49 protein-coding genes, 1 tRNA gene and 1 pseudogene (1 of these 51 only partly in view) are annotated in these 56,508 nt (G+C 70.4%); 28 read left to right on the top strand and 23 right to left on the bottom strand.

Features of this window, described 5'->3' with window-relative positions:
• Both ACXJKQ_RS13070 and ACXJKQ_RS13065 read right to left on the bottom strand, forming a co-directional pair.
• Nucleotides 1-857, bottom strand: the 5' portion of a protein-coding gene (locus tag ACXJKQ_RS13070) for a 3-deoxy-D-manno-octulosonic acid transferase (protein ID WP_457106167.1). Its footprint begins 475 nt before the window's first position; the window shows 857 of its 1,332 coding nt (coding positions 1-857); the start codon lies at nucleotides 855-857; its stop codon lies beyond the left edge, outside the window.
• Nucleotides 854-1,639: a lysophospholipid acyltransferase family protein gene (locus ACXJKQ_RS13065; RefSeq protein WP_457106166.1), complete on the bottom strand. Its 786-nt coding sequence runs from the start codon at nucleotides 1,637-1,639 to the stop codon at nucleotides 854-856. Before ACXJKQ_RS13065 ends, ACXJKQ_RS13070 begins: the two co-directional genes overlap by 4 nt.
• 296 nt (nucleotides 1,640-1,935) lie before the next feature.
• On the opposite strand from ACXJKQ_RS13065, the pseudogene ACXJKQ_RS13060 reads away from it, so the two are divergent.
• Nucleotides 1,936-2,427 (top strand): annotated as a pseudogene (locus ACXJKQ_RS13060) (VIT1/CCC1 transporter family protein); the annotation flags it as partial.
• Nucleotides 2,428-2,491: 64 nt separating this feature from the next.
• A complete protein-coding gene (locus tag ACXJKQ_RS13055; RefSeq protein WP_457106165.1) occupies nucleotides 2,492-3,415 on the top strand; it encodes a metallophosphoesterase family protein in 924 nt (307 codons plus the stop codon).
• A gap of 60 nt (nucleotides 3,416-3,475) precedes the next feature.
• Here the strand turns inward: ACXJKQ_RS13055 and ACXJKQ_RS13050 are convergent, their stop codons facing one another.
• Nucleotides 3,476-3,637 (bottom strand): hypothetical protein, encoded by a 162-nt coding sequence (locus ACXJKQ_RS13050; RefSeq protein WP_457106164.1) that lies wholly within the window; start codon nucleotides 3,635-3,637, stop codon nucleotides 3,476-3,478.
• A 318-nt stretch (nucleotides 3,638-3,955) separates the two neighbouring features.
• Between ACXJKQ_RS13050 and ACXJKQ_RS13045 the strand changes: the two genes are divergently transcribed.
• A complete protein-coding gene (locus ACXJKQ_RS13045) occupies nucleotides 3,956-5,350 on the top strand; it encodes an amidase family protein (protein ID WP_457106163.1) in 1,395 nt (464 codons plus the stop codon).
• 140 nt (nucleotides 5,351-5,490) lie between these two features.
• On the opposite strand, the gene ACXJKQ_RS13040 is transcribed toward ACXJKQ_RS13045, so the two are convergent.
• Genes ACXJKQ_RS13040 through ACXJKQ_RS13025 form a run of 4 tightly spaced genes read right to left on the bottom strand, consistent with a single transcriptional unit; the run spans nucleotide 5,491 to nucleotide 12,032 of the window.
• A complete protein-coding gene (locus ACXJKQ_RS13040; RefSeq protein ID WP_457106162.1) occupies nucleotides 5,491-6,633 on the bottom strand; it encodes a M20/M25/M40 family metallo-hydrolase in 1,143 nt (380 codons plus the stop codon).
• Nucleotides 6,630-8,102 (bottom strand): M81 family metallopeptidase, encoded by a 1,473-nt coding sequence (locus ACXJKQ_RS13035; protein ID WP_457106161.1) that lies wholly within the window; start codon nucleotides 8,100-8,102, stop codon nucleotides 6,630-6,632. Before ACXJKQ_RS13035 ends, ACXJKQ_RS13040 begins: the two co-directional genes overlap by 4 nt.
• Before the next feature lie 31 nt (nucleotides 8,103-8,133).
• Nucleotides 8,134-10,491: a penicillin acylase family protein gene (locus tag ACXJKQ_RS13030; RefSeq protein ID WP_457106160.1), complete on the bottom strand. Its 2,358-nt coding sequence runs from the start codon at nucleotides 10,489-10,491 to the stop codon at nucleotides 8,134-8,136.
• Nucleotides 10,488-12,032 (bottom strand): acetolactate synthase large subunit, encoded by a 1,545-nt coding sequence (locus ACXJKQ_RS13025; RefSeq protein WP_457106196.1) that lies wholly within the window; start codon nucleotides 12,030-12,032, stop codon nucleotides 10,488-10,490. Before ACXJKQ_RS13025 ends, ACXJKQ_RS13030 begins: the two co-directional genes overlap by 4 nt.
• A gap of 208 nt (nucleotides 12,033-12,240) precedes the next feature.
• Here ACXJKQ_RS13025 and ACXJKQ_RS13020 point away from each other — a divergent pair, with 208 nt between their 5' ends.
• A complete protein-coding gene (locus ACXJKQ_RS13020; RefSeq protein ID WP_457106159.1) occupies nucleotides 12,241-13,842 on the top strand; it encodes an ABC transporter substrate-binding protein in 1,602 nt (533 codons plus the stop codon).
• 4 nt (nucleotides 13,843-13,846) lie between these two features.
• Nucleotides 13,847-15,238: an amidase gene (locus ACXJKQ_RS13015; protein ID WP_457106158.1), complete on the top strand. Its 1,392-nt coding sequence runs from the start codon at nucleotides 13,847-13,849 to the stop codon at nucleotides 15,236-15,238.
• Nucleotides 15,239-15,481: 243 nt separating this feature from the next.
• Here ACXJKQ_RS13015 and ACXJKQ_RS13010 read toward each other — a convergent pair whose 3' ends face one another.
• A complete protein-coding gene (locus ACXJKQ_RS13010; RefSeq protein WP_457106157.1) occupies nucleotides 15,482-16,186 on the bottom strand; it encodes a sigma-70 family RNA polymerase sigma factor in 705 nt (234 codons plus the stop codon).
• 202 nt (nucleotides 16,187-16,388) lie between these two features.
• Between ACXJKQ_RS13010 and nthA the strand changes: the two genes are divergently transcribed.
• From nthA to ACXJKQ_RS12990, 4 genes are all read left to right on the top strand, one after another.
• Nucleotides 16,389-17,048: a nitrile hydratase subunit alpha gene (gene nthA / locus ACXJKQ_RS13005; protein ID WP_457106156.1), complete on the top strand. Its 660-nt coding sequence runs from the start codon at nucleotides 16,389-16,391 to the stop codon at nucleotides 17,046-17,048.
• Nucleotides 17,045-17,704, top strand: a complete 660-nt coding sequence (gene nthB, locus ACXJKQ_RS13000) for a nitrile hydratase subunit beta (protein ID WP_457106155.1) — start codon at nucleotides 17,045-17,047, stop codon at nucleotides 17,702-17,704. Before nthA ends, nthB begins: the two co-directional genes overlap by 4 nt.
• Nucleotides 17,701-18,024 carry a nitrile hydratase accessory protein gene (locus ACXJKQ_RS12995; protein WP_457106154.1) on the top strand — a complete coding sequence of 108 codons (324 nt, stop codon included), beginning with the start codon at nucleotides 17,701-17,703 and terminating at the stop codon, nucleotides 18,022-18,024. Before nthB ends, ACXJKQ_RS12995 begins: the two co-directional genes overlap by 4 nt.
• A gap of 431 nt (nucleotides 18,025-18,455) precedes the next feature.
• Entirely contained in the window at nucleotides 18,456-20,438 is a 1,983-nt protein-coding gene (locus tag ACXJKQ_RS12990; protein WP_457106153.1) for a methyl-accepting chemotaxis protein, read from the top strand.
• A 15-nt stretch (nucleotides 20,439-20,453) separates the two neighbouring features.
• Here the strand turns inward: ACXJKQ_RS12990 and ACXJKQ_RS12985 are convergent, their stop codons facing one another.
• Nucleotides 20,454-21,329 carry an MBL fold metallo-hydrolase gene (locus ACXJKQ_RS12985; protein ID WP_457106152.1) on the bottom strand — a complete coding sequence of 292 codons (876 nt, stop codon included), beginning with the start codon at nucleotides 21,327-21,329 and terminating at the stop codon, nucleotides 20,454-20,456.
• Between the two features lie 59 nt (nucleotides 21,330-21,388).
• Nucleotides 21,389-22,399 carry an SDR family oxidoreductase gene (locus ACXJKQ_RS12980; RefSeq protein WP_457106151.1) on the bottom strand — a complete coding sequence of 337 codons (1,011 nt, stop codon included), beginning with the start codon at nucleotides 22,397-22,399 and terminating at the stop codon, nucleotides 21,389-21,391.
• A gap of 181 nt (nucleotides 22,400-22,580) precedes the next feature.
• Here ACXJKQ_RS12980 and ACXJKQ_RS12975 point away from each other — a divergent pair, with 181 nt between their 5' ends.
• From ACXJKQ_RS12975 to pbpC, 4 genes are all read left to right on the top strand, one after another.
• The gene (locus ACXJKQ_RS12975; RefSeq protein ID WP_457106150.1) at nucleotides 22,581-22,841 is read left to right on the top strand and encodes a hypothetical protein; all 261 of its coding nucleotides are present in this window, start codon (nucleotides 22,581-22,583) and stop codon (nucleotides 22,839-22,841) included.
• A 132-nt stretch (nucleotides 22,842-22,973) separates the two neighbouring features.
• Nucleotides 22,974-26,387, top strand: coding sequence for an acyl-[ACP]--phospholipid O-acyltransferase (locus ACXJKQ_RS12970; protein WP_457106149.1), 3,414 nt, complete (start codon nucleotides 22,974-22,976; stop codon nucleotides 26,385-26,387).
• A gap of 155 nt (nucleotides 26,388-26,542) precedes the next feature.
• Nucleotides 26,543-26,770, top strand: coding sequence for a hypothetical protein (locus tag ACXJKQ_RS12965; RefSeq protein WP_457106148.1), 228 nt, complete (start codon nucleotides 26,543-26,545; stop codon nucleotides 26,768-26,770).
• Nucleotides 26,771-26,885: 115 nt separating this feature from the next.
• On the top strand, nucleotides 26,886-29,018 hold the full coding sequence (pbpC, locus tag ACXJKQ_RS12960) for a penicillin-binding protein 1C (protein WP_457106147.1): 2,133 nt from the start codon (nucleotides 26,886-26,888) through the stop codon (nucleotides 29,016-29,018).
• Nucleotides 29,019-29,099: 81 nt separating this feature from the next.
• Here the strand turns inward: pbpC and ACXJKQ_RS12955 are convergent, their stop codons facing one another.
• From ACXJKQ_RS12955 to ACXJKQ_RS12940, 4 genes are all read right to left on the bottom strand, one after another.
• Entirely contained in the window at nucleotides 29,100-29,543 is a 444-nt protein-coding gene (locus ACXJKQ_RS12955; protein WP_457106146.1) for a hypothetical protein, read from the bottom strand.
• On the bottom strand, nucleotides 29,540-30,373 hold the full coding sequence (locus ACXJKQ_RS12950; RefSeq protein WP_457106145.1) for a nucleotide-binding protein: 834 nt from the start codon (nucleotides 30,371-30,373) through the stop codon (nucleotides 29,540-29,542). The genes ACXJKQ_RS12955 and ACXJKQ_RS12950 overlap by 4 nt, the downstream gene beginning before the upstream one ends.
• An 895-nt stretch (nucleotides 30,374-31,268) precedes the next feature.
• Complete coding sequence (locus ACXJKQ_RS12945) at nucleotides 31,269-31,982, bottom strand: MarC family protein (RefSeq protein WP_457106144.1); 714 nt, start codon at nucleotides 31,980-31,982, stop codon at nucleotides 31,269-31,271.
• 67 nt (nucleotides 31,983-32,049) lie between these two features.
• Nucleotides 32,050-32,784: a methyltransferase domain-containing protein gene (locus ACXJKQ_RS12940; RefSeq protein ID WP_457106143.1), complete on the bottom strand. Its 735-nt coding sequence runs from the start codon at nucleotides 32,782-32,784 to the stop codon at nucleotides 32,050-32,052.
• Nucleotides 32,785-32,934: 150 nt separating this feature from the next.
• On the opposite strand from ACXJKQ_RS12940, the gene gloB reads away from it, so the two are divergent.
• The 9 genes from gloB (at nucleotide 32,935) to lpdA (ending at nucleotide 44,982) form a co-directional block, all read left to right on the top strand.
• Nucleotides 32,935-33,711, top strand: coding sequence for a hydroxyacylglutathione hydrolase (gloB, locus tag ACXJKQ_RS12935; protein WP_457106142.1), 777 nt, complete (start codon nucleotides 32,935-32,937; stop codon nucleotides 33,709-33,711).
• 309 nt (nucleotides 33,712-34,020) lie between these two features.
• On the top strand, nucleotides 34,021-34,635 hold the full coding sequence (locus ACXJKQ_RS12930) for a TetR family transcriptional regulator (protein WP_457106141.1): 615 nt from the start codon (nucleotides 34,021-34,023) through the stop codon (nucleotides 34,633-34,635).
• Between the two features lie 397 nt (nucleotides 34,636-35,032).
• The gene (gene mdh / locus ACXJKQ_RS12925; protein WP_457106140.1) at nucleotides 35,033-35,995 is read left to right on the top strand and encodes a malate dehydrogenase; all 963 of its coding nucleotides are present in this window, start codon (nucleotides 35,033-35,035) and stop codon (nucleotides 35,993-35,995) included.
• A 112-nt stretch (nucleotides 35,996-36,107) separates the two neighbouring features.
• Nucleotides 36,108-37,304, top strand: coding sequence for an ADP-forming succinate--CoA ligase subunit beta (gene sucC / locus ACXJKQ_RS12920; RefSeq protein ID WP_457106139.1), 1,197 nt, complete (start codon nucleotides 36,108-36,110; stop codon nucleotides 37,302-37,304).
• A gap of 2 nt (nucleotides 37,305-37,306) precedes the next feature.
• The gene (gene sucD, locus ACXJKQ_RS12915; RefSeq protein WP_457106138.1) at nucleotides 37,307-38,191 is read left to right on the top strand and encodes a succinate--CoA ligase subunit alpha; all 885 of its coding nucleotides are present in this window, start codon (nucleotides 37,307-37,309) and stop codon (nucleotides 38,189-38,191) included.
• Between the two features lie 174 nt (nucleotides 38,192-38,365).
• Nucleotides 38,366-41,344 (top strand): 2-oxoglutarate dehydrogenase E1 component, encoded by a 2,979-nt coding sequence (locus tag ACXJKQ_RS12910; RefSeq protein ID WP_457106137.1) that lies wholly within the window; start codon nucleotides 38,366-38,368, stop codon nucleotides 41,342-41,344.
• Nucleotides 41,345-41,438: 94 nt separating this feature from the next.
• Entirely contained in the window at nucleotides 41,439-42,752 is a 1,314-nt protein-coding gene (gene odhB, locus ACXJKQ_RS12905) for a 2-oxoglutarate dehydrogenase complex dihydrolipoyllysine-residue succinyltransferase (RefSeq protein WP_457106136.1), read from the top strand.
• 7 nt (nucleotides 42,753-42,759) lie between these two features.
• Nucleotides 42,760-43,515 (top strand): SDR family oxidoreductase, encoded by a 756-nt coding sequence (locus tag ACXJKQ_RS12900; RefSeq protein ID WP_457106135.1) that lies wholly within the window; start codon nucleotides 42,760-42,762, stop codon nucleotides 43,513-43,515.
• 66 nt (nucleotides 43,516-43,581) lie between these two features.
• On the top strand, nucleotides 43,582-44,982 hold the full coding sequence (lpdA, locus tag ACXJKQ_RS12895; RefSeq protein ID WP_457106134.1) for a dihydrolipoyl dehydrogenase: 1,401 nt from the start codon (nucleotides 43,582-43,584) through the stop codon (nucleotides 44,980-44,982).
• A gap of 158 nt (nucleotides 44,983-45,140) precedes the next feature.
• On the opposite strand, the gene ACXJKQ_RS12890 is transcribed toward lpdA, so the two are convergent.
• Both ACXJKQ_RS12890 and ACXJKQ_RS12885 read right to left on the bottom strand, forming a co-directional pair.
• A complete protein-coding gene (locus ACXJKQ_RS12890; RefSeq protein WP_457106133.1) occupies nucleotides 45,141-45,962 on the bottom strand; it encodes a response regulator in 822 nt (273 codons plus the stop codon).
• A 190-nt stretch (nucleotides 45,963-46,152) separates the two neighbouring features.
• Entirely contained in the window at nucleotides 46,153-47,121 is a 969-nt protein-coding gene (locus ACXJKQ_RS12885; protein ID WP_457106132.1) for a tyrosine recombinase XerC, read from the bottom strand.
• 85 nt (nucleotides 47,122-47,206) lie between these two features.
• Between ACXJKQ_RS12885 and ACXJKQ_RS12880 the strand changes: the two genes are divergently transcribed.
• Nucleotides 47,207-47,527, top strand: coding sequence for a YnfA family protein (locus ACXJKQ_RS12880; RefSeq protein ID WP_457106131.1), 321 nt, complete (start codon nucleotides 47,207-47,209; stop codon nucleotides 47,525-47,527).
• Between the two features lie 9 nt (nucleotides 47,528-47,536).
• On the opposite strand, the gene ACXJKQ_RS12875 is transcribed toward ACXJKQ_RS12880, so the two are convergent.
• Nucleotides 47,537-48,109 carry a peroxidase-related enzyme gene (locus tag ACXJKQ_RS12875; protein ID WP_457106130.1) on the bottom strand — a complete coding sequence of 191 codons (573 nt, stop codon included), beginning with the start codon at nucleotides 48,107-48,109 and terminating at the stop codon, nucleotides 47,537-47,539.
• A gap of 90 nt (nucleotides 48,110-48,199) precedes the next feature.
• Here ACXJKQ_RS12875 and ruvC point away from each other — a divergent pair, with 90 nt between their 5' ends.
• Nucleotides 48,200-48,823, top strand: a complete 624-nt coding sequence (gene ruvC, locus ACXJKQ_RS12870) for a crossover junction endodeoxyribonuclease RuvC (RefSeq protein WP_457106129.1) — start codon at nucleotides 48,200-48,202, stop codon at nucleotides 48,821-48,823.
• 17 nt (nucleotides 48,824-48,840) lie between these two features.
• Here the strand turns inward: ruvC and ACXJKQ_RS12865 are convergent.
• Nucleotides 48,841-48,924: transfer RNA gene (locus ACXJKQ_RS12865), tRNA-Tyr, on the bottom strand.
• Nucleotides 48,925-49,157: 233 nt separating this feature from the next.
• Here ACXJKQ_RS12865 and ACXJKQ_RS12860 point away from each other — a divergent pair.
• The 3 genes from ACXJKQ_RS12860 (at nucleotide 49,158) to ACXJKQ_RS12850 (ending at nucleotide 51,873) form a co-directional block, all read left to right on the top strand.
• Complete coding sequence (locus ACXJKQ_RS12860) at nucleotides 49,158-51,008, top strand: DEAD/DEAH box helicase (RefSeq protein WP_457106128.1); 1,851 nt, start codon at nucleotides 49,158-49,160, stop codon at nucleotides 51,006-51,008.
• 21 nt (nucleotides 51,009-51,029) lie between these two features.
• On the top strand, nucleotides 51,030-51,353 hold the full coding sequence (locus ACXJKQ_RS12855; protein WP_457106127.1) for a hypothetical protein: 324 nt from the start codon (nucleotides 51,030-51,032) through the stop codon (nucleotides 51,351-51,353).
• Nucleotides 51,354-51,450: 97 nt separating this feature from the next.
• A complete protein-coding gene (locus ACXJKQ_RS12850; protein WP_457106126.1) occupies nucleotides 51,451-51,873 on the top strand; it encodes a DUF3597 domain-containing protein in 423 nt (140 codons plus the stop codon).
• A gap of 105 nt (nucleotides 51,874-51,978) precedes the next feature.
• On the opposite strand, the gene ACXJKQ_RS12845 is transcribed toward ACXJKQ_RS12850, so the two are convergent.
• Together ACXJKQ_RS12845 and ACXJKQ_RS12840 are read right to left on the bottom strand one after the other, a co-directional pair.
• Nucleotides 51,979-53,106, bottom strand: coding sequence for a polyamine ABC transporter substrate-binding protein (locus tag ACXJKQ_RS12845; protein WP_457106125.1), 1,128 nt, complete (start codon nucleotides 53,104-53,106; stop codon nucleotides 51,979-51,981).
• The gene (locus ACXJKQ_RS12840) at nucleotides 53,103-53,459 is read right to left on the bottom strand and encodes a RidA family protein (RefSeq protein ID WP_457106124.1); all 357 of its coding nucleotides are present in this window, start codon (nucleotides 53,457-53,459) and stop codon (nucleotides 53,103-53,105) included. Before ACXJKQ_RS12840 ends, ACXJKQ_RS12845 begins: the two co-directional genes overlap by 4 nt.
• 181 nt (nucleotides 53,460-53,640) lie before the next feature.
• Here ACXJKQ_RS12840 and ACXJKQ_RS12835 point away from each other — a divergent pair, with 181 nt between their 5' ends.
• The gene (locus tag ACXJKQ_RS12835) at nucleotides 53,641-53,904 is read left to right on the top strand and encodes a GlsB/YeaQ/YmgE family stress response membrane protein (protein WP_457106123.1); all 264 of its coding nucleotides are present in this window, start codon (nucleotides 53,641-53,643) and stop codon (nucleotides 53,902-53,904) included.
• A 79-nt stretch (nucleotides 53,905-53,983) separates the two neighbouring features.
• On the opposite strand, the gene ACXJKQ_RS12830 is transcribed toward ACXJKQ_RS12835, so the two are convergent.
• The 3 genes from ACXJKQ_RS12830 to ACXJKQ_RS12820 all read right to left on the bottom strand — a co-directional run.
• Nucleotides 53,984-54,205 (bottom strand): YgaP family membrane protein, encoded by a 222-nt coding sequence (locus ACXJKQ_RS12830; RefSeq protein WP_457106195.1) that lies wholly within the window; start codon nucleotides 54,203-54,205, stop codon nucleotides 53,984-53,986.
• 558 nt (nucleotides 54,206-54,763) lie between these two features.
• Nucleotides 54,764-55,918, bottom strand: a complete 1,155-nt coding sequence (locus ACXJKQ_RS12825; protein WP_457106122.1) for a hypothetical protein — start codon at nucleotides 55,916-55,918, stop codon at nucleotides 54,764-54,766.
• Nucleotides 55,919-56,074: 156 nt separating this feature from the next.
• Nucleotides 56,075-56,508: hypothetical protein (locus ACXJKQ_RS12820; protein WP_457106121.1), on the bottom strand; the 434-nt coding region annotated here is incomplete at its 5' end.

Raw genomic sequence — 56,508 nt, 5'->3', positions numbered from 1 at the left:
GCGTTGGCGCACGCGACCGCCTCAGCCGCCCGCGCCGGATGCCGCGGGGCAATGATGGTGAGGAGCTTCGGGAACCGCACCTTCAGCATCGCGTGCGCGTAGGCGACCATGGCCTCCTCGCCGGGATGCGTGCTCGCCGCGACCCAGACCGGCCGGCCGGCCATCATGGCCCCCAGATAGGCGACCTGCTGCGCGTCCGCCGGCGGCACGGGCGCGTCGAACTTCAGATTTCCCGAGATGCTCACCCGCGGCGCGCCGAGCTTTGCGAACCGCTCGCCGTCCTCCTGCGTCTGCGTAAGGCAGATCGCGATCCGCGCCAGGAGCGCCTTCGCGGTGCGCGGGCAGCGCTCCCACCCCCGGAACGAGCGCTCCGACATGCGGCCGTTGACCAGGATGAGGGGAATCTCGCGCTCGTCCAGAGCCAGGATCGTGTTCGGCCAGATCTCCGATTCGGCGATGACCGCCAGGTCCGGCTGCCAATGGTCGAGGAACCGTCCGACCCAGCGCGGCGCGTCCAGCGGCATGTACTGGTGCACCGCGCCCGGCGGCAGTCGAACGCCGATGAGTTCGGCGGCCGCGCGAGTGCCCGTGGTCACGAGCACCGAGAAGCCGCGGGCGATCATGCCTTCGACGAGCCCGATCAACGACAGCGCCTCGCCGACGCTCGCACCATGCATCCAGGCGAGCGGCCCGACCGGCCTGGCCCGACCTGGGAGACCCCGCCGTTCCGAGAGCCGGCGCGGATCCTCCTTCCCGCGCTGCGCGCGCCACGCCAGCAGCCCGGTCAGGGCCGGCTCGCCGATGCGCAGACCGGCCCGGTAGGCCTGCAGGGGCAGCGTGACCGAGGGGGGCCTCACGCGAAGTCTCCCACCGGCGCGGAGGCGGTCATCTCAGCGGGGTCGCGATAGAGTGCGGCCCGGTCGGCACGGCCGACCAGCGCATAGGCGCGGGCATGCACCCGGTTCATCTCGGCCTCGACGTGGCGCCGGAGCGTCTCGAATGCCTCGCCCTCGCAGTCGCGCGCCACGTAGACAGGATCTCCGAGTACGACGGCCCCGCGGCCGAAGGGCAGGCCGAGACAGGCGCGGTCCCAGGATTTGAAGCGCAGGTGCCGGCTCGTCACCACGGCCGCCGGGACGATCGGCCGGCCGGAGAACCGCGCGAGGGTGAGGATTCCGGGATCGCACCGGCGCGAGACCTTGGGCACGTCGGCGCTGAAGGCCACCGACTCGCCGGCCTTCAGGGCGCGCAGCATCGCCCGGAAGCCCTCGGCGCCGCCCTTGGCCCGGGTATCGGTGGCCCGGCTCCGGCCGCGGGCGCCGGAGGCCCGGATCACGCGGACGCCGAGCCGCTCCAGCGCGAGGGTGTTGATGTTGCCGTCGGGATTCTTCGAGATGATCGTGGCGACCCGATCGCCCGGCCGGCGCATGAACGGCATCATGATGTGCTGGCCGTGCCACATGCCGGCGATGAGCGGGAGTTGCGCATCCATCCACGGGTCGACGCCGTTCCGGTCCGCACCGGCCGCGTGAACCTCGAAGCGGTTGGTCACCTGCACGAGCCGCAGATAGGCCGCCGCGATACGGCCGAGGAGCCGCTGCACTGCAGGATGGCGGAGGATGCGCTTGCCGAGACTCATGTCACGCCTGAGGCGGCTCGACCGCCATCGCCCGATCAGTTCGGGATCGAATTCGACCGCGCATGGTCTAGCCCCCGCGCCTCAGACGAAACAATCGGCCCCGTCCACAACCAGACAGATAGGTCCGCCGGTGAGGGCGGGTGTCCGGAGGCCGCGAATGCTCCCGCGGCGCGGCGAAAACACGGCAGACGGCCTTGTTTAGATCTATTCCAGTCTGTAGATTGGAACAAATCCAAACAAGGAGTTTCCCGATGGCAGCCGTCATGGAGAGCGCTGCGGACCTGGCCGCGGACGCCCGCCGCACCTTCGTCCTGCGCTACGTGCAGCCCGGCCTCGCCGGGCTGATCGACGGGTCGGTCTCCACCCTCGCACCGATCTTCGCAGCGGCCTTCGCCACGGGACATAACGGCGCGACCTTCCTGGTGGGGCTCGCGGCCTCGGTGGGGGCGGGCATCAGCATGGGGTTCACCGAGGCCCTGTCGGACGACGGCAGCGTCACGGGCCGCGGCGATCCGTGGCTGCGCGGCCTGGTCTGCGGGGCGATGACCGCGCTGGGCGGCCTCGGCCACACGTTGCCTTACCTGATCCCCGATACCCTCCCGGCCGGATGGCCGAACCCGTTCGTCCTCGCCACGAGCCTCGCGATCCTGGTCGTGGTGATCGAACTCACCCTCATCGCGGCGATCCGCACGCGGTTCATGGCGACGCCGTTCTGGCGCGCGGCCCTGCAGGTGATGCTCGGCGGCGCATTGGTGCTGGTCGTCGGGATGCTGATCGGAAGCGCTTGACGGGACGCGCCGCGCCCGCGATGCGGGGCGCCTCCCGTCCCCGTGTCGAGGGTGACCTCCGGCGTTGACCTTCTGCCTCGCCCATCTCAGCGATCCGCATGTCGGCCCCCTCGGCCGGGTGCGCCTCCACCAGCTCATCGGCAAGCGCGCCACCGGATACGCGAACTGGCGGCGCGGACGGTCGCGCAGCCACGACATGGCCGTCCTCGAGGCGCTGGTCACCGACCTGAAGGCCCAGGGCGCCGGGCACGTCGCGTGCACGGGCGACCTGTGCAACATCGGCCTGCCGAGCGAATGGGAGACGGCCCGCACCTTCCTGGAAGCGCTGGGCGCGCCCGATGCGGTGAGCTTCGTGCCGGGCAACCACGACGCCTATGTCCGCGGCTCGCTGGAAGGCCTGCTGGCCGCCTGCGGCCGCTACACGGGCGATGATTCCGGCTCGTGGGGCCGGTTTCCCTACCTGCGCCGCCGGGGCTCCCTGGCGCTGGTCGGCCTGTCCAGCGCGATCCCGACCAAGCCCTTCGTGGCGACCGGCCGCCTCGGCGCGCCGCAGCTGGCCGCGGCCGAAGCTCTGCTGCGCGCCCTCGCCTCCGACCCGAGCCGGCCCTGCCGTGTGGTGATGATCCACCATCCGCCGCAACCCGGAGGCGCCTCGCCGGGACGCGAGTTGAAGGATGCCGCCGCGTTCACCGCCATGATCGGGCGGGCCGGGGCGGAGCTGATCCTGCACGGTCACAATCACGTCACGAGCGCGGCCCGGATCCCGGGACCGGACGGACGGGCGGTTCCGGTTATCGGAGCCCCCTCAGCCTCGGCACGCCCGGACGGCCACGGGGCGATCGCGTCGCGCCGCGCCTCCTACCTGCTCTTCGACATCGGCCGGGCGGAACAGGGCTTCACGATCCGCGGCCGGCGACGGGGCCTCGACGCGGCGGGAGCCATGGGCGATCTCGGCACCCTGGACCTCGACGAAACGAACCCGGCCTGAGGCTGCGGGCCGGCGCGACCCCGGTCATCGGTCGCGCCGGCCCGATGACCGGGCCGAGGATCACATGCCGGCGACCGCGAGGTCGGCGCGCTGCTGTCGGCTGAGACTCGCTTCGTATCGCTCGGCCTGGAGGCGGGTGAGGCCGCAAATCAACGCGAGGGTCCCGCGATACACGGTGTAGGTGCCGTCGTGTGTCGGCTTGACGCGAATCACCTGTGCCATGGAAGCCTGCCTTTGCTGGAGGTTGCCTGCCTTCGTCTGAGGAGATCGTCCCTTCTCGTTGGATTGGCTGGTCGAACGCGCGAACAGGAGCGACGTTAGCAGTCGTCCAAGGCGTGGCAAGAGCCGTATACGTCGGAATGCTTAGTCCGCTCTGCTGCAACGCGGGAAAGGCTTGCCAGGGCTGGCGATCCGCGGATGCTCAAAAATGCGGCCCTCGACTTGCATTTTGAATATGCTGCGTGGGCCGGCCGGGAGCCCCCCGGGCGGTGCGAATCGCAGGCTGGATCCCGCCCGTCCGGGCGCTCGAAAGGTACCCTCATGCAGCTCTGGCGTCTCACGGCGACCGACCTCGCAGCCCTGATCCGCACCGGCCAGGTCTCGGCCCGGGCGGTCGCCCAGGACGCCCTCGGCCGGCTCGACGCGGTCAACGGACGGATCAACGCCGTGGTCGAGCACCGCCCCGAGGACGTCCTGGCGCAGGCCGACGCGGTGGATGCCGCCCGGGCGCGGGGCGACGTCCTGGGTCCGCTCGCGGGGGTGCCGGTGACCGTGAAGGTGAATGCCGATCAGCGGGGCTTCGCGACGACGAACGGGTTGCGCCTCCAGCGCGACCTCGTGGCGACGGACGACAATCCCGTGGTCGCCAACCTCCGCCGCGCCGGCGCGATCCTGCTCGGGCGGACGAACACGCCCGCCTTCTCCCTGCGCTGGTTCACCTCTAACCAGCTCCACGGCGACACCAGGAACCCGCGCGATGCGGCGCTGACCCCCGGCGGCTCATCGGGAGGCGCGGGCGCCGCGGTCGCGGCCGGGATCGGCGCTATCGCCCACGGCACCGACATCGCCGGTTCGGTGCGCTACCCGGCCTATGCCTGCGGCGTGCACGGGCTGCGACCAAGCCTCGGCCGGATCCCGGCCTGGAATCCGTCCTCCCCCGAGCGGGGGATCGGGCCGCAGCTCATGGCCGTGTCGGGGCCGCTCGCGCGGAGCATCGCGGATGTGCGCCTCGGCCTGGAGGTGATGGCGGCTCCGGATCCGCGCGACCCGTGGTGGGTGCCGGCGCCCCTGGAGGGTCCGCCCGTCCCGCGCCGGGCGGCCCTCTGCGTACGCCCCGGGGGTCTGGCCACCGTCCCGGAGGTCGAGGCCGCCCTGCGCGAGGCGGCGGCCCGCCTCACCGAAGCGGGGTGGGCCGTGACGGAGATCGCCGACACCCCGCCGATCCGGGAGGCGAGCGAACTCCAGCTTCAGCTGTGGCTCGGCGACGGCTACGCGGCGGTCCGGGCAGCGGCGGAACGGGAGGGGGACCCGGCGGCGATCGGCCTCCTGGAGAGTTTCCGGACGCGGGCCGAGGCGATGGCGCCCGACGCCCTCGTCCGAGCCCTGGCCCGGCGCGCGACCCTGGCGCGGGACTGGTCGCTGTTCCTCGCCGAGCACCCGGTGCTGCTGGTGCCGGTCTCGGCCGAGCTGCCGTTCCCGGACGGCCTCGACCTCACCGGCGATGCCGGCATCGCCCGGGCCTTCGAGGCCAACCTGCTGCAGGTCGGTCTGGCGCCGATCGGCGTCCCGGCGCTGACCGTGACGACCGGCCTCGTCGGACGCACCCCCGTCGGCGTGCAGCTGGTCGCGGCACGATACCGGGAGGACCTGTGCCTGGCGGCCGGGGCGGCGATCGAGGCGGGCGGCGTGCCGCACATGCCGGTCGATCCGGCCTGACGCCGGCCCTTGCCGAACCGTGGTCGTGCCGTCGGGGCTGCTGCGCGCCCGGACGGCCCTGTTCGGCGGGGGGCCTGCGGAGCGCCGTGGCGGTCGTGGCGCGCCGGCGCCGGCCGCGCCCGACCTTCAGGGCGCCGGATTCAGGTCCGTGCCGCCGCACCGAGATTGGCGAGCAGCGCCGCGAACAGCCTCGCCCGCTGCGGCAGGGTGTCGATTAGCAGGTGCTCCTCCAGAGTGTGGTAGCCGTGGCCGAGCGGGCCGAGGCCGTCGAGGGTCGGGATGCCGTTGGCGCCGGTGAAGTTGCCGTCCGAGCCGCCGCCGGCACTGTGGTGGGGCAGTGGCTGGCCGAGGGCCTCGCTCAGGGTCCGCGCCTGTTCGTAGAGGGCCATGCAGCCGGCATCCGGCTCCCAGACCGGCCGGGTCACGCCCCGGCTCACCGTGAAGCGGACGCCGTCCTCCTCCCCCGACAGGGCCAGCATCCGCGCGACGCCGCGGTCGAGGTCGGCCTGGCGCTTGGCCATGCTGAGCGCCTGCCCGCGGCAGAGGGTCGGGACGCAGTTCACCCACTGGCCGCCGGAGACGATGCCGGTGGAGAAGGTGCAGTCGGAATCCGACAGCGCGTCGATCGCCAGGATCTTGCGCGCCATGGCGCGGATCGCTGAGCGCCCCTCGTGGGGCGAGGATCCGGCATGGCTCGGCCGGCCCAGGGCTTCCAGGTCGAAGCGCGCGATGGCGTAGCGGCCGGTGACGACGCCGTTCCCGGGCTGGCCGGGCTCGGGGACCAGGACGAAGGCTTGCCGGGCGGCCTCGGCCTCGATCAGGTCGCGGGTCGAGGGGCTGCCCACCTCCTCGTCGCCGGTGAACAGCACGGTGACCGGCAACGGCGTCTCGATCCCGGCCGCCGCCAGGGCGCGGATCGCCGCCAGGGCGATGACGTTGCCGCCCTTCATGTCGAGGATGCCGGGCCCATAGGCGCGGTCGCCCTCGATCCGCCAGGGCAGGGTCCCGAGGGTGCCGACCGGATGGACGGTGTCGAGGTGGCCGAGGACCAGGATCCCGGGCGCATCGCGGGTCCGATGCGGGAAGCGGGCGCGCACGCAGTCGCTCAGGCCCATCCGCCCGGGAATGGTCTCGACGGTGGCCCCCGCGACGGCGAGGTCCCGGGCGGCCACGCGCATCATCCGGTTGACCGCCGCGGCGTCGTGGGTCGGGCTCTCGCATTCGACCCAGGGGCGCAGGGTCGCGAGGATCTCGCGCGGGTCGAAGGTGAGGTCCGGTCTCATCGGGCGGTCTCCTCGGCGAAGGGATCGGCGACCCGCGGCCAATAGGGGCCGGACCGCTTGGTGTAGGGAATGGCGCCATAGTCGGGCGGGACGGCCCCGGGGGCCGCGACGTAGCGGATCTCGCTCGCGATGGGCGCGAAGGCGGCATAGAAATGCTGCATCGACTTCACCACGACGATCCGCTTGTCGGCGAGGCTGAGCCCCAATCCGGTGAACGCGTCCGGCGCGAAGGCCTGCTGGCGCTTGTGGGTCAGGACCACATGGATCCCCTCCGCCTCCACCCAGGCGGCAGGGCCGAGATGCGCCCGGCCGCCGCTGAGACCGGTCTGGCTGTGGTCGTTCGAGAGGCCCCGCACGGTGACGCGCAGGTCCACCGGGTCCCCCGAGGTCACCCCGCACTTGCCGCCGATCCGGAGCGTGAACGACGCTCCGAGCCCGGCCTCATGGCAGATGCCGACGGCGCCCGGATCCCAGATCAGGCCGAGCGCCACGTCTCGCACGCCGCGCGCGGCGAGGCGGGCCAGGATCGCGGTGTTGTCCGAGGGCGCGCCCGCGCCGGCATTGTCGGCGAAGTCGGCGAGCACCATCGGACGCGGGTCGTCGGAGGCGAGGCCTGCGTCGATGGCCTCGTCGATCGTGTCGCAATGGCTCGCCGCCTCCTCCCGCATCGCCCAGACGGCGGCGGCGAGTTCGTCGGCGAGCGCCTGCGCCTTGCCGGCATCGCCGTCGGCGACGACGAGGATCTTGGCGCCGACATCCGCCACGTCGCCCCAAGGGAAGCCGTGGCCGAAGGAGACCGACAGGATGCGGTCGCGCCCCTCCAGCGCCTCCATCCGGCGCACGAAGCCGGCGACCGGCTCGCGGCTGGTGCGCCACATGTTGACGATCCGGCAATCGGCATAGGCCATGACCGGCCGGATGTCCTTTGACGCTGTCCGGGCCACAAGGGGATAGAGGTCGCGGGCGCGGTCGACGATGTCGGTGTGCGGATATTCCTTGTAGATCACGATGACGTCGGCGCTCTCCCGCATCGTCTCGGTGAGGTGGCAGTGGAGATCGAGTTCGACGCCGATCGTGGCCTCCGGCCCGACGATCGCGCGGACCCGCTCCAGGGTATCGCCCTCGCAATCGTCATAGCCCTCGGCCACCATTGCGCCGTGCATGAACAGCAGCACCGCGTCCACCGGCATCGCGGCCTTCAGGTCGTCCAGCAGGGCGTCGCGCAGCTCCTCGTAGACCGCCCGCAGGGTGATCCCGCCGGGTTGCGCGAAGGTCGAGAGGCTCTCGACCACCGCATGCCCGTCCGCCTCGGCCAGCGCGCGCCAGGCCTTGAGGCCGATATTGCTGAGGCTCGGCGGGTTCCGGCTGCCGTCCCGGCGCGCGAAGTCGGCCAGGAAGGCGGCCCGCCCCGTCGGCAACGGGGCGAAGGTGTTGGTCTCGGTGGCGAGGCCTGCGATGAAGATCTTCAAGGTCCTGTCCCCATCCATCCCGGCCGCCCGGTCAGGCGGGGCTCGGGGTCAGCGTGATGACCGTTTCAGTGGCCGCGTCCACGGCCTCCCGGCCATAGAGCATCGGCACGTAGTCCTGGCGACCCCAGGCCGGGGCCAGATCGGCATAGTGCGGCCTTCCCGGGTCCCCCGACTGACCCGGGACGTTGATGAAGACCGACCGGTCCCAGTCGCCGACGTCGACGACCATGCGGAACGAGGCGCCGTGTGTGAGCCGGAACGTGTCGGTCCGATACTCCGCGTGCATGACCGATGCCGCGGCGCCGCCCACGGGCAGCGGACCCACGTCCCACCCGGAATCGGGCCTGAGCGCCGTGAGGGGATGGACGAACAGAGCGTGGTGCAGGCGGCCCCAGGACCAGCCCGAGGGGTCGGCGCCCATCCGCTCCCGGCAGGTGCGGCAGGCGTCGCCGAGGCATTTCGTCAGTAGCGCCGCGCGCGCCGCCGGCTCGAGACCGGTCTCGAGCCGCTCGATCAGGCTCTGGGTGTCGCCGGGCGGCAGCAGGCGACGGGTGCCGAAATCGGGGACCAGCGCCTCAAGCAGCGCCGGGCGCAGGTGGCGGACCCAGAACATCTCAAGGAGGGCAGCGGCGGCGGAAGCGTGATGCAGCGCGCCCTCGAACGACGCCAGCAGGGCCTGGGCCGAGGCGATGTCGGGATCGGCCGCCGCCGGCAACGCCCGCACCAGATCGGCCAACCGGAGAGCCGGCTCGGAGAAGACGTCGCCCTGGAGCGCCTGCGAGTCGGCGAGGCTGTGCCGGGTTTGCCCGCCCAGCACCGCGCGGATGCGGCGGGCGCGCCAGGGCTCGGCCCACTCGAACCCGAGCTTCCGATCCTCAGCGGGGAAATGCGGCGGCAGGTTCATCTCGTTGGCGGTGGCGAGCCAGCCCGGTTCCGGGTCGACGCTCCGGGGCAGCGCACCCGGATCGTGAAAGCCGGTCCAATCGTAGCGGCCGTCGCCCGGGACCGGCAGAAGCCCGTCATGGGCCGGGCGCAAGGGCGCCTTGCCGGCCATGAACCACGCGATCCGGCCCGTGACATCGGCGTAGAGCTGGTTGACCGAGGGCGCCGACCAGTGGCGCAGAGCCTCGCCGAACGCCTCGGGACTCCTGGCGCCGAGATAGGCGAGGCTGCCGAGATAGGCGGCACTCCCCGGCTCGGACCAGACGGTGCGCAGGGCGAAGGCGCGGCCCGCGACCTCGCGGATCACCGGCCCGTGCCGGGTGAAGCCCAGCACCACGGTCTCGTCCGGGCCGCCGCGCACAGGGATTCTCTCCGTGATCCGCGCGATCCGCGCCCAGCCGTCACCCGAGCGGTAGCGGTCCGGGTCGGCGGGATCGGCCTCGCAGACGAACAGATCCTCCTGGTCCATCGGCGCGATGGTCAGGCTGAAGGCGGCGTGCCCGTTATGGCCGATGGAGATGCCGGGCAGAGCCGGCTCGCCGGCCCCGATCACGTCGAAGCCCGGCGCGGTGAGGTGGACGGCGTAGCGCAGCGACGGCTGCAGGTAGACCCGGTGCGGGTCGCTCGCCAGGATCGGTCGGCCGGTGGCGGTGCGGGTCGGCCCGACCACCCAGTTGTTGGAGCCCTCGGCCGGCTCCTTCGGCGCGCCCCGCGGCCCGCGGGTGACGGTTCCGTGCGCGTCGACCTTGCTCCAGGCCCAGGCTTCGTCGCGGGCGGCGGCCATCCGTTCGGGCGTGAAGCCGACCGCGGCGGTGGCCAGACGAAACCCGTCCAGCAGATCGTCCGGCCAGTCGGCGGCGTCGAGCCCGTCGGGGGTCACCGGGTCATGCGGCGGGCTGATGCGCTTGCGCAGATCGTCCGCGGCGAGACCGTCAGCCCGGCGCCCGGCGCGGGCGAGGACCCTGGCGCGGGCAACCTCGGAGAGTACGTTGCGAATCAGCGCGTGGCTGCGGATGCGCACAACGTCCTCCGGCCGCCAGCGGGACGGGCGCGTGTCCGTCACGGCGAATTCCGGCGGGCGCAGCGCGGGGCGCGCCTCGGTGAGCGCCACGAAGGCGTTGAGCCCGTCCACGAAAGCCGTGACGATGCCCTTCGTGTCCTGCGGTCCGTAGGCGGCCCATTCGGCCGCCATGTCGTCCCGATAGAGGAACAGCCGGGCGGCGCGGTCCTGGGCGAGGTAGCCAGGCCCGAAATCCGCCGCTAGCAGACCGAGGCCGCGCTTGCGCCAGAGGTCGAGCTGCCAGAGCCGGTCCCGGGCCGCGTTGAACCCCTGCGCACGGAACGCGTCGAGCGCAGTGCCGGCCCGGATATGCGCCAGCCCCCACCGGTCGATCCGGATCTCCGCCGGGCCGTCGAGGCCGGGAACCGGGTAGGTCGTCCCGCTCACAGGGCCACTTCGATGAGGTGCGGACCCGGGTTGGCGAGGGCGTGCTGGAACGCCTCGATGAAGTCGGGAAGCGTCTCGACCCGCCGCCCCGCGACCCCGAAGCCCTTGGCGAGGCTCACCCAATCCACCGCCGGCTCGTCGAGGCTCAGCATGCCCAGCGCCTTCGGGCCGGGATTGAGGGCGCCGACATTGGCGAGTTCCGCCCGCAGGATCGCGTAGGAGCGGTTCGACCAGACGAGCGTGACCACGTCGAGCCGCTCCCGCGCCTGGGTCCAGAGCGCCTGGACGGTGTAGAGCCCGCTGCCGTCCGCCTGGAGATTGATGACCTTGCAGTCGGGGCAGGCCACGGCGGCGCCGGTCGCCATCGGGATGCCGAGCCCGATCGAGCCGCCGCTGAGCTGGAGCCACGTGTGGGGGGCCGCATCCCGGGTCAGGGCGAAGAAGTTGCGCCCCGTGGTGATCGACTCGTCGCAGATCACCGCGCCCTCCGGGATCAGCGCGCCGAGCACCTGCCCGATCGTGTCCTGGTCGAGGGGGCCGCCGGTCGGGAGCTTCGGGCGCGGCGCGGCGGCGATCGGCTGGGCGGGCGGGGCCGCGACTGCCTCGGCAAGCCGCTCGAGGGCGTCGATCTGGTCCTCCTCGGGGGTGGCCAGCGTGATCGTCGTGCTGCCCTCCGGCGCCAGCAGGCTCGGCTTGCCGGGATAGGCGAAGAATCCCACCGGCGGGGTCGCGCCGATCAGGATGACGTGGCGGAAGTCCTTCAGCGCCGCGATGCCCTGATCGATCGGGTAGGGCAGGCGCTCGATCGGCACGGTGCCGGCACCGCGGTCGATCCGGGAATTCGAGGTCATCGCCATCAGCTGCGCGCCGGTCTTGCGGGCGATCCGGTCGGCGATGACCCGGCCCTCGTTCCGCACCGCCCGATCGCCGAGATGCAGGAGCACCGGCTCGCCACTCCGGAGTGCCCGCACGGCCGCCGCGATGGCGTCGTCGCCGACCTTCGCCCGCTCGGGGATCGGAGGCACGGTGGCCGGCCCGGTGCCGGGATCCCAGGCGGTGTTGGCCGGCAGGATCAGGGTCGCGACCTGACCGGGCGCGGTCCGGGCCGCCGCGATGGCCGCGGCGCCGTCGGTGCCGATCTCGGCAGCGCTCATCCCCGTCCGCACCCAGGACGACATCGGATGGGCCAGCCCCTCGATGTCCGAGGTCAGCGGCGCGTTGTACTCCCGGTGGTAGGTCGCGTGCTCGCCGACGATGTTGACGACGGGGGTGCGCGCCTTCTTGGCGTTGTGGAGGTTGGCGAGCCCGTTCGCCAATCCCGGCCCGAGATGGAGTAGGGTCGAGGCCGGCTTGTCGGCCATGCGGGCATAGCCGTCGGCGGCGCCGGTCGCCCCGCCCTCGAACAGGAACAGGAGGCAGCGCATCCCCTCGACCCGGTCGAGGGCGGCCACGAAGTGCATCTCGGAGGTCCCGGGGTTGGTGAAGCAGACCTCGACCCCGCCGTCCACGAGGGTTCGGACCAGGCTCTCGGCCCCGTTCATGGTGCTCGGGTTTCCATCACTCACGGGCGACTCCCTCACGGTCCGGCGGCATCGGCCGGCGACTCGCATTTTTTATTATCGTGGCGCAGCGGGCGCGGTGCGCAAGGGGCGAAGCCTGACACCTCCACTTCCCCCGACGCGGAGGCTATCACCGGGGATGGCGCGGGATTTGCGGTTCGCGCACCGCAACTTCGACGAACGGGCTCCCATGACACTTCGCCGCCTGATTGCTACCGCCCTGGCCGGTTCCGTGGCTCTCACGGGGCAGGCCAGCGCCGAGAGCGTGCTGCGCATCGCGATGACCGCCACGGACATCCCGACGACGACGGGGATGCCCAACAACGGGTTCGAGGGCATGCGCTTCCTCGGCTATCCGATCTTCGAGGGGCTGGTGCAGTGGGACCTGACGAGCACGACCAAGCTCGCCGGGATCGTCCCGGCGCTGGCCGAGCGCTGGGAGCAGGACCCGACCGACAAGACGATCTGGACCTTCCACCTGCGCCAGGGGGTGAAGTTCCATGACGGGACACCGTTCAACGCCGACGCGGTGATCTGGAACCTCGACCGCTACTTCAAGAACGACAGCCCGCAATTCGAGCCCCAGGGGGCCGGCATCTCCCGCGCCCGGGCGCCGCTGGTCGGCAGCTACAAGAAGATCGACGACGCGACCGTTCAGATCACCACCACCCAGGTCGCCTCGTACTTTCCCTACATGGTGGTCTACCTGCTGTTCACCTCACCGACCTCCTTCGAGAAGGCGGGACGCGAGTGGAGCAAGGTCGCGGCGCTGCCGGCGGCCGGCACGGGTCCGTTCAAGATCACCCGGGTCGCCCCGCGGGAGGCGGTCGATCTCGCCCGGTACGACGGCTACTGGGATCCGAACCGGATGGCCAAGGTCGACAAGGTCCGGCTGCTGCCGATCCCGGAGGCGAACGCGCGGGTCGCAGCCCTGCGGGCCGGGCAGGTCGACTGGATCGAGGTGCCGGCCCCGGACGCGATCCCGTCGCTGAAGCAGGCGGGCTTCACCATCACCACGGGCTCCTACCCGCATGTCTGGCCCTACATCTACAACATCGGCGCCAAGGACAGCCCGCTGAAGGACGTGCGCGTCCGGCAGGCGCTCAACTACTGCATCGATCGCGCCGGCATCGTCGAGCTTCTCAACGGCACGGCGGAGCCGGCCTCGGGCTGGCTGAACGACAAGGATCCGAATTTCGGGTCGCCGAAGAACCGCTACTCGTACGATGCCGCCAAGGGGAAGGCGCTGCTGGCCGAGGCCGGCTATACCGACAAGAAGCCGCTCAGCCTCAAGGTGATGATCTCGTCCTCCGGCTCGGGCCAGATGCTGCCCATGCCGATGAACGAGTATCTGCAGGAGAACCTGAAGCAGGCCTGCAACGTCGATCTCAGCTTCAACGTGGTCGAGTGGCAGGTGCTCCTGAACGCGAGCCGCCTGCAGCCGGACACGCCGAGCCTCCAGGGATCGATGGCGCTGAACGTCTCCTCGCCCTCGTCGGACGCCGCCGTCATGGCCCGCTACTTCGCGGGCGACCGGTTCCCGCCGGCCGGCTTCAACTTCCCCAACTGGAAGGACGAGGCATTTGACGCCGCCCTGAAGGCGCTGGCCGAGACCACCGACGCCAAGGTGATCGACGCGCAGACCAAGATCGCGAACGAGCGCCTCGTAGATAACCCACCCTGGCTGTTCGTCGTGCATGACCTCAATCCCCGCGGGATGTCGAAGAAGATCCACGGCTTCGTCTCTCCGCAATCCTGGTTCGTCGACCTCACCCTCGTCAGCGTGCAGTAAGCCGATGCCCGATCTCGATCCCGCCCACGCCGCCGCGGCCGAACTGGGCCGCGCCTTCCGGTCGCGCAGCCTCTCGCCGGTCGACGCGGTCGACTCGCTGCTCGACCGCGTCGCGGCGCTGGAGCCGAAGCTCCAGGCCTTCACGGAGGTCTTCGCGGCCGATGCCCGCCTCGCCGCCGAGGGCGCCGACCGGGCGATCCGGTCGGGCCACGCGGTGGGTCCGCTCCATGGTGTTCCGGTGGTGCTCAAGGATCTCATCGACCTGGAGGGTCGGATCACCATGGGCGGTTCGGCCGCCCACCGGGCGCGGCGGGCCGAGCGCACGGCGACCATCGCCCGGCGCCTGATCGCGCAGGGCATGATCGTGCTCGGCAAGACCCACACCGTCGAGTTCGCCTATGGCGGCTGGGGCACCAACCAGCATCTCGGCACACCCTGGAACCCCTGGGATCCCGAGACGCCGCGCACCCCCGGCGGGTCGAGCAGCGGCACCGGCGTCGCGGTGGCGGCGCGGATGGCGCCCTGGGGCATCGGGACCGATACCGGCGGATCGGTCCGCCTGCCCGCCGCCTTCTGCGGGCTGACGGGGCTCAAGGTCACGGTCGGGCGCGTCTCGACGTGGGGGATCGTCCCGCTCTCGATGACGCTGGATACCCCCGGCCCGCTCGCCCGCACGGTGGAGGACGTCGCGCTCCTCTACGAGGCGATCTCGGGTCCCGATCCGAGCGATGCGACGACCCGGGGCATCCAGCCGGACTCGCCCTGGCCCGGCCTGAACCGTGGCGTGCGCGGCCTGCGCCTCGGCCGCATGCCGGGTGCCGAGCGGGAGGGCGTCGCCGCCGACATGCTGGCCGCCTACGACGCGGCCCTCGACCTCCTCGCCGGGCTCGGGGCCGAGATCGTGGACGTGACGCTGCCGTTCCGGTTCAGCGAGTGCGTGGCCATGAACCAGATCACCAATGCGGAAGCCTATTTCGTCAACGGCACCCTCGCGGAGGATCCGTCCGCGCAGCTCGGCGACGCCGTGCGGGCGCGGATCCTGGCCGGTGCGCAGGTTTCGGCGCAGGATTATCTCGGCACGCTCCACCGCCGCGCCGCGATGAAGCGGGACTACGCCGCCGCCCTGGAGGGGATCGATGCCCTGCTGACACCGACCACGGAGTGCGCGGCCGTCGCGCTCGCGGAGGTCGAGGAGGCGCACCTGCCGTCTCGCTTCACGCGGTTCGGCAACCTGCTCGATCTCTGCGCCCTGGCGCTGCCGAACGGTTTCACCGCCGCCGGACTGCCGCTGTCGCTCCAGATCGTCTGCCGGGGCTACGACGAGGCGACGGCGCTGCGGATCGGGCAGGCCTACCAGCGGGCGAGCGACTGGCACCTGCGCCGGCCGCCCGTGTGAAGGTGGGATGTTCGGATTCTCCACCCTGCGCATCGCGCGTCGGCTGAGCACACGGCAGAGCGGCGGAACGATGCAGGAGGATGCGGCCTGCGTGTCCGGGCTCTCGGCAGGGGATCCCCGAGCCACCACTGCGGCGCCCGCCCGGCTTGGCGGGCGCCGCCAGCGTGGACCGTTCGGGATCTGTCCTGACGAAGGGAGCGGGACCCGGATCGCCTCCGCGGAGTCAGGCGCGCCGCCGCTTCCTCAGCCAGCCGGCGCCTGGCCCGACACCACGACGCCGAGGGTGTCCAGGAGCGACGACCGCGCCCGGCTCACCCGGCTCTTCACGGTCCCCACTTGGCAGCCGAGCTTCGTCGCGGCCTCCTCGTAGGTATGGCCTTCGGCACCCACCAGCAGCAGCGCCTGTCGCTGCGCCGAAGGCAGGTCGCCGAGGCGCTCCCAGACGACCTTGAGGGTGGTGGCGTCCTCCTGGTCGGACGGACTGGTCATCTGGCCGGCATGCGTCCCGTCCACGTCCTCGACCTCCCGGCGCGTCTTGCGCAGGTCGGTGTAGAACTGGTTGCGCAGGATCGTGAACAGCCACGCGGTGAAGTTCGTGCCGGGCCGGAAACGCCCCTGATTGGCCCAGGCCTTCACGAACGTCTCCTGGACCAGGTCATCGGCGCGGCTCACGTCCCCGACCAGCGACAGCGCGAAGGTGCGCAGGGCCGGAAGCGCCCTGATGATATCCCCGCGGAAGTCGAAGGGGATCGTCGCGCCCTGCGCCGTGACCGCCGCCTCGAAGCGGGCCACCAGAGTCGCGAGCTGCGAGGGCAGCGGCTCCTGCTCGACGACCTTGAAGTAATCCCGGATCGGCAGGGCGAGATGCTGTCCGATCGCTGCGGCGTAGGCGGGCGCGTCCCGGTCGCCCGCGACGGCTTCTGACAGCTCGGCAGCGTCATCGGTCATGAACGTTTTCGCCTCCAACGTCAGTATACTGGAATCCCTCTAACGTCCGTATCTGCATAATCCTGAACCGATGCCAAACGCTCCCGAATGTGTCAGGGAATTTAAGCATCGCGCGGCGGGCGCGTAGCCGACCTGTGCCGGCGCCCAGGGAGTGGCGGCTGGCTGCGAGTGGATGCAGACTACGCGTCTTGAGGAGAACGGGATGAGCCACGTTCACGCGCATCCGGGGCATGATCACGACGATCACCACCACGGCAGCGAACTGTCGCCCGTGGAGGCCAGGGTGCGCGCCCTGGAATCCCTGCTCACCGAGAAGGGCTACGTCGATCCGGCGGCCCTCGACGCCCTGGTCGAACTCTACGAGACCAAGGTCGGCCCGCATGCGGGCGCGCGCGTCGTGGCGCGGGCCTGGACCGATCCCGCGTATCGGGCACGGCTCCTGGCCGACGCCACGTCGGCGATCGCCGAACTCGACATCGGCGGCCGCGGCGGCGAACACATGGTGGTGGTCGAGAACACCCCCGAGACCCACAACCTCGTCGTCTGCACCCTCTGCTCCTGCTACCCCTGGCCGGTGCTCGGCTTGCCGCCGGTCTGGTACAAGGCACCCCCCTACCGCGCCCGGGCGGTGATCGATCCCCGCGGGGTCCTCGCCGAATTCGGGGTGACGCTTCCGGAGACCACCCGCATCACCGTCTGGGATTCGACCGCCGAGACCCGCTACATGGTCCTGCCAATGCGGCCCGCGCAGACCGAGGGCTTGTCCGAGGAAGCGCTCGCCGCCCTCGTCACCCGCGATTCGATGATCGGCACAGGTCTGCCCAGGGGCATTCCGGCCGCACCCGTGGAGAGGCCGGTATGAACGGCGCCCAGGATCTCGGCGGTAGTCACGGCTTCGGGCCGGTCGTGCCGGAGCCGGGCGAGCCGGTGTTCCACGCCGCGTGGGAACGCCGGGTCTTCGCGATGGCGATGGCCATGGGCTACACCGGCGCCTGGAATCTCGACGGCAGCCGCGCCACCCGCGAATCGCTGCCACCCGCCGAGTACTTGTCGTCGAGCTACTACGAGATCTGGCTGAAGGCGCTGGAGAAGCAGGTCGTCGCGACAGGGCTGGCGACGCAGGCCGAGATCGAGGACGGAGCGTCTGCGGAGCCGGCCAAACCCGTCGCCCGGATCCTGGCCAGCGGGGATCTGGAGGCGCGGTTCCGGGCCGGATTCCCGAGCAGCCGTACCCCCGATGCCCCGGCCCGATTCGCGGTCGGCGATGCCGTCCGCGCCCGCAACATCTACCCCACCGGCCATACGCGGCTGCCGCGCTACGTACGCGGCAAGCCCGGCCGGATCGTGCGCGTCGACGGGGCTTTCGTCTTCCCCGACACCAACGCCTATCGCGCGGGCGAGCACCCGAGCTGGCTCTACACCGTCGCATTCACCGCGCAGGACCTGTGGGGCGAGCACGGCGATCCGGGCGGCCACGTCACCGTCGCGGCCTTCGAACCCTACCTGGATCCCGCGTGACCGATCCCGCGCCGAGCACCTTCGCGGCCCCCTGGGAGGCGCAGGTCTTCGCCATGGTTGTCTCCCTGCGGGAGGCCGGGCTGTTCACGTGGTCGGAATGGGCGGACCGCCTCGGCCGGCAGATTCGCCCCGCAGACGCCCCCGAGAGGGCGGCCGATTACGGCGCGTGGCTCGCCACGCTGGAAGCGCTCCTGGCCGAGCGTGGCGTGGCCGGACCCGAGAGCGTCGCGGCACGCACCGCGGCGTTCCTCCGGGCCGCCGACGCGACGCCCCACGGCCAGCCGATCCGCCTGGAGAACGACCCGCTCCACCAGCCCTGAGGCCGAGGCTGGCACAGCCGATGCGACGGGGAAGTCCGGACGCCACGCGCCCTTGTCACCCGCTCTTTCCGCGCGCGGCAAGTCCGCGCCGCGTACGATTCATCACCCGACGCCCTCAATACAATCCCATCAAAAACGATCTTCACTTCGCAAAGTTTGATATCTGGACACTCACTGGCGCCAATTTTGAAAGCTTTCTGCTTCAAAATCTGAAGTCAAGATGGATCCTGATCTCGGCCTGTCTGCTTGACATTGCGGTCCGGTACTTGGATCACGCCGCCGCGCCCGCTGCGCCAGAGACCGAACACATGCTGCGCATATCGATTCGCAACGTGCTGATCTTGATGACAATTCTCTTGAGCCTGCCAGCCATCGGGGTGCCGATCTACGAGCTGACCCTGAGCGTTCGACAGAGAGCGGCATCACGATCCGTGGCCACGTACGCGGCGCTCGATCGCAGCCTGTTCCTGAGCCGGACGCATTTCCGGTTCGAGTCGGGCTACAGCGGGCTGGCGCTCGCCGACGCGCCCGAAGTGAACCGCGAATACCGGAAGGACCTGATCTTCGACCGCCGCCAGCAACTCGACGAGAACGTCGCCGTCACCCTGCAGGGGCTTTCGGAGGATCCGGAACCGGCGGTCAGTCAGGCGGCCGGCGCGCTCAGCGCCTCGATCGGGGCTTGGACCCAGCTGCGTCGGGACATCGATGCCGCCATGGACCAGCCCCTGGAGGCGCGGGACAAGGCCCTGCGGAAGCGGGTCACCGAGCTGGGCCTGGAGACCACGCGGTGCCTGGAAGCCCTGGCCTCCAGACTCGAGAAGCAGATCCGGACCCTCGACCCCGGCGCGGGCTGGATGCTCGACGCCAACGCGACGGTTTGGCTGGCGCGCACCAACAGCGGCACAGAGGGCGCCACGGTCTACGGCGTCGTTTTCAACAACCGGACCCTGACCGCAGACGAGCGCAATGAACTCCGCGCGGTCCGGACACGCGCCGCCATGGCCTGGTCGATGACGGGCCAGATCCTGTCTTCGACGCGCACGCCCGACGCCGTGATGGCCGCCTACCGCGCTGCGGACGACCAGTACTTCACCGGCGCGTTCGACCGCCTGCGCACGCGGTTGGTCGCCCCGATCGTCGAGGCCGGCCGGTTGCCGTCCGACGACGAGATCAAGACCTGGCAGCAGGGGCAATTTAAAGGACTGCTGCTGATCGACGACACGGCCATCGCCCTGATGAAGGCCGTCGAGGCGCGGGCGGAGCTGCGCGTCGGGGAGGCGGCAGGCGCCTTCCAGATCTTCCTGTCCATCGCGATCCTCGCCGTCGCGCTCTCGGTTTCGGCGGCCTGGGTCATCCATTTCCGCGTCGTGCGCGGCATCGACCGCCTGTCGGCCGCGATGCGGGCGATCTCGGGCGGGGCGGCCGAAACGGCCGTGCCCGGGATCGGACGCAGCGACGAGGTCGGCGCGATGGCCAAGGCCGTGCAGGTGTTCAGGGACAACCTGATCCGCACGCGGGCGCTGGAGGCAGAAGCGGAAGGGGCGCGGCTGGCGGCCGAGGAGCAGCGGCGGCTCGGCATACGGCAGATGGCCGACGGCTTCGAAACTGCTGTCGGCGGCATTGTCGAGCAGGTCTCGGCCTCCGCCGCCGAGCTGCAGACCATCGCCGGCTCCATGTCGACCCTGGCCGGCCGGACCTCGGGCCAGTCCGGGACGGTCGCGGTGGCCGCGGAGGATGTCGCCTCCCGGGTCAATACGGTCGCGGCGGCGGCCGAGGAACTCGGCTCGTCCGTGCAGGAGATCGGCCGGCGGGTCGATGGCTCGGCCAAGCTGGCGCGGGCGGCGGTCGAGGAGGCGGACCAGACCGGCGCGCTGGTTCATGAGCTGAGCGCGGCCGTATCGCGCATCGGTGACGTCGCCGGGCTGATTGCCTCGATCGCCGGGCAGACCAACCTGCTGGCCTTGAACGCCACCATCGAGGCGGCCCGGGCAGGCGCGGCGGGCCGCGGCTTCGCGGTGGTCGCCTCCGAGGTGAAGGCGCTCGCCGAGCAGACCGCGCGGGCGACCGAGGAGATCTCCGGGCAGATCGCCCGGGTTCAGGCCTCCACGGGCGAAGCGGTGTCGGCGATCGGGGCGATCACGGCGCGGATCCGGGAGATCGACGGCGTCGCGGCCTCGATCGCCGCCGCGGTGGAGGAGCAGGGCGCGGCCACGCAGGAGATCGTGCGCAACGTCGGTCAGGCGGCACAGGGGACGGCCGAAGTCACAGGCAGCATCGTGGGCGTCGCCGAATCGGCGACGGCGACCGGGACGGCTGCCGACACGATGTTGGGAGCCACCGCCGACATGTCCCGCCAGGCTGGGCACCTCGCCGCCGAAGTCCACCGGTTCCTCGACGGCGTGCGGGCGGTCTGAGCTACGCAGGCCGCCCTATCGCCCCTGAACCCGCAGGCCCTCGAGCGGCACCGGGGCGGCATGGGACCGACCGCCCAACAACTGGTCGAGGAGCGCCAGCACCTCCGCCCGCCCGCAATTGCGCGCGGGCTCGAACGGCGTCCAAGTCTGGACGAAGTCGAGGCGCTCGAACACGTCGCGGTAGCGGCGCAGCTCCCCGGGGGTGAGCGGTACCCCGCGCACGAAGGCCTTATGGGCCGAGACCGTCGTGGCCCGGCGGAAATCCGCGGGGTCGAGTTCGAACTTCAGGGCGTCGCCGCAGAAGCAGATCTTCCGCGACCGGTCGTACAGGATGGCGTGGCCGTCGAAATGGCCCGCGGTGCGGTGCAGCTCCAGGCCCGGCAGGGGCTCGAGGAAGTCGTCGTAGGGCCAGCTCACCTGCAGGGCCGCGCTCCAGGTGAAGTCGGCCGCCGGCAGGCACAATTCCGGGTCGAACCGGTCCTGGAGCTGCGGCAGCGCCCCGTAGGCATGCGGATGCGAGGCCGAGAGCACCGCCATGCCGCCGAGCCGTTCGATCTGGTCGAGGGCGGCCTCGCTGAAGACCGGGCAGCCCTCGAAGCCCATGTTCCCGTGCTCGGTCTGGATCAGGTACGCGGAAGGCCCGATGCCGGAGACCGGCTCGTTCCAGAAGCGCCACACCCCCGGCTCCAGCTCCTGCCAGTGACACGGGAAGGCGTCCTGCGCCTCCCGGGTGGTGCGGAAACGCCAGCCGTCCTGGGGCACGACATGGCGGGCATCGAGGCACATCGGGCAGGCGGCCGGCGTCTCGAAGTGGCGCTGCCAGAACCCGCAATTGTCGCAGGTGAAGGCGGGCAGCTTCAGGGCGCCCGCGAAGGGCAGATAGCCGGGCATCGTCTCGGACCTTCCTCGGAGGCGGCTCGTGTAACAGGCGGCGCGACCGGACGCAGCCGTCACGTCCGCCCGGGCAGGCGGCGGGCCGAGCGGGCGGCGTGGACGGTGCCGGCGAGCCCGATCAGCGCCAGCCCGGCGAGGCCGCCGACCACGAGGTCGCGGGTGCGGCTCGTGACGAATTCGGTCCGGCTCGCCTTGGTCCGACCCGAGAACCGCCCGTCGATCCCGACCGGGCCGGGCACGGGGTCATAGAGGTTGCCGTCCATCGCGGAAATGGTCTCGTCGGAGAGCTGCGCCGACCACATGGAGGCGGCCTTGCGGTCGGCGAGGCTCGGCGCCAGCGCCTGGGCGGCGGCCATCATCATCGACGAGCGCCCGACCCAGACCTCCCGGCGCGGGTGCTCGACGGCGTACAGGATCGCCTCGGCACAGAGCCGCGGGTCGAAGACTGGGTCCGGGGCGTATTGCCGGTGGCCGGTCCGGTTGCGCGCCCAGTTGAACTGGGGCGTGTTCACCGCCGGCAGATAGACGACGCTGAGGCTGACATCGACCGCGTCGTGGAGCAGCTCGCAGCGCAGGGCGTCGGTGAAGCCCGAGACCGCGAATTTCGCCGCGCAGTAGGGCGCCTGCAAGGGCGCGGCCCGGATCGCGAGGCCGGACGAAACCTGGATGATCGCACCGCGGTTGCGCCGCTTCATGAAGCGCAGGGCGGCGAGAGTCCCGTAGACCTGGCTGAGATAGGTGGTCTCCGTGACACGCCGGTACTCGTCGGGGGAGATCTGGTCGGCCGGGCTGACCACCGTCGACATGGCGTTGTTCACCCAGGCACGGATCGGGCCGAGTTCGCGCTCCACCCGGCTTGCAGCCGCATCCACGGCCTGCGCATCCGCAACGTCGGCGCCGATTGCCAGCACCGGCTGACCGTAAGCGGCGAGCGCCCGCTCCGCCGCCGCGAGACGACCCGCATCACGCGCGATCACTGCCACCGACCAGCCGTGGGCGGCGAGAGCATGCGCCGTGGCCAGCCCGATCCCGGCCGTGCCCCCGGTAACGACCGCAACCCGTGCCATGCCCACCTCAAAACCGTCAAAGGATCGAAGCGGCAACCCGGTGCGATCCACTCGGTTGCGCCGCCGCCGCGAGCCGCAACGTCACGGGGGTCGGCGATTATCGGAACCGGCGACGCAACGTCCGGCGTTGGCCGCTGTTGAGTCTGTACCGCGACGTGCCGAACCATCGAGGGTCGAGGCCATGCGCTATGGACGACGCGTCTCCCTGCCGATCGATCCCTGGCCGCAAGCCTCCCTGGGTGAGCGGACCGCGGTCGGAATGGTCCTGACCTTTCTGCTGATCGTGCCGGCCTGCGCGGCCGGGGCCGCGCTCTTCATGATCTCGACGCTCGTGGCCCACGTCACCTGGTCCTACGACCTCGGCGCTTCCCTGCACGCCTTCATCGCCCGGCGCACCGGGGCCGCCAGCCCGGCCAAAGCCCGTCTCGTGCGCAGACCCTGAGGTCAGCCGCGGCGCGGTGCCGGTTCGCACGGTCCGGCAACGCCGCGACCATGACTCCTGTGCGTTCGCATCGGTCCGATTTGACCTGACCGTCTCTCGTGGGCCAGTCAGGTTCGGAACCGAGAGACCGCCATGTTCCGTAGCCTGATGACTGCGCGGCGCTTCGCGCCGCTGTTCTGGTGCCAGTTCTTCTCGGCATTCAACGACAATTTCCTGAAGAACGCGCTCGCCTTCCTGATCCTGTTCGGGATCGGCGGCCAGGCGGATGCCCATGCGGGCGTGCTGGTGACGCTCGCGAGCGCCGTGTTCATCGGGCCGTTCTTCATCCTGTCGGGTCTCGGTGGCCAGTGGGCAGACCGGTACGACAAGGCGCTGATGGCGCGGCGGCTGAAATTCGCCGAGATCTTCGCGGCCGGCACCGCTGTGATCGGCTTCCTGCTCCATTCCGTACCGGTGCTGTTCGTGGCGCTGGGCCTGTTCGGGACGATCGCGGCCCTGTTCGGCCCGATCAAATACGGGATCCTGCCCGACCACCTCCGCCGCGAGGAACTGCCCGCCGGCAACGCCCTCGTGGAGGCCGCGACCTTCCTGGCGATCCTGCTCGGCACGATCGCGGCCGGCGCGGCTTCGGCGATGGGCGGATCCGGCGTCGTGTTCGGCGCCCTGGTGATGGGCTTTGCCGTCCTGTGCTGGCTCTCGGCCCGGATGATCCCGGCGACCGGGGAGGGGGCGCCGGACCTGCGCATCGATCCGAACATCGCCCGCTCGACCTACGCGCTGCTGCGCGACCTCTGGGCCGATACGCGGCTGTGGCGCGGTTCGCTGATCGTGAGCTGGTTCTGGCTGGTCGGCGTTGTGATCCTGTCGCTGCTGCCGGTGCTGGTGCGCGGCGCCTTCAACGGCACCGAGACGGTGATCACGCTGCTGCTGGCGCTGTTCTCCATCGGCATCGCGCTCGGGTCGGGCCTCGCCTCGTGGCTCGCCAGCGGCCGGATCGTGCTGCTCCCGACGCCGGTGGGTGCAGTGCTGATGGGCCTGTTCGGCCTCGACCTCGCCTGGACAGTCGGACATCTGCCGGCGCCGCCCGCGGACGCCATCGGCCCCTTCGACTTCCTGCGGACCGGCCACGGCCTGCGCACCGGCATCGACTTCCTGGGGCTGGCGATCTCCGGCGGCCTCTACATCGTGCCGTCCTTCGCGGCCGTGCAGGCTTGGGCCGAGAAGGCGATGCGGGCGCGCATCATCGGCGCGGTCAACGTCATGACGGCGGCCTTCATGGTGGCCGGCACCCTGGCGCTGGCGGCCCTTCAAGGCGCCGGACTCTCGATCGCGCACCTGCTCGCCGTGGTGGCGGTTCTGAACCTCGTCGTCGGTGCGGTCGTGTTTGCGACCCTCCAGACGAGCCCGTTCCGGGATGCCCTGTCGATCCTGTTCCGGGCCTTCTACCGCCTGGAGGTCCGCGGCTTCGACAACATCGCGGCGGCCGGGCCGAACTGTATCGTCGCCCTCAACCACGTGTCGTTCCTCGATGCGCCGCTCGCCCTGTCCCTCCTCGATCAGGAGCCGGTCTTCGCGATCGACAGCGGGATCGCGCAGCGCTGGTGGGTGCGCCCGTTCCTGCGCGTCACCAAGGCGATGCCGCTCGACCCGACCCGTCCCCTGGCCACGCGGACGCTGATCAACGCGGTCAAGAGCGGCGAGACGCTGATCATCTTTCCCGAGGGCCGGCTCACGGTCACCGGCAGCCTAATGAAGGTGTACGACGGCGCCGGACTGATCGCCGACAAGGCGGGGGCCATGGTGGTGCCCGTGAAGATCGACGGGCTGGAGCGCACCGCGTTCTCGCGTCTGTCGCGCGGGCAGGTCCGCCGCCGCTGGTGGCCGAAGGTAACCGTGACGGTCATGCCGCCGGTGCGCCTGACGGTGGACCCCGCGCTCAAGGGCAAGGCGCGCCGGCAGGCGGCGGGAGCCGCCCTCTACGGGATCATGTCGGACCTCCTGTTCCGCACGACCGACATCGACCGCGGCCTGATGGCGGCGCTGATCGCGGCGGGGGAGCGTCACGGCTGGGGCCGCAACGCCCTGGAGGACCCGGTCGGCGGCCGCCTGACCTACAGCCGCCTGGTGATGGGCGCGAACGTGCTCGGCCGCAAGCTGATGCCGCTGGCCCCCGAGGGCGGCCGGATCGGCGTGATGCTGCCGAACGCCAACGGTGCCGCGGTGACGTTGTTCGCCCTGGCCTCCGCGGGCCGGGTGCCGGCGATGATCAACTTCTCGGCCGGTCCCGCCAACGTCCTCTCGGCCTGCCGAGCCGCGCAGGTGGACAGGATCCTGACCTCGCGCGCCTTCATCGAGAAGGGGCGCCTCGGCGCGCTGGTGGAGGCGATCCGCGGCTCCATCGACCTCGTCTATCTGGAGGACGTGCGGGCGACCATCACCAAGGCCGACAAGTTCCGCGGGCTGCTGAGCCCCCGGCGCCCCCTGGTGACGCGCTCGGGCGAGGATCCGGCGGCGGTCCTGTTCACCTCGGGCAGCGAGGGCACGCCGAAGGGCGTGGTGCTCGCCAACCGCTGCATGCTGGCCAACGTGGCGCAGGTGGCGGCCCGGATCGATTTCGGCCCCACCGACAAGGTGTTCAACGTGCTGCCGGTCTTCCATGCCTTCGGCCTCACGGCCGGGCTGGTCCTGCCCCTGGTCTCGGGGGTGCCGGTCTATCTCTACCCGTCGCCGCTGCACTACCGGATCGTGCCGGAGCTGATCTACGGCTCGAACAGCACCGTGTTGTTCGGGACCGACACTTTCCTGACGGGCTACGCCCGGGCGGCCCATTCCTACGACCTGCGCTCCCTCCGCTACGTCGTGGCCGGCGCGGAGGCCGTGAAGGAGACCACCCGGAGGACCTGGGCTGAAAAATTCGGCCTGCGCATCCTGGAAGGCTACGGCGTCACCGAGTGCGGACCGGTGGTGGCGCTCAACACGCCGATGTTCAACCGCTTCGGCACGGTCGGCCGGATCCTGCCCGGGATCGAGACCCGCCTGGAGCCGGTGCCGGGGATCGAGGAGGGGGGACGCCTGTCCCTGCGCGGACCCAACATCATGCTGGGTTACCTGCGCGCCGAGAAGCCGGGCGTCCTCGAGCCGCCGCCGGGGGGCTGGCACGACACCGGCGACATCGTGGCGATCGACCCGATGGGCTTCGTGACCATCAAGGGCCGGGCGAAGCGCTTCGCCAAGGTCGCCGGGGAGATGATTTCCCTTGCCGGCGTCGAGGCGCTCGCCGCGGAACTCTGGCCGGATCGCCTGAGCGCGGTGGCGGCGGTGCCGGACGCCCGCAAGGGCGAGCGGCTGATCCTGTTCACGCAGGAGAAGGACGCGACCCGGGCGGCCTACCAGAGCTTCGCGAAGAGCCGCGGCGCCTCGGACGTGGCGATTCCCGCCGAGGTGGTGGTGCTTGAGACGATCCCGATGCTCGGCACAGGCAAGATCGACCAAGTGAGCGTCACCAAGCTCGCGCTGGAGCGGGCGAAGGAAATCGCGGCGGCCTGACCCGCGCGCCCGTGCCCTGCGTCACCCAAACGGGGGATGCGGTGCTGCACGGGATTCGCTCGTATCACGAATACAGCCCTGATTCGAAACGCTTGGCGTGCTCGGATCGGCGGACTGTATGGCGCGTCGCGGGTCGCATCGGCGAGGGGCAGATCATGCAAAAGGGCAGGCGCATTCCGGCTTGGCTGGCGAGGCGGACGTATTTCAAGCGGATCGAGCGCTGGGGGAAGCACGGCAAGGTGCGCGACACGGCGCGCGACACGGCCCCCCCACCCGAGACCGGGTTCGCCGGGACCCCCTCCAACGTCGTGCCCTTCCCGATTCGGGTGCAGCGCCCGGATCGACCGTCCCTCGCGGGACTGCGCGGGATCGGTCTGGCGTAGGCGCGGACCGAGCAGGCACGGACGCCCGCTCTCAACCTGTCGGGCTTCCCGGGGACTTGTCGGCTGCGCGGGAACCGGGGATCCTCCGCCAGCGGAGCCGGAACCGGGAGATTGCGTGCCGCACGACGGGTTCGATCCGAGGCAGAGGGCGGCATCGCGGGGACGACGGCTGGGCCTACGCTCGGCCCTCGGAGCTGCGGCGCTCGGGCTCGGGATGCTGGCGGCCGGAGCCGGCGGCCTCTGGGCCTATGCCCGGGCGCTGCCGCCCCTCGACCTCGCCGCCGCCGCAGCGCGCTCGACCGTGGTGCTGGACCGGTCCGGCACCCTCCTGCGGCCCTTCGCGACGGCGGACGGGCGCTGGCGCCTGCCGGTCACCGCGGAGGCCGTCGATCCGCGCTACCGGGCGATGCTGCTCGCCTACGAGGATCGCCGGTTCGCGCGCCACCCCGGGATCGACCCGGCCGCGGTGCTGCGCGCCGCGTTCCAGTGGCTGACCCGAGGCCGCATCGTCTCGGGCGCCTCGACCCTGTCGATGCAGGTGGCCCGCCTGGTCGAGCCGCGGGGCGAGCGCTCGCTCGCGGCCAAGCTCCGCCAGATGGTGCGGGCGGTCATGCTGGAACGGCGTCTCGGCAAATCCGGCCTCCTCGATCTCTACCTCGCGCTCGCGCCCTACGGCGGGCCGCTGGAGGGCGTGCGGGCGGCGAGCGTGGCGTATTTCGGGCGGGAGCCGGTCCGGCTGACCGCGGCACAGGCGGCGCTGCTCGTCGCCCTGCCGCAATCGCCCGAGACCCGCCGTCCGGACCGGTTTCCGGAACGCGCCCGCGCCGCCCGGGACCGCGTTCTCGCGGTCGCCACCGCCCAGGGCGTCCTGACCCCGGCGGAGGCCGATGCCGCCCGCGCCGAGCCGGTCCCGGCGGCGCGCAAGCCCTTCCCGATGCTCGCGGCGCACGCCGCCGAGGAGGCCGTCGCGGCAGATTCCGGGGCCTCGATGATCCGCCTCGCCATCGACGGGCGCCTGCAGGAGCGGCTGGAAGCGCTCGCCACCGAGCGCGCGGCCGCCGCCGGCCCGGACCTCTCGGTGGCGATCCTCGTTATCGACAACCGTGACGGGCGGGTGCTGGCCCAGGTGGGCAGCGCCGGCTACCTCGATCAAAACCGGCGCGGCGCCATCGACATGACGCTGGCGGTGCGCTCCCCCGGCTCGGCGCTGAAGCCGTTCGTCTACGCCATGGCCTTCGCGGACGGACTCGCCCATCCCGAGACGCTGCTGGAGGACCGGCCGGCCCGCTTCTCGGCGAGCTACGCCCCGGAGAATTTCGACCTGACCTTCCAGGGCACGGTCACGGCCCGGCGTGCCCTGCAGCTCTCGCTCAACGTGCCCGCGGTCGCGTTGATGGATGCCGTCGGTCCCGCCCGCTTCATCGCGCGGCTGCGCGCCGCCGGGGCGGCGATCCAGCTCCCGCGCGAGGCGGCCCCGGGTCTTCCGGTGGCCCTCGGCGGCCTCGGCATCACGCTCACCGACCTCGCGCGCCTCTATGCCGGACTCGCCCGCGGCGGTGCGGTGCCGGACCTCATCCGCCGCGCCGATGGGGCCGCGACCGAATCCACTCGCAGGGTCGCGGAGCCCGTGGCCGCCTGGTACGTCGCCGACATCCTGCGCGGGACGCCGCCGCCGGAGAACGCCCTCCCGAACCGCATCGCCTACAAGACCGGCACTTCCTACGGGTACCGCGACGCCTGGGCGGCCGGGTTCGACCGGCACGCGACGATCGTCGTCTGGGCTGGGAGGCCGGACGGCGCCGCCGTGCCGGGGCTCGTGGGCCGCACGGTCGCGGCGCCGATCCTGTTCGACGCCTTCGCGCGCCTCGGGATCGAGCCCGAGGCGGTCTTGCAGCCGCGGGATGCGCTCGTCGCCGGGACGGGGGGCCTGCCGCCGCCGCTGCGGCACTTCGGACGCGAGACGCCCGACACGCAGGGACCGGTCCTGCGGATCGCCTATCCGCCGGACGGCGCCTGGATCGATCTCGGCCTCGCGACGGACGGCCATGGCGCGGCGGACGGCAATCCGGGCCTCGCCCTCAAGGCGCTGGGCGGCGTCCCGCCGCTCACTTGGCTGGTCGATGGCCAGCCGGTGGTGCAGACGCCGCGGCGCCGGGCCGAGTGGGTCCCGGGCGGTGCGGGCTTCGCCCGGATCTCGGTGCTTGATGCGACCGGCGCCAGCGACAGCGTGTCCGTCCGTCTCGAATAGCCGTGCACCGCGTGGATCACCGACGCGGCCAAGGCAGGACCGTTGCGGGGGCCGGGCCGTGACGGCGCAGCCCCGCCCCGGTCAGCGACCGACCCCGAAACCCGGCGGGCCGCCGGCCGGGGCGCGCCGCTCACAGGCCTCCAGCGCGGCGGCGAGGCGCGTCTCGTTGGCCGCGGAGCCGTGTGACAGATTGAGGACGATGCCGAGGAGCCCGGCGCTGGTGAGGAGGCCGAAGGCTGCGATCCCGATCAGCCCATAGGTCATCACCCTGTTGCGGCGCAGATCGCCCGTGAACGTCTGGGTCAGGGCTCTGCTGTCTTCGGCGATGCTGTTCCGGGCCGCGACCAGCTCGTTGTACATGTTGGTGATGGCGTTGGTGGACATGTACACGAGGAGCAGGTGGACGACGAAGTCGTCGTCCGTCGTGGTGTTCAGGGCGGCCGCGATCCGCACGGCGAGCTGGCGCTCCCAGGGCTGGAGATCGCGGCCGTGGACCGACCGGTAGAACCGCTCGAGGTTGGTCACGGCCGGAGCGCATCCCGCCACGCCGTGTGGAAGTTGCGCCGCAGGCGGCGGCCTTCGACCCGCAGGCGCATCGGCGCGCCGTTCGCCAGGTCCTGCCAGGTCATGTGCTGCACGCGCAGGGCCTCGATCAGCCGCTCGCCGATCCGTTCGATCTCGATGACGCGGAAATTCGACTGCTTGCGCAGCGCGCGCACGAGATCGGACGTTTCGAGATAGTCGAAATTGGTCGCCTGGGCCGTGTTCTTGGCCAGGATCGCCCGATCGCACTCGATCAGCATCGGCCGAAGTTCCCTGAGCACCTCCAGGGCGGTGGGATCGACCGCACCGGCCGCGACCACCACGGCGAGGCGGACATTCGCCTCCCGGCAGCTCTCCACGATGATCTCGGTGCAGCGGCGGGTGGTCTCGGTATCGCCGGCCGGGAAGTCGACCACGATGAAGCGCTCGGCCGTCTCGATCACCCGCTCGATCAGGTCCTGACACAGGGTCGGATCGACGCGGCCCGTGCTGTCCTCGGCGCGCAGGCGCTGCCGGAAGCCGGCGACGCCCGGGCGACGGGGAACGAAAGCGTCGCTGCCGGGACTGGTTTCCTGCATCAGCGCCGTGTGGAAGTGCCGGTTGGCCGGATCGGTGTCGATCGCCAGCACAGGACCGACCTCCGCGCAGAGGTCGGCGACCTGAAGAGCGATGGTGGTCTTGCCGACGCCGCCCTTGCCGCCCAGGCAGAGCACGAGGATCTTTGCGGCGGCGCCCAGAAGGTCGCGCTGGATGTCCTGGATCTCATCCGGGCTGTACCAAGCCGGGACCTTGATCTGCGTACCGTCGGTCATGCGATGTCTCCTTGCTGATGCGCGCGGATCGGCTTCCGGACGCGCGGGACGCCCGGCACAGGTTCCGGGCGGGGTTGGGGTTCACGGGGTCAGGGGGCGTCGAGCGGGCGGCACACGGGCCTCGATGGCGCGGCCGGATCCGGAATTTTCGGTCCCTCTCGGTCGGAAAATTCGGTCATGCCCGCGCCGGCATCGGACCGGAGAGCACCGGAGCCGGGCAGCGCTCGGGTCCCGGCGGTTCCGGCCTCGCTCCGCCCGGCGCGGCGCGCGGCCGTGCCCCGGACAGGGGAAAGACCGGACGCGGTGATTCCGAGCCACGCGTCGTCCAGGCCCGTTGCGCCGCCGGTGGGGCTTCGGAATGGCGTCCCTCGCCACGCACTGCACTCCGTTGATGGTTCCATGTCGCCAGCGGATTGACCCGCGACGCTCGGTTCTGCAGCGGCCGAGTTCCAGAAAGATCTTGCGCGGGATACCACGGGATGCAAGCCTTACCTGATCAGTTGTCCTCGCCAATCTGGCTCTATATCGCGAACATTAACAAACAATCACGCTCGAAAGTTTACCAGACAATATCTATATATATCTATTCAATACATATTATACGCAGATCTATAGAAATAAAAGCTGCCATTCGATGTAAAAATTCGAATGAATACGGCCCTTCATTGGGATGGAACGCGGTTCGATCCAACGCGACGATCTGCCTTCCAGCTGGATCCAAGCCGAGCCAATGCCAGCCTTTCGCGAATCGCAGTCGCTCGCGCATTCAGGATCGTCGGCGGCTTTTTGGAGATGCCGACCGGCCGCCGGCACGCAGCCTCCTAGGCACGTCGCGGCGTTCGGCGGCTCAGGTGCGGTGCCGCCAGCCGGTCCGACTCCGCACGCAGCCCGGCCGTCAGCGTGACGCCGCCAGGGGGGCGAACACGTCCATGAGGCCGTTGATCAGGATCTGCGTTCCGACGCAGAGCAGCAGGAAGGCGAACAGGCGCCCGGTCACCCGAGCGCGGGCCGGGCCGATGAGCGCGACGACCCGGTCCGCCGAGGCGTAGAGCACCGCCACCGTGGCGGCGACCACCAGCGCCGCCAGCGTCACGCCGCCGTAGAAGCTCAACCGCTCCGCGTAAGCCGCGGGCCGGTTGGCGCCCAGGGTGATGGCCACCGCGATCGTGCCGGGCCCCGTGGTGAAGGGCAGCGTCAGCGGGAAGAAGGCGATATCGGCGAGCGGCCCGGGCGCCGGATCGCCCTGCGGTTCCGCCGGAACCGCAGGGCGATCCGCCGACCCCGAGGCTTCCGCCTGCTTGCGCGCCTCCCGCGCCTCCGGCCGGTTCAGCTGCGTCCAGGCCGACGACATGACCACGAGGCCGCCGGCGATCCGCAACGCGCCCAGGGTGACGCCGAAGAAGTTGAGGATCGGCGTGCCCGCCCACAGGGCTCCGAGCATCACCAGGGCGGCGTAGACGCCGATCCGGCGCGACAGCAGCACGCGCTCGGCGTGGCTGAAAGCGCCCGTGACCTGCGCGAAGATGAAGGCCCCCCCGATCGGATTCACGATCGAGAACAGCGCCGAGAGGGCGAGCAGGAATTGCTGGACGGTGAAGTCGATGCTCATCGGGGCCGGCCGTGTCGCGCGCTGTCCTGGATCATCGTCCACCGGACGCCTGTGTCGCGCATCCGGGTCAGCCTGGAGAGGGGGCCGGCACCAGGACCCGGGCCGGAGCGAGGCGACGGGCGCGCCGCACCTGCTGCACGGCGACCGGCCGGTAGAGCTGCTTCGTGGCGTCGACCACGTGCAGGCCGGCGAAGGGCAGGGACAGGCTGGTGCCGAGCCGCTCCCAGGCCGGGCCGGTGCGCAGCATCAGGCGCGAGCGCACCGGCGGCATGTACAGGGTCTCGGACCAGCTCACCGGCGAGAACAGCGTGTCCCGCATCAGCCGGCCGAGTTGCGAGCGGCTGTAGGGCTGCCCGTGACCGAACGGCGTCGCCTCCCGGCGCGCCCAGACCCCCCGGCGATTCGGCACCACGAGGATCATCCGGCCGCCCGGCGTGAGGGTCCGCCAGACCTCCTGCAGCAGCTCCGTCGGACTCTCCACCGATTCGAGGGCGTGGACCAGGATCACCCGGTCGATGGCCGCCTCCGGCAGGGGCATCATGGTGGGATCGGCGAGGGCCGCGCAGGAGCGGCCGGTGCCCGGCCAGTTCACGACGCCCTGGCTGGCCGGCATGAACGCGAGCGTGCGCTCGGCGATGCAGTGGATCGGCCCGAGATACGGTGTCGCGTAGCCGATCCCGAGGACGCGCAGCCCCGAGACGGAGCCGAGGAACCCGTGTAGCGCGCGGCCGACCACCCGGTGCGTCGTGCGGCCCAGGGGACTGGCGTAGAAGGCCCGCAAGCCGTTGACGTCGAGACGCATGGAGGAACAGGAGTTCGCGGACGGAACGGTCTTCGTACTCAATGGTGAGCCGCGGGGCGCGCGGCAAGCGCCTGAGGAACCCGCCCGGACCATCGCCTGTTCACGGCAACAGATTTCGCGCCCTTTCGCGCCCCTGGGAGATCCCGTCCGATGGCCGCCGAGACCGAGATTCGCACCTTCCTCTGCCGCAGCGACAATATCGGCGTACTGATCCGGGATCCGGAGACCGGGGCCTGCGCGGCGATCGACGTGCCGGAGGCCGAACCGGTCCTGAAGGCCTTGGAGGAGACCGGCTGGCGGCTGACCGACATCCTGGTCACGCACCGGCACGGCGACCACGTCGAGGGCATCCCCGCAGTGAAACAGGCCACCGGTGCCCGGGTCGTCGCGCCCGCCAAGGCCGGCGATGCGGTCCCGCAGGTGGACGTCACGGTGCGCGAGGGCGACATCGTGAGGGTCGGCCGACTCGAGGCCAAGGTCTGGGAGACGCCGGGACACTGCGCCGACCACGTCACCTACTGGTTCGCAGAGGCCGGCCTCGTCTGCGCCGGGGACACGCTGTTTACCCTGGGTTGCGGCCGGGTGATGGAGAGCCCGCCCGAGACTCTCTACCGGTCGCTGCGACGCTTCGACGACCTGCCCGACGCGACGCAGGTCTTCAGCGGCCACGACTACGTACTCTCCAACGCCCGCTTCGCCCTGGCGGCGGACCCGGACAACCCGGACCTCAAAGCGCGTTTCGCCGAGGCCGAGCAGGCCAAGGCGGAGGGCCGTTTCCTGATCCCGTCGACCATGGGTGCCGAGCGGGCGACCAATCCCTTCCTGCGAAGCGCGCGGCCGGCCCTGGCCCGATCCGTCGATATGCCGCGGGAAAGCGATCCCGAAGCGGTGTTCGTCGCCTTAAGGGCGTGGAAGAACCGCTTCTGACGTAGGTGATAACGAGAAAAATTTGTTGCCTTCTCAAGGCAAACTGACACATAGGAGTTTTTAAGCGGTCCTAATCCGCTCAGGTAACTGGGCTCCCGGGGGGAAGCCGCAACGTCAACGCGAAGCGCCGGGACGCTTCAGCCGGTATGATGGGGGTCCGTCTCGCCCTACCACCTGTCCACTTCCCGCCTTCCACTTCCCTTCCTCAAACCAGAGTCTGACGGGTCCAAGGAAGAAGCGCTCAGCGCCAAGGCCAAGCTCACCGTCGCCGACGCCGAGACCGGCGCGCTCCGCGAAAGCGGTGACGGGGTGAATCCGGCGCGTCCGCGGGCTCCGGTCGCGGCCGACGTGCGGCTCCTCGGCATCGCCACCGAGCACCTGTCGCGGCTCGGACCCAAGCGCGTGACGGTCGTAGCCGTCGCCGCGGAAGCCGGCATGACGCACGCCAACGTATATCGCTACTTCCCGTCGAAGGATGCGCTCCTCGACGCGGTGGCGGGACGCTGGCTGCGCGAGGTCGAGGCCCGGCTCGCCGGCATCGCCGATGCGCCCGATCCCGCCGACGACAAGATCGAGCGTCTGCTGACCGCCCTCGCGACGGTCCAGCGGGACGCCCTGTTCGACGAGCCGAACCTGTTCGCGGTCCATCTCGACGCCACCGTGTCGGCCCGACCGATCGCCCGGCGGCACCGTGTCCGCCTTCGCAGTCTCGTGGAGCGGGTGGTCGAGGAGGGGATCACCTCCGGGATCTTCTCGGCCCGCGATCGGGAGCGCGCGATCGCCTACATCTTCGACGCGAGCTACCGCTTCACGCATCCGCTGGCGATCCAGCACGACGCCGAGGTTCCGCGCGACCTGATCGAGGCCCGGTTCGGGGCCGTCATCCACGCGATCCAGCGGGTCCTGCGCTCCGGCATCCTCTGACGTCCGTCTGACAGAGCGACCGCAACGAAGGCCCGGACCGCCCGTCCGGGCCTTTCGCTTTTCGAATTCGCTGTGCCGGGCCGCCCCCCACAGCGCAAAATGACAGCTTTTCAGATCTGTCATCCGGGCCTCCCGGCCCGTTCGGCCAAGGGTGCACTGCACCTAAAACCTTCGCGACGTTGACGTTTCCTTGCAGCCTCCGGCGCCCCGGCAGCGCCTGGCGGCCGTCCGGCGGGTAGCCTCCCCGCGCTGCATCGGGTTGAAGCCACGGTGCTTTTCGGCCACACAGCCGCGCAGATTTCAGAGTGGCGAATCCGGTCTCGGCCCCTTGCGGCCGAGCAGTCCCGGCCTCGCGCAACGCATCACCGAAGTCGAACGCAGCGGAGACACATCCGACATGGCTCGCAACAAGATCGCGCTCATCGGCGCCGGCCAGATCGGCGGCACCCTGGCCCTCCTGGCCGGCCTCAAGGACCTCGGCGACGTGGTGCTGTTCGACATCGTGGACGGCGTGCCGCAGGGCAAGGCCCTCGACATCGCCGAGGCCGCCCCGGTCGAGGGCTTCGACGCGACCTACGCGGGGGCCAGCGACTACGCTGCCATCAAGGGCGCCGACGTGGTGATCGTCACCGCCGGCGTGCCGCGCAAGCCCGGCATGAGCCGCGACGACCTGATCGGGATCAACCTGAAGGTCATGCAGGCGGTGGGCGAGGGCATCAAGACCTACGCGCCGGACGCCTTCGTGATCTGCATCACCAACCCGCTCGACGCCATGGTCTGGGCGCTGCAGAAATTCTCGGGCCTGCCCACCAACAAGATCGTCGGCATGGCCGGCGTGCTCGACTCGGCCCGCTTCCGCCACTTCCTGGCGGAGGAGTTCAAGGTCTCGGTGGAGGATGTCACCGCCTTCGTGCTCGGCGGCCACGGCGACGACATGGTCCCGCTGACCCGCTACTCCACGGTCGCGGGCGTGCCGCTGACCGACCTGGTCAAGCTCGGCTGGACCACCCAGGAGAAGCTCGACGCCATGGTCGACCGGACCCGCAAGGGCGGCGGCGAGATCGTCAACCTGCTCAAGACCGGCTCGGCCTTCTACGCGCCCGCCGCCTCCGCCATCGCCATGGCCGAGAGCTACCTGCGCGACAAGAAGCGGGTCCTGCCCTGCGCCGCCTACCTCGACGGCCAGTACGGCGTGAAGGGCATGTTCATCGGCGTGCCGATCGTGATCGGCGCCAACGGCGTGGAGCGCGTCCTGGAGGTGACCTTCGACGCCGCCGAGAAGGCGATGTTCGAGAAGTCGGTCGCCTCGGTGACGGGCCTCATCGAGGCCTGCAAGGCCGTCGACAGCAACCTCGCCTGACCGGTAAGCGGGGACCGGGCAGCGCGTAGCGTTCGGAGATTCGAATCCCAATCGCTCGATTTCTCTACGCGCCGCTCGCTGCCACCTATTCGCCCCTCCTTACGAGGCTCCGATGAATATCCACGAATATCAGGCCAAGGCCGTGCTGAAGGAGTTCGGCCTGCCCGTCTCCCGCGGCGTGGCCATCTTCAACCCGTCGGAGGCCGAGGCCGCCGCCAAGGAACTCGGCGGCCCCGTCTGGGTCGTGAAGAGCCAGATCCACGCGGGCGGCCGCGGCAAGGGCACCTTCAAGGGCGCTCCCGCAGGCGCCAAGGGCGGCGTGCGCGTCACCAAGTCGATCGACGAGGTCAAGCAGTTCGCCGGCGAGATGCTCGGCCAGACGCTGGTGACCATCCAGACCGGACCGGCCGGCAAGCAGGTCAACCGCCTCTACATCGAGGAAGGCGCCCAGATCGCCGAGGAATTTTACCTCTCGATGCTGGTCGACCGCACCACCGGCGGCGTCGCCTTCGTGGTCTCCACCGAGGGCGGCATGGACATCGAGGCGGTCGCCCACGACACGCCCGAGAAGATCCACACGATCGCGGTCGATCCGGCCACGGGCGTGATGCCCCATCACGGCCGCGCCGTCGCCAAGGCGCTGGGCCTTACCGGCGCCCAGGCCAAGGAAGCCGCCGCGCTGACGGAGAAGCTCTACGCGGCCTTCGTGGCCAAGGACATGAGCCTCCTCGAGATCAACCCGCTGGTGCTGACCGCCGACGGGCACCTCAAGTGCCTCGACGCCAAGATGGCCTTCGATTCGAACGCCCTCTACCGGCACGCGGACATCATGGCGCTCCGCGACGAGACCGAGGAGGACGCCAAGGAGATCGAGGCCTCCAAGTACGACCTCGCCTACATCGCGCTCGACGGCACGATCGGCTGCATGGTCAACGGCGCCGGCCTCGCCATGGCGACGCTCGACATCATCAAGCTCTACGGCGAGGAGCCGGCGAACTTCCTCGATGTCGGCGGTGGCGCGTCCGAGGAAAAGGTCACGGCGGCGTTCAAGATCATCACCGCCGACCCCAACGTGAAGGGGATCCTCGTCAACATCTTCGGCGGGATCATGAAGTGCGACGTGATCGCCAACGGCGTGATCGCGGCCGTGAAGGCGGTGGGCCTGCAGGTGCCGCTGGTGGTGCGCCTGGAAGGCACCAACGTCGAGCAGGGCAAGGCCATCATCCGCAATTCCGGCCTCAACGTCATCCCGGCGGACGACCTCGACGACGCCGCCCAGAAGATCGTCGCCGCCGTGAAGGGAGCCTGATCATGTCGGTGATGATCGACGCCAACACTAAGGTCATCTGCCAGGGCTTTACCGGCAAGAACGGGACCTTCCACTCCGAGCAGGCCATCGCCTACGGCACCAAGATGGTCGGCGGCACGAGCCCCGGTAAGGGCGGCTCGTCCCATCTCGGCCTGCCGGTGTTCGACACCGTTGCGGAGGCCCGCGAGGCCACGGGCGCCGAGGCCTCGGTGGTCTACGTGCCGCCGCCGGGCGCCGCCGACGCCATTTGCGAGGCGATCGCCGCCGAGGTGCCGCTGATCGTCTGCATCACGGAGGGCATCCCGGTGCTCGACATGGTGCGGGTGAAGCGGGCGCTCACGGGGTCGAAGTCGCGGCTCGTCGGGCCGAACTGCCCCGGCATCGTCACGGCCGGCGAGTCGAAGATCGGCATCATGCCGGCCAACATCTTCCGGCCGGGCTCCGTCGGCATCGTCTCCCGCTCGGGCACGCTGACCTACGAGGCGGTGTTCCAGACCTCCAATGCCGGCCTCGGCCAGACCACTGCGGTCGGCATCGGCGGCGACCCGGTCAAGGGCACCGAGTTCATCGACGTGCTGGAGCTGTTCCTCGCCGACCCGAAGACCGAGTCGATCGTGATGATCGGCGAGATCGGCGGCTCGGCCGAGGAGGAGGCCGCCCAGTTCCTGAAGGACGAGGCGAAGCGCGGGCGCAGGAAGCCGATGGTCGGCTTCATCGCCGGCCGCACGGCGCCTCCGGGCCGCCGCATGGGCCATGCCGGCGCGATCATCTCGGGCGGCAAGGGCGGCGCCGAGGACAAGATCGCCGCCATGGAGGCCGCGGGCATCCGCGTGTCGCCGTCGCCGGCCCGCCTCGGCTCGACCCTGGTCGAGGTCCTGAAGGGCTGAGCGCCCGCGCGCCTGCGTTGCGGCCATCGCAGGGCCGCAACGCCCATATCGGGTGGGCAGAGATGATTTCAGCGGGGCGGTCACCCGCCCCGTTTTGGTTTGAGGGCGATCCGCCGCGCTGACGGGGAGCCCGAAGGGCAGGGGATCCTGCCCGCGCGACAGGATGGACGCACCATGGCACGCCAGGACGTGAACGAAGCGCTCCTCGAAACCTCGTTCCTCTACGGCGCCAACGCCGCCTACATCGAGGAATTGCAGGCGGCCTACGCCCGCAACCCGGCCTCGGTGGATCCGGAATGGCAGACCTTCTTCAAGGGGCTCGGCGAGGACGAGACCCTGGTCGAGAAGAACGCCGCGGGCGCCTCCTGGGAGAAGCCGAACTGGCCGGTGCCCCTCAACGGTGAGCTGGTCTCGGCGCTCGACGGCAATTGGGGTGCCCTCGAAAAGGCCATCGGCGACAAGATCGTCGCCCGCGAGGCCAAGCCCGGCAAGCCGCAGGACAGCGTCTCCGCCACCACCGGCGTGTCGGTGGAGCAGGCGACGAAGGATTCGGTGCGGGCGATCATGCTGATCCGCTCCTACCGCATGCGCGGCCACCTGCACGCCAAGCTCGACCCGCTGGGCCTCGCTCCCCGGGGCGACCACGAGGAGCTGCATCCGCAGCATTACGGTTTCCAGGAGAGCGACTGGGACCGGCCGATCTTCCTCGACAACGTGCTCGGCCTCCAGTTCGGCACGATCCGCGAGATCGTCGACATCCTGGAGCGGACCTACTGCCAGACGCTCGGCGTCGAGTTCATGCACATCTCCGACCCCGCCGAGAAGGCGTGGATCCAGGAGCGGATCGAGGGCAAGGACAAGGAGATCTCCTTCACGCCGGAAGGTCGGAGAGCCATCCTCAACAAGTTGATCGAAGGCGAGGGTTTCGAGAAGTTCCTGGACCTCAAGTACACCGGCACCAAGCGCTTCGGCCTCGACGGCGGCGAGTCGATGATCCCGGCGCTGGAGCAGATCATCAAGCGAGGCGGCGCGTTGGGCGTGCGCGAGATCGTGCTCGGCATGGCCCATCGCGGCCGGCTCAACGTGCTCACCAACGTGATGGCCAAGCCCTTCCGGGCGGTCTTCCACGAGTTCAAGGGCGGCTCGGCTTCCCCGGCGGAGGTCGAGGGCTCGGGTGACGTGAAGTACCACCTGGGCGCATCTTCGGACCGCGCCTTCGACGGCAACAATGTCCACCTGTCGCTCACCGCCAACCCCTCGCACCTCGAGATCGTCGATCCGGTGGTGCTGGGGAAGGTCCGCGCCAAGCAGGACCAGTGGGCCAAGCCCAACATCGAGCGCCGGACGGTGCTGCCGCTGCTGATCCACGGCGACGCCGCCTTCGCGGGCCAGGGTGTGGTCGCGGAGTGCTTCGGCCTGTCGGGCCTCAAGGGCCACCGCACCGGCGGCTCGATCCACTTCATCATCAACAACCAGATCGGCTTTACCACCGATCCGCGCTTCTCGCGCTCCTCGCCTTACCCGTCCGACGTCGCCAAGATGGTCGAGGCGCCGATCTTCCACTGCAACGGCGACGACCCCGAGGCCGTCACCTTCGCGGCCAAGGTCGCGGTGGAATACCGCCAGAAGTTCGGCAAGCCGGTCGTCATCGACATGCTCTGCTACCGCCGCTTCGGTCACAACGAGGGCGACGAGCCGGCCTTCACCCAGCCGAAGATGTATCAGCGGATCCGCAAGCATCCGTCGGTGCTGGAGAATTACGGCCGCAAGCTCGTCGAGAACGGCTCCGTCACCCAGGAGGCGCTGGACTCCCGCAAGGCCGAGTTCCGCGGCATGCTCGACAGCGAACTCGACGTCGCCACCAACTACAAGGCCAACAAGGCCGACTGGCTGGACGGCCGCTGGTCCGGCTTCAAGGCCGTGCACGAGGACGTGGACGATCCGCGCCGTGGCCGCACCGCCGTGCCGGCCGAGACCCTGCAGGAGATCGGCCGCAGGATCACCCAGGCGCCGCCCGGATTCCACCTGCACCGCACCATCCAGCGCTTCATGGACAACCGCGCCAAGGCGGTGGAGACGGGGGTCGGCATCGACTGGGCGACCGCCGAGGCTCTGGCTTTCGGCGCGACGCTGCTGGACGGCAACCGCGTCCGCCTCTCGGGGCAGGATGTGGAACGCGGTACCTTCTCGCAGCGCCATGCCGTGGTGATCGATCAGGAGAACGAGCAGCGCTTCACGCCACTCAACGCAATCCGCGAGGGCCAGGCCTCCATCGAGATCATCAACTCGATGCTCTCCGAGGAGGCGGTGCTCGGCTTCGAGTACGGCTATTCGCTGGCCGAGCCGAACGCGCTGGTCCTGTGGGAGGCGCAGTTCGGCGACTTCGCGAACGGCGCCCAGGTGGTGATCGACCAGTTCATCGCCAGCGGTGAGCGCAAGTGGCTGCGGATGTCCGGCCTCGTGCTGCTGCTGCCCCACGGCTACGAGGGGCAGGGGCCCGAGCACTCCTCCGCCCGCCTGGAGCGATACCTCCAGGCCTGCGCCGAGGACAACATGCAGGTCGCCAACGTCACGACGCCGGCGAACTACTTCCACATCCTGCGCCGGCAGCTGAAGCGCGACTTCCGCAAGCCGCTGGTGCTGATGACGCCGAAGTCGCTGCTGCGCCACAAGCGGGCGGTCTCGAGCCTCGACGCCCTGGCGGAGGGCTCGACCTTCCACCGCGTCCTCTGGGACGACGCCGAGGAGGAGGGCGCGCCGAACAAGCTCGTGCGCGACGACAAGATCCGCCGCGTCGTGCTGTGCTCCGGCAAGGTCTATTACGACCTGCTGGAGGAGCGGGAGAAGCGCGGCCTCAACGACATCTACCTGATGCGCGTCGAGCAGCTCTACCCGTTCCCCCTCAAGGCACTCGCCAACGAGATGGCGCGCTTCCGCAACGCCGACGTGATCTGGTGCCAGGAGGAGCCCAAGAACATGGGCGCCTGGGCCTTCGTCGAGCCCTACCTCGAATGGGTGCTCGGGCAGGCCGGCTCCGCGGTGAAGCGCGCCCGCTACGTCGGCCGCCCCGCCTCCGCCTCGACGGCCGTGGGCCAGATGTCGAAGCACCAGGCCCAGCTCCAGGCCTTCCTCAACGAGGCCCTGGCGGTCTGATTCGTTTCAGGACTTGGCGGCGGCCCGKTCGGGCCGCCGCCGTCACTTTCCAGGCCGTCCGGCACGGCCCAACCGATCCGGAAGTGCGAGACCTATGGCTACCGACATCCTCGTCCCGACCCTCGGCGAATCCGTGAGCGAGGCCACCATCGGCCGCTGGTTCAAGAAGCCCGGCGACACCGTAGCGGCCGACGAGCCGATCGTCGAACTCGAGACCGACAAGGTGACCCTGGAGGTCAACGCCCCGGCGGCCGGCGAACTCGGCGAGATCCTGGTCAAGGACGGCGAAACCGTTGAGCCCGGCGCCCTGCTCGGCTCGATCGTCGAGGCCGGCCCCGGCGGCGGCACGGCCAAGAAGGCGGCGCCCAAGGAGGCACCGAAGGAGGTCGCCGAGACCAAGGCCGAGAGCCGGAGCGAGGCCCCGAAGGCCGCGGCACCGGCCCAGGATTCGTCGGCCGGCTACGGCAACCACGGCGACGCGGCGGCTCCGGCAGCCCAGCAGCGCCCTGTCGGCGACAACGGTCCGGCGGTGGCCAAGCTCGCCCGCGAGTCCGGCTTGGACCCGTCGCGTGTCAACGGCTCCGGCAAGGACGGCCGCATCACCAAGGGCGACATGCTCGGTGCCATCGCCAAGGGTCCGGCCCCGTCGGCGCCCGCCAAGGAGGCCCGCCCGACCCTGCCGCGCGCGCCCTCGGCGCCGGACGACGCCGCGCGCGAGGAGCGCGTGCGCATGACGAAGCTGCGCCAGACCATCGCGCGCCGCCTCAAGGATGCGCAGGACACGGCCGCGATGCTGACGACGTTCAACGACGTCGACATGTCGGCCGTGATGGCGATGCGCAGCCAGTACAAGGACATCTTCGAGAAGAAGCACGGCACGAAGCTCGGCTTCATGGGCTTCTTCACCAAGGCGGTGATCGGCGCCCTCAAGGACGTGCCGGCGGTCAACGCCGAGATCGACGGGCAGGACCTCGTCTACAAGAACTACTACCACATCGGCATCGCGGTCGGCACCGATAAGGGCCTCGTCGTGCCGGTGGTGCGCGACGCCGACGACCTGTCGATCGCCGGCATCGAGAAGAAGATCGCCGGATTCGGCAAGAAGGCCCGCGACGGCAAGCTGTCCATCGAGGACATGCAGGGCGGCACCTTCACGATCACCAACGGCGGCATCTACGGCTCGCTGATGTCGACGCCGATCCTCAACGCGCCGCAATCGGGCATCCTGGGCATGCACCGCATCGAGGAGCGCCCGGTGGTCCGCGCCGGCAAGATCGAGGCGCGGCCGATGATGTATCTGGCGCTGTCGTACGATCATCGCATCGTCGACGGTAAGGAGGCCGTGACCTTCCTGGTGCGGGTCAAGGAGGCGCTGGAGGATCCGGCGCGGCTCGTGCTGGATCTCTGAGGCTGTCATGTCGGGCGCTGAGAACAGGGTCGCGATCGTCACCGGTGGCAGCCGCGGCATCGGCCGGGCGGTGTCGCTGCTCCTGGCGGAGCGCGGCTACGCCGTCTGCCTGAGTTACGTGTCGGACGCCGCCGCGGCTCAGGCGGTGGTGGACGCGATCACCGCCAAGGGCGGGACGGCGCTCGCCGTGCAGGGCGATGTCGGCAGCGAGGCCGACGTCATCGCCCTGTTCAAGGCGGCCGACGGGCTCGGGCGCCTCACGGCGCTGGTCAACAATGCCGGCGTCGTCGACGTGAAGTCCGACGTGGCCGACATGAGCGTCGCCCGTCTCCAGCGGATGATGACCACCAACGTGGTCGGCAGCTTCCTGTGCGCCCGCGAGGCGGTGCGCCGGATGTCGACCAAGCGCGGCGGGGCAGGGGGCGCGATCGTGAACCTGTCCTCGGTGGCGGCGCGGCTGGGCGGCCCGGGCCAGTTCGTGGACTACGCCGCCTCGAAGGGCGCCATCGATTCCCTGACGATCGGGCTCGCCCGCGAGGTGGCCGGGGACGGGATCCGCGTCAACGCCGTGGCCCCCGGCATCATCGCCACCGAGATCCATGCCAGCGGCGGCGAGCCCGACCGGGTGGAGCGCCTCGGCCCCGGCGTCCCGATGGGCCGGGCCGGCACCGCCGAGGAGGTCGCCGCGCCGATCGTGTGGCTCCTCTCGGAGGAGGCCGCCTACACCACGGGGGCGATCCTCGACATCGGCGGCGGCCGCTGAGCCCCGGCCCGACCTGACATTCCCTGCCCGTCCCAACGCGGCACGACCGAGCGGAAGCGAACCTTCATGTCCTACGATCTCGTCGTCATCGGCACCGGCCCCGGCGGCTACGTCTGCGCGATCCGCGCGGCGCAGCTCGGCCTGCGGACCGCCGTCGTCGAGAAACGCGCCACCCACGGCGGCACCTGCCTCAACGTCGGCTGCATCCCGTCGAAGGCGCTGCTCCACGCTTCCGAGGCCTTCGACGAGGCCAACACGCACTTCGCCGATCTCGGCATCGACGTCGGCACGCCGAAGCTCGACCTGAAGAAGATGATGGCCTTCAAGGCCGAGGGCGTCGCCGGCAACACCAAGGGCGTCGAGTTCCTGCTCAAGAAGAACAAGGTCGACACCTTCCACGGCACAGGCCGGATCGCCGGCGCGGGCCGCGTCGAGGTGATCGCGGAGGACGGCGGCAACCAGATGCTCGAGACCAAGAGCATCGTGATCGCCACGGGCTCCGACGTGGCCCGCCTGCCCGGCGTGACCATCGACGAGAAGGTCGTGGTCTCTTCGACCGGCGCCCTCGAACTCGACCGGGTGCCGAAGAAGCTGCTCGTGATCGGCGCCGGGGTCATCGGCCTGGAGCTGGGCTCCGTCTGGCGCCGGCTCGGCTCCGAGGTCACGGTGGTGGAGTACCTCGACCGGGTGCTGCCCGGCATGGACGGCGAGGTCGGCAAGCAGTTCCAGCGGATCCTGACCAAGCAGGGCATCGCGTTCAAGCTGTCGACCAAGGTGACCGGCGTCGAGGTCGGCAAGAAGGGCGCTAGCGTCACCGTCGAGCCGGCCGCGGGCGGCGCGGCGGAGACGCTGCAGGCCGACGTGGTCCTCGTGGCGATCGGCCGCGTGCCGTACACGGACGGTCTGGGCCTCGACACGGTGGGCGTCCAGCGGGACGACAAGGGCCGGATCCTCACGGACTCGCACTACGCCACCAATGTCACCGGCATCTACGCGATCGGCGACGTGATCGCCGGCCCGATGCTCGCCCACAAGGCCGAGGACGAGGGGGTGGCGATCGCCGAGATGCTGGCCGGCCAATCCGGCCACGTGAATTACGGTGTGATCCCGAACGTCGTCTACACGTTCCCGGAGGTTGCCTCGGTGGGCAAGACCGAGGAGGAGCTGAAGATGGACGGCATCGCCTACAATGCCGGCAAGTTCCCATTCACGGCCAACGGCCGGGCCAAGGCCAACGGCACCACGGACGGGTTCGTGAAGGTGCTGGCCGACGCCCAGACCGACCGGGTGCTCGGCGTGCACATCGTCGGGGCGGATGCCGGCAACCTGATCGCCGAGGTGGCGGTGGCGATGGAGTTCGGCGCCTCGTCGGAGGACATCGCCCGCACCTGCCACGCGCACCCGACGCTCACCGAGGCAGTCAAGGAAGCCGCGCTGGCGGTGAACAAGCGCGCGATCCACGTCTGAGCGCGCTGGCCAAAGTCGAGGCCCGATTCCCGATCTCGGCCTGCCCCGACCCCGGCCTGCCCGACCCTGGCCGGCGCTGGGTGCGGAAGGCGCAGGGGCCTCCCGTCGACGGTGCGGGATCGGGCGCCGGGGGGTGACGCGGCCCGATCCCCCGACGATCAGGCGATCTTGCGCCGCGGATTCGGCAGGTCGGCGATCCGCAGGAGCGCGCTCGGCGCTGGCGGGGCGGTGAGGGCGTTCAGCAGGTATGGCCTGCGCAGCCCGAGGGCGTTGTGCAGGGCCAGGTCGATGTCGCGGGCGTAGAACGGCATCCGCAGCACCGCATCGACCCCGAAATAGCGGCCCGCCTGGGCGACCGGCTCCAGTTCGGCCGTCGTCAGCAGGGTGATCCGGGTGGCGAGCCCCAGGGGCTGGATCTGGCAGGCGAGTTCGAGCCCGTCGATGCCGACGAGCTTCACGTCGATGAAGGCGAAGTCGTAGGCCGCGAGCTTCAGCAGCCTGAGGGCGTGGCGGCCGTCATCGGTCTCGTCCATCTCGATGGCGAAGCCGCTGCGTGCCACGACGCGGCTGATGGCCGAGCGCCCCGCCGGCGTCGAGCAGGCGAGCAACGCCCGCGTCGGCGCACGCCGACGGGCATCGGCGTGGAGGAGCTGCTCGATATGGCTCGGATCGAGGGGCGTCTTCAGGACCTCGTAGGCTCCGAGGCTCGTCGCGATGTCTTGCCAGTGCGGCAGCACGCGGGTGGCGACCAGGACCAGGCAGGGGGGCTCGGCGCCGGCCCGGCGCGCGACCGCGACGGCCTCGGGTCCGCTGAGATCATCGAGCTGAAGGCCGACGAAGGCCAGGGTCGGTCGGTGACGGAGCAGGATGTCGCAGAGCGCCTGGCCCGAGGTCGCCTCGTCGATCACCGCATCAGGATTGAAGCGCCGGACGATGTCCCGCAGGGAGGCGCGGCGGCCGGAATCGCAATCCGCGATCACGACACGTGCTGGCGTCCCCCCGTCCTGAAGCTCCATGACGCCCGCCCAAGTCGACCCGGTCCCGATGCACATTGTCACTGAAGATCGTGACGAAGACCTTAAAGGCTCGCCAATGTGCTGGGTCGACCGGATCAGCTGTCTATAGCGGATGAAGATCCGCCACGAAGTCAAGCGCTCCATCAATTATTGATCAGCGGGCCGCCCGTGGGTGAGCCGCCGCATAGGCACTCATGAGACGGGCGGCATCGACCTGCGTGTAGAGCTGGGTGGTCGACAGGGAGGCGTGGCCGAGGAGTTCCTGGATCGCGCGCAGTTCGCCCTGGCGGGCGAGCAGGTGCGTCGCGAAGGAGTGTCGCAGGGCGTGCGGCGTGGCGCTCTCGGGCAGGCCCAGGGCGCCGCGGGCGCGGGCGACGGTGTACTGGATGATCCGGGGGGACAGCGGACCCCCGCGGACACCGACGAAGAGCGGTCCGTCCGGGGGCAGGGGCAGAGGGCAGGCGGCGACGTAGTCGGCCACGGCCCGCGCCACAACGGGCAGGATCGGCACCATGCGCTGCTTGCCGCCCTTGCCGAGCACGGTGACCTGATCGACCCCAGGCAGGGGCGCGTCGCGGCGGGTCAGACCGAGCGCCTCGGAGATGCGCAGGCCCGAACCGTACAGCAGCGCCAGCACCGCGGCATCCCGTGCGAGAACCCAGGGCTCCCGCTCCTCGCCGACGCGGATCGCGGTATCGGTCAGCGCCACCGCGGCGGCGACGGGCAGGGGACGCGGCAGCCGCCGCGGCACCTTGGGCGAGCGTACGCCACCCAAAGCCGACACGGTGCCGAAGCCCTCGCGCTCCAGGAAGCGCGCGAAGGAGCGCAGCCCCGCGAGCATGCGCATCAGCGAGCGGCCGGAGACCGCGTCGGCCCGGCGCGCGGCCATGAAGGTGCGGATGTCCCGGACCTTCAACGCCACCAGCATCGGAATCGTCGGCGTGCCCTGCCGTGACGCGAGGTGGACGAGAAACTGGCGCAGGTCGCGCCCGTAGGCCTCGACGGTGTTGGGCGACATCCGCCGCTCGCGTGCCAGCCCCTCGATCCAGGCCAGGACGGTCGCGCGCAGGCGCGCGTCGCCTGGAAACAGCATTTGCTCGTCGTTCGTCGGGTGCGCGGTCATGGCGCCACTCGACCGCATCGTCCTTGCCGGGCGCTTAACGGCATTCTGGCTCGGCCCGCGGCGCGCGTCGTGCCAAGATGATGCGATGACCCTCCTCGCCTATGCGGGCGCCGCCCTCGCCGAGATCGCCGGCTGCTTCGCGTTCTGGGCCTGGCTCCGGCTCGGACGCACCGCTTGGTGGGCGGTCCCGGGAGTCGCATCCCTGACCGCGTTCGCCGCCCTGCTGACCCTGGTGGACAGCCCGGCAGCCGGGCGTGCCTTCGCGGCCTATGGCGGTGTCTACGTCGCCGCCTCGGTCCTGTGGCTGTGGCTCGCCGAGGGCCAGCGGCCCGACCGCTGGGATCTCGCGGGCAGCGCGGTCTGCCTCGCGGGAACCGCCCTCATCCTACTGGGCCGGCGCGTCTGATCGGCGGAGTCAGCGGCCCATCGCGTAGAACTCGCGGTTCGGCCGCAGGTCTGCCACGCTGGCGAGCCGGTTGGACAGGGCGAAGAGCGCGGTGATCGCCGCGATGTCCCAGACGTCGTCCGGGCCGAAGCCGTGTCCGGCGAGCACCGCGTGATCCGCCGCCCCGACGCTCTGGGAGGCCGTCGCCACCTTCACGGCGAAGTCCAGCATGGCGCGCTGGCGCGGGGTGATGTCGGCCTTGGCATAGTTGATCGCGACCTGATCGGCGATGAGCGGGTTCTTGGCCCGGACCCGCAGGATCGCCCCATGGGCGACGACGCAGTAGAGGCACGCGTTGGCAGCGCTGGTGGCCACCACGATCATCTCGCGCTCGGCCTTGGAGAGGTTGCCCGGCCGGTCCATCAGCGCGTCGTGGTAGGCCATGAAGGCGCGGAACTCGTCCGGACGATGCGCCAGCGCCAGGAAGATGTTGGGCACGAAACCCGCCTTCTCCTGCACCTCGACGATCCGCGCACGGAGATCCTCCGGCATCTCGGAGAGGGGCGGCACCGGGAACCGGCTGATCGGGGTTTCCGCGCTCATGATCGTCCTCCGGATTCGTGCGCCTTGGTGAAACCAAGCGTTCACGATACGTACGGCAGCCTCGGGCCGTTCGTCGAGCCGTGGAGCATCATGTCCAGCCCCGTCCGCATCCTCGGGATCGATCCCGGCCTCCGCCGCACCGGCTGGGGCCTGATCACCGCCCAGGGCACCAAGCTCACCTATGGCGATTGCGGCGTCGTGACCTCCGACGGCGACCTGCCGCTGGCGCTGCGCCTGCGGGAGCTGTTCGAGGGCATCGGCCGGATCGTCTCGGGCGTGCGGCCCGACGAGGTCGCCGTGGAGGAGACCTTCGTCAACAAGGACGCGCAGGCGACCCTCAAGCTCGGCCATGCCCGGGCGATGGCGCTGGTGGTTCCGGCGCTGGCCGGCCTGCCGGTCTTCGAATACGCCGCCAACCTGATCAAGAAGACCGTGGCGGGCTCCGGCCACGCCGAGAAGGTCCAGATCCAGGCGATGGTGCGCTTCCTGCTGCCGAAGGCCGAGTTCCGCGTGGCCGACGCCGCCGACGCCCTGGCCATCGCGATCACCCATGCCAGCCACCGGGACGCCCACGCCCTGCGGCAGGCGCACCTGCCCGGGGGCAAGCGCCGCGCGCTCACGGGCCAGGCGGCCGCAGGACAGGGGCTCGAAGGCAAGGGCTTCTCGGCCGCTGCAGCCGCGCGCATCGAGGCTGCGCTGGCGAAACAGGGCTGACGAATTCGGGAAGGACTTGGTGGGGGAAGTAGGACTCGAACCTACGAAGCTTACGCAGCGGATTTACAGTCCGCCCCCTTTGCCGCTCGGGACATTCCCCCAAGGCGGGTTGTTCGCCCGCGGCGCCGTTATGGTGAGGGGGCGGCCGGGTGTCAACGCTTATGGCGCCCCGATCCCGTGTCGATGCGCGCATCCGCGGACTGCGCGGGCCGATCGCGCCGGGTGCGGCGCGGCTGCGCCCGGGACGAAAACGCGAACGTTCCGCGACTCCGGGGATTCACAAAGGAATCCGGATCGGCCACGGTAGCCGGATGTCGCCCTGCTTCGCCGGTCCTTGACCCGTCCCCCCCCGTCCCTGCGCTCGCACCAGCGCACGCTGATGGCCCTGGTGGCGGCCATGGCGAGCGGGGAGGCGGGGCCTGTCCGGAAGATCCTGGCGGCGGTCACGCCCGGCGGCGGCAAGTCGCTGCTGCCGGTGATCGCCGCGCACCGGCTGATCGCCGCGGGTCTCGTCGAGCGCGTGGTCTGGGTGGTGCCGCGGGATTCCCTGCGCCTCCAGGCCGAGGAGGCCTTCGCGGATCCCCTGTGGCGCGCGGTCTTCGGGCACGCGCTGAGCGTGCGGGCCGCTGACAACGAGCGCGACCCCGCCCGGGGCCTGGCCGGCTACATCACCACCTATCAGGCGGTCGCCGCCGCACCCGCCCTCCACCTCGCGGAGGCACGGACGCACCGGACCCTGCTGGTGGTCGACGAGGTCCACCACCTGCCGGTGCCCGGACGGCCGGGATCCGACGAGGCCTCCGCCGAGGATGCGGAGGCGGGCGCGTGGTCCCGCGCGATGCTGCCCGTCATGGAGGCGGCCGCGTTCCGCCTCTACCTGTCCGGCACGCTGGAGCGGGCCGACGGGCGGCGTATCCTCGGCCTGCCCTATAAGCCCGCTGCCCTCGGACGGGGGCCGGACCTCGACCTCGACGCCCCCGGCCTCGCGGTGATCGGCTATTCCCGGGCGCAGGCCCTCGCCGAGCGGGCGGTGCTGCCGGTGACCTTCGGCGCCATCGACGGCGAGGCGAGCTGGCTGGAGGGCGGCCGGATCGCCGGCGACAGCCCGCGGGTCGGTCCGCACCGGCTGGGCGCGGGCTCGGTGCGGATCACCACGCGGCCGGCCCTGTTCACCGCACTGCGGACGGGCTTCGCCCGCGACCTCCTGAGCGAGGCGTTCTTCGCCACCAAACGCCTTCGCGCCCGGCGCCGCTCCGAGCGGAACCTTCGCCCAGGCGAGCCGGCGCGGGGGCTCGGCAAGCTCCTCGTCGTCGCCCCCGATCAGGCGAGCGCGCGGGCCTACCTCACGACCCTGCGGGGGTGGATGCCTGCGGGGCAGGGGGAGCGCGACGTCCGCCTCGCGACCTCCGGCCAGGGCGATGCCCACGCGGCGCTCGCCGCGTTCCGCCTGATGCCGGAACCGGCCGTGCTGGTGACGGTCGCCATGGCCTACGAGGGTCTCGACGCCCCGGAGGTCGCGGTCGTCGCGGCCCTGACCCATATCCGCTCGCGACCCTGGCTCGAGCAGATGCTCGCCCGGGCGACCCGGGTCGATCCGCATGCGGGGTCCTACGACGCCCAGCAGGCGCTGATCTTCCATCCCGACGACCCGCTCTTCGCCAGGTTCCGCCTGGAACTCGAGACCGAGCAAGGCAGCAGCGTGCGCCCGCCCCGCGAGCGGCCGACGAGCGCCGTCGTGCCGGAGCGGACCCGCTGGCGCGACGACGAGCCCGCCGGCATCACGCCCCTGGAGAGCAACGCGATCGGGCTGCGCTACGCCCTGCTGCGCCCGCGCCTCGCCGACCCGGCCCCGGCGGCACCGGCCCCCGAGCCACCCTCGATCACCGAGCGGACCCTGCGCCAGCGGCTCGCCGCCACGGTGGCGGCCCAGGCGGTGGAGGACGAGACCTCCCTGCGGGTGCCCCGCGGCAGCAACCTCGCCCATCGCTACAACGCCGTGCTCAAGCGCGTCCTCGGCAAGGGTCGGACCACCATGACCCTGCCCGAACTGGAGGCCGCCTTGTCTTGGCTTGAACGCAACCGGCTCTCGGATCATCTCGACCGCCTGGACGGCGACGCCCGCTACGCCTGGTCCGCCCGCCAGCGCCGCGGCCGCTGGCCGCCGGAGCGCGCCGCCGGCCGGTGAACCGCCGCGGAGGGGATCGCCGTGACCGAATGCCTGCCCCCGTCCTTCGCGGCAACTCTGACCGCGAGCGAGCCGCCGCCGGGCTGGTCCGCCCCGCTCGCCGCGCTGTGGTGGCTCACCCGGGACCCGTCGGGGCCGGCCTCGGCCGCCTGGGCGCAGGCGCACGGCCTCGTCCAGGATGCGGCCGGCCCCGAGGCTGCCTGGGTCCACGCCCATCTCCACCGGATCGAGGGCGACGACGGCAACGCACGGTACTGGTACGGTCGCGCCGGCCGCTCGGAGCCGCGCGGCACGCTCGCGGAGGAGCGGGCCGCACTGGTGGCCGCCCTCTGGAAGGCCCCCTGATCGCCCGGCGCCCGCACAGCCTCGGAACGCCCGGCCTCACAACCAGTTGAATGGCCGCCCGGTGCGGAGATCGGGCCTCGATCATCGGAGCGGACCCATGAGCCTCCTCGGCAGCATCGTCAGCAAGATCCTCCATCCCTTCGGCGGAGGTACCGCGGACGCCGCCCCCGCGCCGTCCGGCGGCACGGCCGGAACAGCCGGTACGAGCGCCCCCTCGACCCCCTCGGCCCCCTCGGCCCCGGGCTCCTCCGGCGGCGGCGAGCCCGTGGACGTCGCGGCCGTGCTCAACGGCCTCGCCGAGAAGAACCCGCAGACCCTCGACTGGCGCCACTCGATCGTCGACCTGATGAAGCTCCTCGGCCTCGATTCGGGCCTCGCCGCGCGCAAGCAGCTCGCCGACGAGCTGCACTACACCGGCGACAAGGAGGACTCGGCCAGCATGAACATCTGGCTGCACAAGCAGGTCATGCAGAAGCTTGCCGAGAACGGCGGCAAGGTTCCGGACGACCTCAAACACTAGGCTTCAGGCGCAGTCATTGGCTGCGGAGCCCCGGCGCCCAAGGGCGCCGGGGTTTCACCGCGTTCGGGGGGTCACAGGCATCGCCCTCACGCCGAGGCGTCGGCGTCAGCGCCCGGTCCGAACCCGGGTCCAGAGCCGCGTCACGAAGCGCTGGGTGCGGTCGTCCCAGGCGGTGTTGATCGACAGGCGCTGCATGGTCGCCTCGTCCGGATAGATGCCGGGGTTGCTCAGGATCTCGGGCTTGACGAACTTCTTCGCCGCGAGGTTGCCGCTGGCATAGGTCACGAAGTTGGTGTTGGCCGCTGCCACCTCGGGCCGCATCATGTAGTCGATGAAGGCGAGGGCCTCGGCGGGATGGGCGGCGTCCTTCGGGATCGCGAAGGTGTCGAACCACATCAGCGCGCCCTCCTTCGGCACGACGTAGGCGATGTCGATCCCGTTCTTGGCCTCCTCGGCGCGGCGCTTGGCCTGCATGACGTCGCCGGAATAGCCCACCGCCACGCAGATATCGCCGTTGGCGAGCGCCTGGATATATTCCGACGAGTGGAATTTCCGCACGCTGCCGCGCACCTTGTAGAGGGCGTCGGTCACCAGGGTCAGGTCGTCCCAGCGCTTGGAATCCGCCTTGGCGCCGAAGGCCGGGAGCATGCTGGGAATCAGATCCTCGGGGCTGTCGAGCATCATGATCCCGCACTCCTTCAGCTTGTTCGCCGAGGCGGGATTGAGGACGAGGCTCCACGAGTTCACCGGTGCGTTGGCGCCCAGGCGCTCCCGCACGGCGGCGATATTGTAGCCGATACCGGTCGTGCCCCACATGTAATCGACGGCGTAGGTGTTGCCGGGATCGTAGGCCGCCAGCCGGCTCGTGATCTCCGGCCAGAGATTGCCGAGGTTCTTCAGCTTGGACTTGTCCAGCGGCAGGAAGGCGCCGGCCCGGATCAGCCGCTGCAGGTAGGGACCCGACGGCACGACGATGTCGTAGCCGGACCGGCCCGCCAGCAGCTTGGTCTCAAGGATCTCGTTGTTGTCGTAGGTGTCGTAGACGACCTTGATCCCGGTCTCGCGGGTGAAGGCGTCGAGCACCTTCGGGTCGATATAGTCCGACCAGTTGTAGACGTTGACGACCCGCTCCTCGGCGGCGGAGGCCGGCCGCGCCTGGGGGAGGGCCGCCAGGACGCTGCCCAGGAGGGCGGCTGCGGCAGCCGCCAGGACGACGCGGCGCCGGCCGCTCACCGGCTCCTCGCGGCCACGATCACGATCTCGACGAGGTATTCGGGCGCGGCGAGCTTGGCCTCGACGGTGGCGCGGGCCGGCGGGTTCTCCGGTGAGACCCAGGCATCCCAGGCGGCGTTCATCTCCGCGAAGGTCGCGATGTCGGCGAGGTAGATCGTGGCCGAGAGGATGCGCGCCTTGTCGCTGCCCGACGCGGCCAGCAGCCGGTCGATCTCCGACAGAATCTGCTGGGTCTGGATCGTCACCCCGGTGCCGACCGTATCGGAGGCGACCTGACCGGCAAGGTAGACCATGTCGCCGAAGGTGACGGCCTGCGCCATGCGCTTGCCCGGCTCGATCCGCTGAATGTCCATGCCCGTCTCCACAACCTCAGAACCGGCGTATCTGCCGCCGCGCCACCCCGCCCGTAAAGGGCCGCACGCGCAGGCGAGGCCGGAACCCGAGGAAAATCGTCATCGCACTGCGGGGTGCGGGCAACCGTCGCGGGCCGTGAAGCGTTTTGCCGCCATCGACAGTCATGCCTTGGGGTTTGTTATGGGTATCCTCTGGACCATCATCATCGGGTTCGTCGCCGGCGTCATCGCCAAGTTCCTCATGCCCGGACCGAACGAGCCGGCCGGCTTCATCCTGACCACGATCCTGGGCATCGTCGGCGCCTTCGTGGCGACCTTCCTGGGCCAGGCCATCGGCTGGTACGGACCGAACCAGGGGGCGGGCTTGATCGGCGCCGTCGTCGGCGCCGTGGTCGTTCTGTTCATCTACGGCATGGTCGCCGGCCGCCGCACCACCACCTACTGACCCGTCCCGCGACGGCCTGAAACGACGAGGGGCGCCCCGCAGGGCGCCCCTTTTTTGCGGCCGCGATCGACCGTCGCGCTCAGATGTGTTCGGACGCGGCCTTCACGGCGCAATGTCCGGTGGCGCCGCGCACCGCGAGGCCGACGCCGACGACGAGGGCCAGCAGGCTCAGGAGCTTGTTGGGCCGCGGCTGCGCAGCGACGGCCGCGATCCCCAACCCGAGAGCCACCGAGACGGCGCGCTCGGTGGTGGATATGTTCGGCTCCCCGCTGAAGATGTCGTGCATCATGTCGTTGGCCATGGAGGTCTCCGGTGTGAAGTCGCCGGTCGAACGCAGACGCACGGGCCGCGTTCCCTCCGCCACGTGCCTCGGAGGCAGAGAGGCCGCGAAAGCCGTCGCGTCCGCTGCCGGGTGAGGCCGGCCCTGTCGGCGATCCGCACCGGCGGCGCCGAACCGTGGGCCGCCGAGGAGGCGGATCGCGAGGAGGCGGCTTCACCGAGGTCATGCTGCAAATGCTCGGCGGCAACGGACTCGCGGATGAGGCGGCGCCGACGTCGCTGTCTTTGACAGGCCGGGCAATTCGGGCCGCGCAGCCCGATATCGCGCTGTGCGGCCTCCGACCTCGCCAACTCGATCGTCTCTCTGAGGCTGGTCTCGACTTACAGCAGCCGGATAGACCGCCGTCGCCCCCCAGAGCAGACGGCTTCGCCTCGGGTCGATGCACAGAATTCGGCCCCTTGGCCCAAGCGGTCGTTCAACCAGACCGAACAGCCCAGGTCCCGTGTGACCTCCACCCACCACGCTGGTCCACGATGTGTGCTCCACGTCTGGAGGCGCTTCGGCTCGCGGTTCAAAAGCCTATCGCAGATAGATGACGCTATAGAGAGTCCGGCGCAGCTCCTCGTCCGTCACCCAAATCCGCCCCAACCGGCAGCGTGCGGCAATACCCGGGCGCATCCGCGCGCAGTACTCCCCTGTATTGTCCTGCAGATGGTACTGGCACGTGCTCCCGACGCGGCGGCGGCCGAGCAGGGTGCTCGAGTGGTCGGCCGCCATGTCCGGATCCTTCGGATCTCGGTCCTCCAGCAGGTACCAGCTGTAGCCGATCGTTGGGGTGCGGTGGTGATCGAGGGCGTAGTCGATCATGCCCAGCAGGCGATCGCTCTCGGCCCGCGTCGGCGGATGACCGTGTTCGAGCCGGTCCATGAAATCGAGCTGATTGTCGGCGATCCGGTATGAGACCGGCAGCAGCGGGGCCGGTAACGGGATACGCTTGCAAGCGTGACCGACGTAGGCGAGCCAGCTGGCGTTGAAGGGATCCGTCAGTGGATTGCGCAGCTTCTCGACCGTGCCGGCGAGGCTGCGGTAGCTCCGGTCATGCAGCGTGATGCCCGCCCGGTAGCGCAGCGTTGAGAACAGGCGGACATGTTGGGCGTAGCCATCAAAGGACGGCAAGTCTCGATCGGAGCACAGGCCGGTCGTGTTGTAGAGGAGAGCGGCCGCGTCCTCCTGCCCGTCTTCCAACTTGTCGAAGTAAGGCAGCTGCTTGGGGTTGTGGTCGCGGCTCACGTCGGTGTCGTTGCGGTCCTCCAAGATCTCGGCCATCATTTGAGGATGTTCGCGCAGATAGCGTTGCAGCTGCGGATTGTGCAGCGTCATGAGCCGGCTTGCGTCGGCGTAGTAGTACTGGGTCGCGACATCGAGGGCCGAGACGATGATGCCCTCGCGCTGTGAGATCATGTCGGCAGTGGCGTAGGCGAAGCAGATCGCACTGTCGCCTTGACTCATGGCCGACTCGGCCGGGTTCGGGCTGATCCTGCCGTCCAGCGGATGGGTGTGCGGACGGATGATCGGTCTAACGACCTGAACGTCGCTGCAGTCGACATCGCGCGCATAGTGCGCCGTCGCAGGAAGGATTTGGCGATCGACCGTAGCGGCATGAGCGATACCAGCTCCTAGACATGCGGCGAGAGACAAAGCGCCCCAGGCCGGCAACCGCTTCGACGTTCGCATAGTCTCGTCATCCCAAATCGGGGATGCAATATGTCGATCCTTTATCCGCGATAATATGGCATATGCAGCACAGTGTCGTATTTTATTTGAATTCAGATCTCTATTCACATTTCGCAAATGATTGAGAGGATCGAAAAAATTTCGTCATTCGATATGCTATGGATTGTGATCGCATCGCTGGATGCCGACCGTCGCCGGCTTCCTCTCCTTCGCCGTCGTGCTCGGGGCTTTCAGCCAGCGGATCGTCGGCTGCACGAACCGGTCACGAAACAGGGCAATCCGAATCCCCGTTTCGTGACTGCCGTGCTTTCGCTGCTCGGACGCAGACGGGCAGAGGTCCACCCATTGCAGCCCCTGGATCGAACCCGGCGGCCTCGCCCCCGGCGCGCGTCGTTCTCCCCCCGATGAGGGATGGGTCACGTCGATCTGGTGATCCTGGCGAAAGGGGTGCGCTGCGCCATAAAAAAAGGGCGCGGCCCCGGAGGACCGCGCCCATCTGATACATCCCGCGCCGGCCGAGGCCCGCGCGGGTTCGCGGCGGTGCTTACTCGCCGGCCTCGCGGCGGCGCTCGCCGCGGTGGCGGCCACCC

The sequence above is a fragment of the Methylobacterium sp. P5_C11 genome (assembly GCF_054049775.1).
The sequence above is the reverse complement of the archived record's forward strand: the minus strand, read 5'-3'. Positions and strand labels throughout refer to the sequence as shown.

Excerpts from the sequence above, each read along its gene's own strand:
- ACXJKQ_RS13065 (WP_457106166.1), bottom strand. The coding sequence starts at position 1,639 with ATGAGTCTCGGCAAGCGCATCCTCCGCCATCCTGCAGTGCAGCGGCTC.
- ACXJKQ_RS13050 (WP_457106164.1), bottom strand. The coding sequence starts at position 3,637 with ATGGCACAGGTGATTCGCGTCAAGCCGACACACGACGGCACCTACACC.
- ACXJKQ_RS13045 (WP_457106163.1), top strand. The coding sequence starts at position 3,956 with ATGCAGCTCTGGCGTCTCACGGCGACCGACCTCGCAGCCCTGATCCGC.
- ACXJKQ_RS13040 (WP_457106162.1), bottom strand. The coding sequence starts at position 6,633 with ATGAGACCGGACCTCACCTTCGACCCGCGCGAGATCCTCGCGACCCTG.
- ACXJKQ_RS13025 (WP_457106196.1), bottom strand. The coding sequence starts at position 12,032 with ATGAACGGGGCCGAGAGCCTGGTCCGAACCCTCGTGGACGGCGGGGTC.
- ACXJKQ_RS13020 (WP_457106159.1), top strand. The coding sequence starts at position 12,241 with ATGACACTTCGCCGCCTGATTGCTACCGCCCTGGCCGGTTCCGTGGCT.
- ACXJKQ_RS13015 (WP_457106158.1), top strand. The coding sequence starts at position 13,847 with ATGCCCGATCTCGATCCCGCCCACGCCGCCGCGGCCGAACTGGGCCGC.
- ACXJKQ_RS13010 (WP_457106157.1), bottom strand. The coding sequence starts at position 16,186 with ATGACCGATGACGCTGCCGAGCTGTCAGAAGCCGTCGCGGGCGACCGG.
- nthA (WP_457106156.1), top strand. The coding sequence starts at position 16,389 with ATGAGCCACGTTCACGCGCATCCGGGGCATGATCACGACGATCACCAC.
- nthB (WP_457106155.1), top strand. The coding sequence starts at position 17,045 with ATGAACGGCGCCCAGGATCTCGGCGGTAGTCACGGCTTCGGGCCGGTC.
- ACXJKQ_RS12985 (WP_457106152.1), bottom strand. The coding sequence starts at position 21,329 with ATGCCCGGCTATCTGCCCTTCGCGGGCGCCCTGAAGCTGCCCGCCTTC.
- ACXJKQ_RS12980 (WP_457106151.1), bottom strand. The coding sequence starts at position 22,399 with ATGGCACGGGTTGCGGTCGTTACCGGGGGCACGGCCGGGATCGGGCTG.
- ACXJKQ_RS12975 (WP_457106150.1), top strand. The coding sequence starts at position 22,581 with ATGCGCTATGGACGACGCGTCTCCCTGCCGATCGATCCCTGGCCGCAA.
- ACXJKQ_RS12970 (WP_457106149.1), top strand. The coding sequence starts at position 22,974 with ATGTTCCGTAGCCTGATGACTGCGCGGCGCTTCGCGCCGCTGTTCTGG.
- ACXJKQ_RS12965 (WP_457106148.1), top strand. The coding sequence starts at position 26,543 with ATGCAAAAGGGCAGGCGCATTCCGGCTTGGCTGGCGAGGCGGACGTAT.
- ACXJKQ_RS12950 (WP_457106145.1), bottom strand. The coding sequence starts at position 30,373 with ATGACCGACGGTACGCAGATCAAGGTCCCGGCTTGGTACAGCCCGGAT.
- ACXJKQ_RS12945 (WP_457106144.1), bottom strand. The coding sequence starts at position 31,982 with ATGAGCATCGACTTCACCGTCCAGCAATTCCTGCTCGCCCTCTCGGCG.
- ACXJKQ_RS12940 (WP_457106143.1), bottom strand. The coding sequence starts at position 32,784 with ATGCGTCTCGACGTCAACGGCTTGCGGGCCTTCTACGCCAGTCCCCTG.
- gloB (WP_457106142.1), top strand. The coding sequence starts at position 32,935 with ATGGCCGCCGAGACCGAGATTCGCACCTTCCTCTGCCGCAGCGACAAT.
- mdh (WP_457106140.1), top strand. The coding sequence starts at position 35,033 with ATGGCTCGCAACAAGATCGCGCTCATCGGCGCCGGCCAGATCGGCGGC.
- sucC (WP_457106139.1), top strand. The coding sequence starts at position 36,108 with ATGAATATCCACGAATATCAGGCCAAGGCCGTGCTGAAGGAGTTCGGC.
- sucD (WP_457106138.1), top strand. The coding sequence starts at position 37,307 with ATGTCGGTGATGATCGACGCCAACACTAAGGTCATCTGCCAGGGCTTT.
- ACXJKQ_RS12910 (WP_457106137.1), top strand. The coding sequence starts at position 38,366 with ATGGCACGCCAGGACGTGAACGAAGCGCTCCTCGAAACCTCGTTCCTC.
- odhB (WP_457106136.1), top strand. The coding sequence starts at position 41,439 with ATGGCTACCGACATCCTCGTCCCGACCCTCGGCGAATCCGTGAGCGAG.
- ACXJKQ_RS12900 (WP_457106135.1), top strand. The coding sequence starts at position 42,760 with ATGTCGGGCGCTGAGAACAGGGTCGCGATCGTCACCGGTGGCAGCCGC.
- lpdA (WP_457106134.1), top strand. The coding sequence starts at position 43,582 with ATGTCCTACGATCTCGTCGTCATCGGCACCGGCCCCGGCGGCTACGTC.
- ACXJKQ_RS12885 (WP_457106132.1), bottom strand. The coding sequence starts at position 47,121 with ATGACCGCGCACCCGACGAACGACGAGCAAATGCTGTTTCCAGGCGAC.
- ACXJKQ_RS12880 (WP_457106131.1), top strand. The coding sequence starts at position 47,207 with ATGACCCTCCTCGCCTATGCGGGCGCCGCCCTCGCCGAGATCGCCGGC.
- ACXJKQ_RS12875 (WP_457106130.1), bottom strand. The coding sequence starts at position 48,109 with ATGAGCGCGGAAACCCCGATCAGCCGGTTCCCGGTGCCGCCCCTCTCC.
- ruvC (WP_457106129.1), top strand. The coding sequence starts at position 48,200 with ATGTCCAGCCCCGTCCGCATCCTCGGGATCGATCCCGGCCTCCGCCGC.
- ACXJKQ_RS12850 (WP_457106126.1), top strand. The coding sequence starts at position 51,451 with ATGAGCCTCCTCGGCAGCATCGTCAGCAAGATCCTCCATCCCTTCGGC.
- ACXJKQ_RS12840 (WP_457106124.1), bottom strand. The coding sequence starts at position 53,459 with ATGGACATTCAGCGGATCGAGCCGGGCAAGCGCATGGCGCAGGCCGTC.
- ACXJKQ_RS12835 (WP_457106123.1), top strand. The coding sequence starts at position 53,641 with ATGGGTATCCTCTGGACCATCATCATCGGGTTCGTCGCCGGCGTCATC.
- ACXJKQ_RS12830 (WP_457106195.1), bottom strand. The coding sequence starts at position 54,205 with ATGGCCAACGACATGATGCACGACATCTTCAGCGGGGAGCCGAACATA.
- ACXJKQ_RS12825 (WP_457106122.1), bottom strand. The coding sequence starts at position 55,918 with ATGCGAACGTCGAAGCGGTTGCCGGCCTGGGGCGCTTTGTCTCTCGCC.